This window comes from Streptomyces huiliensis, assembly GCF_020037025.1.
Taxonomy (GTDB): domain Bacteria; phylum Actinomycetota; class Actinomycetes; order Streptomycetales; family Streptomycetaceae; genus Streptomyces; species Streptomyces huiliensis.
In genome coordinates this window covers 1-43,542 of sequence record NZ_JAIQLH010000110.1, presented here as the reverse complement: position 1 = coordinate 43,542, position 43,542 = coordinate 1, and the positions used below count along the sequence as shown (strand labels likewise).

The window sequence follows — 43,542 nt, the reverse complement described above, 5'->3', positions numbered from 1 at the left end:
GTGGGGGCGACGGGGTGCTGCTCCGCCTGCGCCGTCCCCGGAGCCGCGCCGCCCGGCGGGCCGGCGTACGGCGCGCGTCCTGACGCCGGGCCGCCGGCCGCCGGCCCGCACCCGCCCCTCGGATTCCAGCCCGTCCCCCTGCCGCGCCTCGCGTCCCCGGTCGGGCTCGGGCGGGCGGTCGCCGTGCTGCTGGGCCTCTGCGCGCTGACCGACGTTTTCTCGCTCTTCGCGGGCGCGACGATGTACGGGGTGACGACCAGGGGGATCGACGGCGCCGAGGGGCCCGGTTTCGTCCGGGACGCCGACCGGGCCGACCTCCTCCAGTTCGTCTCCGGGATCGTGCAGACGGTCGCCCTCGTGGCCTGCGGCGTCCTCTTCGTCATCTGGTTCCACCGGGTGCGCTCCAACGCGGAGGTCTTCCGGCCGGGCGGGCACCGGGTGCGCCGGGGCTGGAGCATCGGGGCCTGGTTCACGCCGGTGGTCAACCTCTGGTTCCCGAAGAAGATCGCCAACGACGTGTGGGCCGCGAGCCTGCCGCACCAGCCCGACGGCTCGCCGGTCCGCGCCCCGCGCACGGTCATGAACTGGTGGTGGGGCCTGTGGATCGCCACCCTCTGCCTGGGGCGCGGGGGCGGCCGGATGTACGCCCGCGCCGAGACCTTCGAGGAGATCCGCCGCGCCACCGGTGTCCTGATGGTCGCCGACGTCGTCGACATCGCGGCGGCCGTCCTCGCCTTCCTCTTCGTCCGCCGGCTCACCGCGCTCCAGGACGCGAAGGCCCACCAAGGTCCCGTCATGATGACCGTTTGACCCGCCTGCCAGTCCGGGGGAAAACCCCACCTCCCGAGCCCGGCTGCCTCCATGGTCCCGGCCTTTCTCCGCGCCTAGCGTCGACAGCACCAACGGAGAACGGAGAAAGGGACACCATGGCGTTGCGCCGCGACCGCGTACCCACCGAGGAGCGCCGGGGCACCGCCCCGGCGGTCGAGCTACGGGCCGTGCGGCGCCGCTACGGGCGGGGCGAGGGGGCCGTCGACGCGCTGCGCGGGGTGGACCTCGCGCTGCCCGGCGGGAGCTTCACCGCGGTGATGGGCCCCTCCGGCTCGGGCAAGAGCACCTTCCTGCAGTGCGCCGCCGGACTGGACCGGCCCAGCTCCGGCGAGGTCCTGCTCGGCGGCGAGGAGATCACCCGGCTGAGCGAGGACCGGCTGACGAAGCTCCGCCGCAGCCGCGTCGGCTTCGTCTTCCAGTCGTTCAACCTGCTCCCCTCGCTCACCGTGCAGCAGAACGTCCTCCTGCCGCAGCGGCTGGCCGGCGAGCGCCAGGACCGGCAGCGCGCCCAGCGGCTGCTGGCCGAGGTCGGCCTGGACCGGCACGGCGGGCGCCGCCCCGGCGAGCTCTCCGGCGGCCAGCAGCAGCGCGTCGCGATCGCCCGGGCCCTGATCACCCGGCCCGAGGTGATCTTCGCGGACGAGCCGACCGGCGCCCTCGACACCCGGTCCGCCCACGAGGTCCTCGGCCTGCTCCGGCGGGCCGTCGACGCCCTCGGCGCCACGGTCGTCATGGTCACCCACGATCCGGTGGCCGCCGCCCACGCCGACCGGGTCCTCTTCCTCGCCGACGGCCTGCTGGCCGGCGAGCTGACCCGCCCGGACCCGCAGACGGTGGCCGACCGGATGGTCGCCCTGACCGCCGCGGCCGACCGGCGCCCCGCCGCGACGACGGCGGTGTGAGGCCATGACGAACGGACTCGCGCGGGCCTCCGTGCGCTTCAGGCCCGCGTCCTTCGCGGGCAGCCTCGTCGCGCTGCTGTTCGCCTCGGCGATCATCACCGCCTGCGGGGTGCTCCTCCAGACCGGCATCACCGCCCACGTCGCGCCCGAGCGCTACGCCCACACCCCCGTCGTCGTCACCGCCGACCCCTACGCCCGCGTCACCACCGGACACGGCGACGACAAGTCGACCAGCGAGACCGCGCTGCCCGGCCGCCCCCGGGTGCCGGCCGCGCTCGCCGCCCGGATCGCGGCCCGGCCCGGCGTCGCCGCCGCCGTCCCCGACCTGGCGTTCCCGGTCCGGGCCGGGAAGCCGGCCCTCCCCGATCTCACCGGACGGCCCTACGGAGCCGCCGGCATCGCCCTCGCCCCCGGCACCCGCCCGCTGGCCGACGGCCGCGCGCCGCGCTCCGGCGAGGTGGTCCTCGACGCAGCCACCGCGCGCGCCGCCCGCCTGGCGACCGGCGACCGCGTCACGCTCACCGGCCCCGGCGGCACGGCGGCGTACCGGATCGCCGGCCTGGCCCGGGAGGGTGCCGGACCGGCGACCGCCTGGTTCGCGGACGCCGTCGCCGGCCGGCTCTCCGGCCACCCGGGGGCCGCCGACGCCATCGCCGTGCTGCCCCGGCCGGGCACCGCCGCGCCCGCCCTCGCCCGGGAGGTCCGGCAGGCCGTCGGCGACGGGCCCAAGGTGCTCACCGGCGACGCGCGCGGCGCGGCCGAGGAGCCCGGACTCGCCGAGACCCGGGAACTGCTGTCCGGCCTGGGCGGCTCCTTCGGCGGCATCGCCACCCTGACCGCCGTCTTCGTCGTCATGGGCACCGTCGCCCTGGCCACCGGCCAGCGCGCCCGCGAGTTCGCCCTGCTGCGGGCCACCGGCGCCACCCCGCGGCAGATCCGCCGCACCATCGCCACCGAGGCCATGATCGTCGCCCCGGTCGCCGGCGGCCTGGGAATTCTGCCCGGGCTCGCCCTCGCCCGCTGGTGGTTCGGCGAACTCGGCGAGCGCGGGGCGCTCGTCGACGGCGTACGCCTGGACGTGGGCTGGATCCCGATGGCCGTCGCGGTCGGCGCCACCCTGGTGTCCGCGCTCGTCGCCGGCTACGCCGCCGCCCGCCGCTCCGCGCGGCTCCGCCCGAGCCAGGCCCTCGGCGCGGCGGCCGTCGAACGCGTCCGGCCCGGCTGGGTGCGCACCCCGCTCGGCCTGGCCGCCCTCGTCGGCGGCACGTTCCTCGCCGGTCTCGCCGCCGAGCAGAGCGGCGAGACCGCCGCCAACACCGCCCTCGGCGTCGTCATGTGCTTCCTCCTGGCCGTCGCCCTGCTCGGCCCCCTGGTGGCCCGGCTCTGCGCGACGGTGTTCGGGCTGCCGCTGCGGACCCGCGCCGCGGGCGCCGCCGCCTCGCTGGCCGCCGACAACTCCCGTGCCCAGGCCCACCGCCTCGCCTCCGCGATCACGCCCATCGTGATGGTCACCGCCTTCTGCGGGACCCTCCTCTTCCTCCAGAGCACCATCCGGCACGTCGCCGACCGGAACGTCCGCGACGGCGTCGTCGCCGACCACGTCCTCGACACCACAGGACCCGGCCTCCCCGCCGCCACCGCCGGCCGCGCCGCCCGCGTCCCCGGCGTGGCCACCGCCGTCGGCGTCCTGCGCACCGGAACCGTCCACCGCGCCGGGGACACGCTGTCGACCTCGACCGCGCTCGGCGTCTCCGGCGACCCGGCCCGGCTCCCCGACGTCCTCGACCTCGGTGTCCGCACCGGCTCCCTCGCCGGGCTCGGCACCTCGCCCGACACCGTCGCCCTGAGCGCCGCGCTGGCGGACACCCTGCACGTCACACCCGGCGACCGCGTCCCGCTCTGGCTCGCCGACGGCACCCGGGTCCGTCCCCGGCTCGTTGCCACCTACGAACGCGGGCTCGGCATCGGCGAGGTGCTGCTGCCCCGGGCCGCCGTCGCCGCCCACGCGGCCACCGCCCTCGACACCCAGGTCCTCGTCAAGCGGGCCCCCGGCGCCGACCGGGCGGACGTCGCCCGGCGGCTCGCCGCGATCGGCCCGCCCGGCACCGGCGTCACCGACGCCGCCGGCTACGCGGCCGCGGCCGACCGGAACCAGGAGCTCAACGCCTGGGCGAACACCGTCATGGCGGCCGTGCTCGGCGGCTTCGCGGCCGTCGCCGCCGCCAACACCCTCGTCATGACCGTCCTCGACCGCCGCCGCGAGGTCGCCCTGCTCCGCCTGACCGGCACCACCCGCCGCCAGGTGCGCGACATGATGCGCTGGGAGGGCCTGCTCGTCGCCGCCAGCGGCCTGACCCTCGGCGGCGTCATCGCCTGGATCACCCTGGTGCCCATCACCCGAGGCATCACCGGCTCCGCCCCCTATGTCCCACCCGTCACAGCCGTCTCCCTGGTCGCCGGCGCCGTCCTCCTCACCGTCGGCGCCACGGCCCTCCCCGCCCGCGCCCTCCTGCGCCACGGGCCCCTGGCGGCGGGGACGGAACGGGGCTGAACGCCCGCCCGGGACGTAAGTGACGCGCAAAAAGCGGCACTTACGTCCCGGGCGTCACCCCGGTAGCGTGCAGCACATGTCCCTCACCAGTTCGTTACGGCTCGCCGCGCTCGCCCTGCTGTGGGGGTCCAACTACCTGCTCATCAAGCTCGCCGGCCCGGAGTTCGCCCCGGCCCAGATCCTCACCCTGCGCCTGGCGACCGGCGCGGCGGTCCTGCTGGCCGTGGCCGCGGCGCGGGGCGAGCGGCTGCCCCGCGACCGCCGGACGTGGACACGGCTGACCGTGGCGGCGGTCATCGCCAACGACGTGCCGTACTTCCTCTTCGCCTGGGCCGAGCAGTACGTGGACTCCGCCCTGGCGGGCACCTGCAACGCGGCGGCCCCGCTCTTCACGGTGGTCGTCATGGTCGCCGCCGGGCAGCGCCGCCAACTCCGGGGCGGGCAACTCGCCGGGGTCGGCATCGGATTCGCCGGCGTCGTCCTGCTGCTCGCCCCGTGGGGCAGCCCGGGCACGATCGCGGCCACCAGCGCCTGCCTGGTGGCCGCCGCGTGCTACGGAGCCGGCTTCTTCTACCTGGGCCGGGTGCTCGGCGACAGCGGCCACGGCCCGCTGGCCCTCGCCGCCGGGCAGCTGACGGCCGCGACCGCCGTCTCCCTGCTGGCAGGACCGCTGCTCCTCCGGCCGGTCGAGGCCGACGTGAGCGCGACGGCCGCCGTCCTGGCCCTGGGGACGCTCGGCACCGGCGCGGCCTACGTGCTCAACCTGCGCCTGATCGCCGAAGCGGGTGCCGTGGCCGCCTCGCTGGTCAGCTATCTGCTGCCGCTGGTCGCCGTCGTCCTGGGCCTGCTGCTGCTCGACGAGCCGGTGGGCTGGTCGCTGGCCGTGGGCGGGGCCGCCGTCCTGGTGGGGGTGGTACTGGGCGAACGGCGCCCCGCGCGCGACACGCCCGCCCCTCAGTCCACCGACGGGTAGCCGTAGGACTCCCAGTCGCGCACCACCCGCTCGCGCAGCTCGGCGGGGAACTGCGCGAAGTCCGCCCGCACCGGCGCGCCCGTCGGGGACCAGTCGTCCCGGGGCAGGCAGTTGAACACCGCCTTGTCCGTGCGGGCGTTCCGCCGCTCCTCCTCGCTGAGGTAGCCCACGAGCGGCAGCGTCGGCATGTCCGGCACGAACGTCGTCTCGCGAGGGTGGGCGCGGGTGGCGACGGCCCACACCACCTGGTCCAGGTCCGAGGGGTCGATGTCGTCCTCGACGACGACGACCTTCGGCATGATGTGCCGGGGCCGGGTGCGGTAGACGGCCTCGCCCACCTCCTCGGCCAGCTTCCGCCAACTGCCCCACTGTCCGGGGCCCGAGGCGGTGTCGACCGTCACGACCAGCCAGTGGCAGGCCGCCGCGAACGGCATGAACGCGCGGCGCACCGGCAGGCCCTCGGTCCGCAGCTCGTGCAGGACCGCGGCGGAGATGTTGATCCCCCAGTTGGTGTGGTTCTCCTCCACCGGCATCCCGGCGACGACGACCGGCAGGACGGGATCGTCCCGGTACGTGACGGCCGTGACCCGGTAGACGGGGCACAGGCGGCGGTCCTCCGGCCAGAGCAGCCCGCTGTACTCGCCCATCGGGCCTTCGGGGGCCGTCTCCTCGAAGGACAGGTAGCCCTCGATCACGATCTCGGAGTCCGCCGGCACCTCCAGGTCGTGCGTCTCGCACCGTACGACGTCCAGCGGCTCGCCGAACCACCCGCCGAGCAGCGCCGCTTCGTCCAGCCCGTCACGGACGGGGCAGCCGGCGACCATCGCGACGCCGGGCGACGTGCCCAGCGCCAGGGCGAACGGCATGTCCCGGCCGGTCTCGGCCCACATCCGGTGCATGCGGCCGACGTGCTGCGCGGGCACCACGATGCCCGTCATGGACGTGCGGTCGCGCAGCATGATGCGGGTGATCGCCCAGTTGGTCCAGGAACCGTCCGGGGAGGAACTGACCACCGTCCCGTACGTGTTGAGGTAACGGCCGCCGTCCCCGGCGTGCAGCAGCGGGGCGGGCAGCCGGAACAGGTCCACGTCGTCGCCGGTCATGCGGTTCTGCTTGCACGGCCCGGTCGGCAGCCGGCGCGGCGGCAGGGGCTCGCACTCCTGCAGCCTCGACCAGGCGGTGACCAGGTCGGCGGGGGCGGTGTCGATCGGCAGGCCGAGCGCGAGCGCGACCCTGGCCAGCGGGGCCGAGGGGAGGGAGCTCAGCCCGGCCGGCGCGCCGAGGACCCGGAAGCCGGGCTCGATCCCCTTGATCCGGTTGAACAGGGGGGCCGCGGCGGGCAGTTCGTAGGCCCGCCGGGTGATGGCGCCGAGTTCGAGGTTCCAGTCGACCTCCACGTCGATCGGCTGAAGGTCGCCGATCTCCCGCAGGGCCGTCAGGTACTCGCGCTGGCTACGCAGATGCCTGGGCACGAAGCTCTCCTTTTCGTGGTGCCGTGGCGTCCGTTCCGGTCTGCCACGTGTGCAGGGCGATCGCCATGGCGGCGAGGTCGGCGGAGCCGCCGGGGCTGATCTGCCGCCGTTCGAGACGGCGGGCCATGCGGCCGACGAGCCGTCGCCCCCGCCACGTGGCGGTGCCGCCGGCGGCCAGGGCGGCGGCCGCCTCGCGGCGCGTCGTGGCGAGCCGTTCGGGGTCGAACCCCCGGTTGAGCACGGTGGTGTCCTCCACGACGGCCATCAGGGCGAGCACCGCGTCGGCGACCGCCTCACGCGGCGGGCGGCCCGTGCCGAGGGCCGCGCGGAGGGCCGGCAGCCCGTGGCCGAGCAGGCTGGGCCAGCCCCGCAGGACCTCGCCGCGCACCCCGGACAGGCCGTGGACGGCGTAGGCGCGCAGCCCGACGCTGGCGGGGTCCGCCACCGCCGCCGTCAGGTCCGCCTGGAGCGCGTCCCGGCTCACCTCACGGGCGGTGCGGCACACGGCCTCCGGCTCCAGGGGGCGGCCCGCGGCGTGCTCGATGCCGGCGGCGCAGCACAGCAGCATGCCCAGGAAGAGCGCCCCGCGGTGGGTGTTGGTGCCGCCGGTCGCGGCGAGCATGCCGTGCTCGGCCCGCCGCCCGGCGGCGCGCAGCTCGGCGAAGTCCCGGGCGGCGGGGGCCACCGCGCCCCGCCGCAGCCCGAAGAGCACGGCCGAGCGGAAGGCCGGCTGCAGCACGGCGGAGCTGCGCAGCAGGGTGTAGACGTCCATGTCCCGGTGGCAGCCCGCGGACACCGCGGTGACCAGGCCGGGCTTGGGCCAGGTCACCGCCTCGGCGGTCAGCCCGTACACCATCGCGGCGGCCAGCCGGTCGGCCGCCGCGTCCTCGGCGCCCGCGGCCCGGTCCGCCACGGGAGCGGCCGGGTCGGCTACTGGAGCGAGGGGCGTCCGCGGTCCGGCGGCCGAGGGCCGCCGGGCGCCGGTCAGCATGCGCAGAGCCCCCCGTCCACCGGCATGGCGACGCCGGTGATGTAGTCGCTCACCGGCGAGGCGAGGAACAGGGCGGCGTCCACGATGTCCCAGATGCTGACCTCGCGGCCCAGCGGCACCTCGCCCCGGACGCGGTCACGGGTGGCCGGGTCCGTGAACAGCGACTCGGTCATCGGGGTGCGGATCAGGCCGGGGCACACGGCGTTGACCCGGATGCCGTCGCCGGCCAGGCGCACGGCCGCCGCGCGGGTGAGCGGCAGCAGCGCGCCCTTGCTCGTCTGGTAGGCCACCCCCACCAGGTCGCTGGCGGAGATGCCGAAGGCGGAGGAGACGTTGACGATGGAACCGCCGGGGCCCATCACGGACGCGGCCGCCCGGATGCCGTTGAGCGCGCCGCCGGTGTTGACCCGCAGGGCGAGGGACCAGCTCTCCTCCGTCAGGTCCCGCAGGTTCTCCGCCTCGAAGTAGCCGGCGTTGTTGATCAGCACGTCGAGCCGGCCCGTCTCGGCCGCCGCTTCCCGGACGACGGCCTCCCAGGCGGGGGCGTCGGTGACGTCCAGGACGTGGAAGCGGGCGGTCAGCCCCTGGCCCGTCAGCTCCTCGGCGAGGGCGGCGCCGCCGGGGTCCCGGTCGGCGATGTGGACCCGGGCCCCGGCCAGCGCGAGGACGCGGGCGAGCTCGGAGCCCCGGCCCCGGGCGCCGCCGGTCACCAGGACGGTCTTCCCCTCCAGGGTGGGGCGCCAGGTCGCCAGCGACCGCTGCCGCCGCTTGAGGTCCTCCTTGTAGTGGGCGGCCCGGTCCTCGATCCCGGGGATCAGGGCGGCGATGTCGGCCAGGGGCACCTCGCCGTGCCGGACCAGCACGGGCCGCTCACCGGTCAGGTCGACGATGGTGTTCCCCTGGCCGGCGTCGCTCGGTTCGCCGCCGTCGAGCACGGCCGCGACGCGGCCCCCGACCTGCTCCCGGGCGTCCTTGAGCGTCACCAGGTCGCCGCCCTGCCCGCTGCGGTTGGCCGAGGTGCAGGCCGCGTACCCGCCGAGCCCGGTGAGGAGCGCCCGCAGGACGGGGTCGCGGTGGCAGGCGACGGCGACGGTGGGCAGACCGGCGGTCACGTGCGCGCCCACCGCCTCCGCACGCTTGGGGAGGATCAGGGTGAGGTAGCCGGGCCAGAGGGCGCGGGCCAGGGCGCGCACCTCGTCGGTCACGACGGCGACGGTGTCCAGGAGCTCGGGGGAGTCCAGGAACACGGTCAGCGGGAAGTCGGCGTCGCGCTCCTTGGCCGCGTAGATACGCGCCGTGGCCTCCGGGTTCGCCGGGTCGGCGACCATCGTGTAGTGGGTGTCGCTCGGGGCGACGACGACGTGGCCTTGGCGGAGGAGGTCCACGGCCTCCCGGAGGCCGGCTGCCGCGTCGCCGCCTGTCGCGGCCGGGGAGGACGGGGTCTCGGTCATGCGAAGCTCCTGTGCGGATCGCGGTGGTGGGGCGGCGTCGGGTGGGGGTGGGGGTGCGGGTGCGGGTGGCGGGCATCGGCGGGCGGTGCGAGGCCGGACGGGTCGTGGAAGGCGCGGGCGTACAGGCGGCGGGCGGCGAGGACGACGAGCTCCCGGGGGTGGCGCCGCAGCACGATGCACCGCTTGGCCGGTTCACCGCACACCAGGCACGGGCGGGGCGGCCGGCCCAGGTCGCCGCGGCCCAGCGGGGCGGGCAGCACCACGTCCGCGTCGGTGAGTTCGCCGACCGCGTCCCGCTCCTCCGTCTCCAGGCAGCCCAGCTTCACCCGGCGCGCCCCGGCGGCGATCACCAGGAGGGTGACCGGACCGGTCGGCGCCGGGTACGTCGCACGCGCGACCTGCCCGCCCAGGGCGGGCAGCAGCCGGGACAGCGCGGCGTCGTGCAGCCGCCGGGCCGCCGCCGGCGGGAAGGTGCCCGCCGGCGAGCGCGGCGAGACCATGACCGTGGTGCAGTCCGGCCGGTGCAGGGCCAGGGCCCGCGCGTCGAGCAGCTCCCGCCAGGCCAGCACGGTCTCCAAGGCGGCCTGCCCCGCTGCCGGGGCAGGCCATGACTCACCCTTGGGCGGCAGCGAACGCATCGCGGGTCACCGGCGACTGGGCGGGGTGGATGATGCTCTTGCCGGCGAAGCCCAGGCGCGCGGCCCGGTGGGCGTCCTGCCAGACCGCGTCGCGGTCGTGCAGGTTCGAGTAGACGGTGTCGTACGCGGGCAGGCCGACCGCGGCCGCCTTCTCCACGAGGGCGCGCTTCGCCTCCCACAGGTCGTCCGAGGCGCCGGCGGCACGGCTGTCCCTGAGGTAGTCCTCGCCGCCGAAGGTGAGCGCGGTGATCTCGGGCCGGTCCGCGACGATCTCCTCCAGGCCGTGCAGGGCGGCGACCGTCTCGATCATCAGCTCGACCCGGGGCGGCGCGTTGCCCGTTCCCTCCGCGAGGGCTTCGACCCGGGCGAGTGCCCGGTCCAGGTCCTCGCGGGTGCGGACCTGGGGCAGCCGGAACCTGTTCAGTCCCAGGGGGACGAGCGCTTCGAGGTCGGCGTCGAGGTGCTCGCCGCCGGGGGCGTTGACCCGCACCAGGAGCCGGGGCGGCAGGCCGTCGTAGAACCGCAGCAGCTCGGCCGCCAGGTCGCGGGCGGCGTCCTTGTCGGCGTCCTGCACCGAGTCCTCCAGGTCGAGGACGATGGCGTCGACTCCGGTGACGGTCAGGGCGTGTTCGACGTAGCCGGGGCGTCCGGCCGAGACGTAGAGGGAGACGGCGCTCACGGCTTCTCCTCCTTCGCGGGGACGGCGGCCTCCGCCGTACCGGTGGCCGCGTGCCAGCGGCGGACGGCCGTGCGCAGCCGGGCGCGGACGATCCACTCGGAGGCGGCGTTGTCGTGGATCTCGACGCTGGCGGCGGCGATGCCGGCCGCCTCCAGCGCCTCAAGACCGAGGGTGCGCAGCCGGTCTCCGACGAGGTCGGCGACCGGGCTGTGCACCCGCAGCACCAGGCGGGGGTGCGCGCGCAGGGCCACGAGTACGTCACCGGACTGGCGCGTGCCGGCCGTGACGTGGTGTGCGGTGGTCATGTCCGTCACCTCACGCCGCCTGCTTGTGCAGGCGGCGCAGGTCCGCGGGCCAGCCCTCCGGGTCCAGGCCGTGCTGGGCGAGGATCGCCCACGCCCACCGCTCCAGCCCGAAGGCGGTGCAGCCGGTCCACGCGATCTCGCCGGAGGAGTCGACGATCTCGCCCGCGCTGCCGAAGAACGTGCCGTGGACGTTGAAGGAGGCGCAGGCGAAGTCGCCGTCCTTGTAGGGGAGATCGAGCCGCAGCTCGAACTTGGGCTGCGCGTCGACCACCGCGTCGGGCCGGTCGCCGCGGAGGAAGAAGGGGTCGTGGCCCGGGACGATGGTCCCGCCCAGCTGCCACCGCTCGACCAGCTCCAGCACGCGCCGCCGGCTCTCGTCCCGGCAGGACCGCACGTAGTCCGGCGAGCCGACGAAGACGACCTCCCGCATGGAGAAGTCCCAGAGCCGTTCGATCAGGACCGCGTTGCGGCTCTCGTACCGGTAGCACCTGCCGAGGGTGGTGATCGCGGTGTTCTCGGTCAGGTGCCGGCCTTCCAGCCCCTGGTACACGTGGAAGCAGGCCGCGGGCGCCAGCACCTGGTCGCGCGGTGCGAAGCCGTCGAAGTCGTCGCGGGGCGGCTGCCCCTGGTTGTCCAGGGTCTGGTTGACGTACCGCTGCGCGGTGTCGATGTCGGTGTCGAGGTGCACCGGGAAGAGGACGTTCTGCGGGAACGCGTCGAAGTACCGCAGGCGTTCGAGGTACTGGGCGGGCAGCAGGGTCGAGTACGCTGCCTCGCGCGCGCCGAATCCGGCGGCCAGCTCGCGGAAGGTCTCGTCGAGGCCGCGGATGAGCGTCACCAGCGGTTCGCCGATGACCACGTCCGCTATGCCGAGCGGGGTGAGGGCGCCCGCCGTGACGGCGTCGTCCGGGGTCAGCCCCGCGGGTCCGCGGGACGGGCCGAAGCGGACCGAGCGGGGGGAGTCGTCCCCGCCGTCGTGGCCCTGCTGCTCGGCGACGGACCAGGCGACGGTCGTGCGGATCTTGCGGCTGATCTCGTCGGGGTCGGCGTCGTCCGTGGCCCAGACGCGGATGGCCGCCCGCCCGATGGGATCGATGTGGAACTTCACCACCTGCTGGCTGGCGAAGTTGATCCAGTAGGCCACTTCGGTGAGGAGCGAGTCGTCTAACGCATGGTCGAGCGTGACGTCGAATTGACGCATGGCCTTCCCCCGTTGAAAATCCGGGAAGGCGTGCGGCCTCCCGGTATGAGTGATGTCCGGATGTGGAACTGGAGAATTCACTTCCGCCGATTCCGGTGGGAGCTCCGTCCTTCCCCCGCTTGGCCACGGACTCCGAGGCGTGTTCGAGAACAGCTTCGCAGTGGTCCGTTTTGCCAGAGCACCGTCGGCACAGTCCCTTTCGCACGACTATTGCCTCCGGGGTGCAGGAGCGCAAACATGAACGCCCCTTATCGGCCAGCACTTACGCCACCCATATGGCCTCGGCCGGATCTCCTCGGCGACCTTCCGTCGGGCGGCCGTCGGCGGAAGAAATGAGAAAGTGAATATCGCGCGATGGTCAGCGCTTTTCCGTGTATGCGGAACGCCACGCAAAGGCGCTGACGATCTTGGTCGCGGCGCGGCCCGCCGATCCCCGTGACCCGCCGCGGAGTTGTGTGGAGACCGGCCGGCCCGAAAGTGGACGCGGCGCCGGACGCCCGCCTGCCCTGGTCAGACCACCAGAAGCGGCCCATCCGGTTGAAAAGCAGACGTGCGGCTTGATTCAGGTCCATACCAGAGGCCGGAGGTTCGACGGCGGGTGACCGCCGGCTCCATGGATCCGCAGGCTCAGTGCTCTCCCGGCCGTGTCATCGTGCCCGACGCCGAGGCCGTCGCCCAACTGCGGGCGGCGATCCCGGCCTGGTTCACCACCGACGGCCACGAGGTGCCGGACGCCCCCGCGTTCGACCGGCTCGGTGAGCTCGACGTGCCCTGCGTCCTGGCCCTCGGCGAACGGGACGTACCCGAACTCGTCCGGTGCAACGAGGAGATGGCCCGGCGCATCCCCGGCTGCCGCCTCGTCCGGTTGCCCGGCAGCGACCACGTGCCCACCCTGCGCGAGCCCGAGGCCGTCGTCCGCCTCGTCCTCGACGCGGCCTCCCGCGCCCGCTGACGCGCCCGGCGCCCGGCCGTGCGCACGGCGCGGCCGGGATCGCCACCACTCCCCACCGACGGGTGGTTTGAACGCGCCGGGCCCGTGCGCGCGCCGCCCCGCGCGCCACACTGGCCGGAGGGCGACCCGATGATCCGATCGGGATCCGGGCGACCGCGCCGCAAGGGGGACGAGATGGCCGCCGGCACCGTGCTGTTCGCGCTCGACCAGGACCCGCGGGGCCAGGGGGCGCAGGGCGAGCAGCTCCGCAGGATCCGCGCCGCCCTGGAAGCCGAGGGGCTGGAGGTGCGCTGGGCCGGCGCCGAGGCCGACGCCCGCGCCGTCTTGCGCACCGAGGCGGGCCTCACCGCCGCCGTCGTCTCCTGGGACCTGCCCGGCGGCACGGGCGCCGGCGACGAACCGGGCGGCGCGGCGGTCCTCCGCAGCGCCGCCCGGCGCTTCAAGGACCTGCCCGTCTTCCTCGTCATGGCGGACGAGGCCGACGAGGACCTCGACCGGCTGCCGCTGTGGGTCGCCGAGAGCGTCGTCGGCTACGTCTGGCCGTTGGAAGACACCCCCGGATTCATCGCCGGCCGGATCTCCGGCGCGGCCCGCGCCTACCGGGAGGCGGTCCTCCCGCCCTTCTTCAAGGCGCTGCGCCGCTTCGACGACGCGCACGAGTACTCCTGGCACACCCCGGCGCACGCCGGTGGCGTCGCCTTCCTCAAGTCACCGGTCGGACGCGCCTTCTTCGACCACTACGGGGAACGGCTGCTCCGCAGCGACCTCTCCCTCTCCGTCGAGGAACTCGGCTCCCTCTACGAGCACACGGGCCCCATCGGCGACGCCGAGCGCAACGCCGCCCGCATCTTCGGCGCGGACCGCACCTACTTCGTCCTCCACGGCAACTCCACGGCCGACCGCATGGTCGGCCACTTCTGCGTCTCCCGCGACGAGATCGCCCTCGTCGACCGCAACTGCCACAAGTCCGTCCTGCACGGGCTCGTCCTCTCCGGCGCCCGGCCCGTCTACCTCGTCCCCACCCGCAACGGCTACGGACTCGCCGGGCCCGTACCCCCGGCCGAGACCGCCGCCGACGCCGTGGCCGAGCGCGTCGCCCGCAACCCGCTGACCGCCGGTGCCACGAGCTCCCGCCCCGAGTACGCCGTCATCACCAACTCGACGTACGACGGTCTGTGTTACGACGCCGTCGGGGTCGCCCGGCAGCTCGCGCCCAGCACCCCGCGGCTCCACTTCGACGAGGCCTGGTTCGCCTACGCCCGCTTCCACCCGCTCTACGCCGGCCGTTACGGCATGTCCGTCGGCCCCGGCACCTTCCCCGGCCCCGACCGCCCCACCGTCTTCTCCACCCAGTCCACGCACAAACTGCTGGCAGCACTCTCACAGAGCGCGATGGTCCACGTCCGGGACGCGCCCCGCGCCCCCGTGGACCACGAGCTGTTCAACGAGGCGTTCATGATGCACGGCACCACCTCGCCGCTCTACCCCGCCCTCGCCTCGCTCGACGTCGCCGCCGGGATGATGGACGGCCCCCAGGGCCGCTGGCTGCTCGACGAGGGCATCACCGAGGCCGTCCGCTTCCGGCAGGCCGTCGTCCGCACCGGACGCCGCATCACGGCCGCCGGCGACCGGCCCGACTGGTTCTTCGGCGTCTGGCAGCCCGACACCGTCACCGACCCGAGTACCGGCGCGCGCCACGACTTCGCCGACGCCCCGCCCGACCTGCTGCGCACCGAACCCGCCTGCTGGGAACTGGAACCCGACGCCGACTGGCACGGCTTCCCCGGCCTCACCGCGGGCCACTGCCTCCTCGACCCCGTCAAGGTGACCCTGACCTGCCCCGGTGTCGACGCCGCCGGCCGCTGGTCCGACACCGGCATCCCCGCCCGCGTCCTCACCGCCTACCTCGCCACCCGGGGCATCGTCGTCGAGAAGACCGACAGCTACACCACCCTCGTCCTCTTCTCCATGGGCATCACCAAGGGCAAGTGGGGCACGCTCCTCGACGCCCTGATGGACTTCAAGGCGCTGTACGACGCCGACGCGCCCCTCGACCGCGTCCTCCCCGGCGTCGTAGACCGCCACCCGCGCCGCTACGCCGGCACCACCCTGACCGAGCTGTGCCGGTCCATGCACCGGCACCTGCGCGACACCGACCTCGTCACCCTGCTGGACACGGCCTTCCGCGAACTCCCCGAGCCCGTCGCGCCCCCGCAGTGGTGCTACCAGCGGCTGATCCGCGGCGGCACGGAACGGGTGCGGCTGGCCGACGCCGCCGGCCGCGTCGCGGCCGCCATGGTCACCGTCACCCCGCCCGGCATCCCCGTCCTGATGCCCGGCGAGTCGGCCGGCGCCGCCGACGGTCCCCTGCTGCGCTACCTGCGCGCCCTGGAGTCCTTCGACCGCGCCTTCCCCGGCTTCCGCAGCGAGACGCACGGCGTCACGGTGGACGAGGAGACGGGCGACTACGGCATCGCCTGCCTCCGCGCCGACGGCGAGGAGCCGCGGCAGGCGAGGGCCTGAACCGGGAGCCGTTGCCCCGCGAGACGACAGGTCCCCCGATCGGGCGGCGGAATTACACCGTTCGGATTGCTCTGCGCGGAGCCGGTCGCACGGTGCGTTTGGATGACTCCGTGATCTTCCCCACGACCACGGAACCGCGGCCGAGCCCGCCCTGTGAGCACGCCCTCCCCTTGCCGGTGCACCGGGCCTTCGCCGCCTTCGCGCAGCGCCGGCCGGACGCCACCGCCCTCGTGGAGGAGGGCGGCCGGCGCTGGTCCTACGGCGAACTCTCCGGCTGGGCGGCCGAGATGGCGGCCCGGTTGCGCGAGAACGGGGCGCGCCCGGGCCGTACGGTCGCGTTGCGGATGCCGCGCTCGGCGCGGCTGGTCGCCTCGCTGCTGGCGGTCTTCGAGACCGGCGCCGCCGCCGTGGTCCTCGACCCGCGCACCCCCGCCGAACGGCTCACGGCCATCGAGACGGACGCCGGCTGCTCGGCCGTCCTCGTCCCGGCCGGGGCGCCCGCCGGCCCCCTGTCCCTCCCGGTACCCGGCCAGCCCGAGACCCCCCGCGCCCGGCTCTCCGCGGACGGCCCGGACGGTGAACGCGACCGCATCGCCTGCGTGTTCTACACCTCGGGCTCGACCGGGCGGCCGAAGGGCGTCCAGGTCACCCACCGCAACCTCGGGCGCTTCGCCGCCGACCCGTACTGGGACGGGCCCGGCCACCGCGTCACCGCGCTGGTCTCGGCACTGGGTTTCGACGCCCTCAGCTACGACCTGTGGGCGCCGCTCACCCGGGGCGGCACCGTGGTCGTCCCCGCCGAGGACCGGATCGACGCGCACCGGCTGGCCGTCCTCATCTCCGCCCACGGCGTCACCGGCGTCTTCCTGACCGCCGCCTGGTTCAGCCAGATCGCCGCCGACGCCCCGGACACGCTGCGCGGGCTGCGCACCGTGCTCACCGGCGGCGAGGCGGCCGACCCGCGGGCGTTCGCCCGAGTCCGCGCCGCCTGCCCGCGGTTGGAGCTCGGCCACGTCTACGGACCGACCGAGTGCACCACGTTCACCACCCGGTACCTGCTGGCACCCGGCGAGCCGGTGGGGCCGGGCCGGGTGCCGATCGGCGGCGCCCTGCCCGGGGTCGCGGTGCGGTTGCTCGGCCCGGACCTGGCCGAAGTCCCCGCCGGCGAACCCGGCGAGGTGTACGTCGCGGGCGAGCAGGTCGCCCTCGGGTACCTGAACCGGCCCGCGCCGACCGCGGAACGCTTCGTCGCCGACCCGTACGGCCCTCCCGGTACCCGCATGTACCGCACCGGCGACCTCGCCGTGCGCCGTCCGGACGGGGCGTTGGAGTACCTGCGGCGCGACGACGACCAGGTCAAGATCCGGGGCCACCGGGTCGAGCCGGGCGAGGTGCGCGCCGCTCTGGCCGCGCTGCCCGGGGTGGCCCGGGCCGCCGTGGTGGTCCGGGACGGGCGGCTGATCGGGTACGCGGTCCCCGAGCACGGCCACGCCGTCGACGCGGAGGAACTGCGCGCGCGGCTGGCCGGACGGCTGCCCGACTACCTGGTGCCCTCGGCGGTGGTGCTGCTCGACGCCCTCCCGCTGACGGTCAACGGCAAGGTGGACCGGGAGGCGTTGCCCGCCCCCGCGGCCTCACGTGCCGGTGCGGGCGTGCCGGTCACCCCCGCCGAGAAGACCCTGTGCGCGGCCTTCGCCGAACTGCTCGGCCTGCCCGCGGTCGGCACCGAGGACGACTTCTTCGTCCTCGGAGGCGACAGCATCGTCGCGATGCGGCTGGTCAGCCGGGTGCGGCGGGAGAACGTGACGATCAGCTCGCAGGACGTGTTCCGGCTGCGCACCCCCGGTGCCCTGGCCGCCGCCGCGCGGGCGGCGGCCCCGGCCGCGGACCTGCTGCACCGGTCGGCCACCGGGCCCCTGGACCTGCCGCCGATCGCCCTGTGGCTGCGCGAACAGGGCGAGGGGACGGCCGAGTTCGTCCAGTCGATGCTCGTCGAGACACCCCCGGGCCTGGAGGGCCGGGCGCTCGTCACGGCGCTGCGGACGGTGCTCGACCGGCACGACGCCCTGCGCACCCGGCTGCCCGACCCGTCCCCCAAGGCGGTGTGGCGGCCCGAAGTACTGCCACCCGGTGAGGTGGACGCGGCACGGCTGCTCACCACGGTGGACCTGCGGACCGCACCCGACGGACCCTCGGCGGCGGACGTCCGGGCGGAAGTCGGGCGCGCCATGCGCGCGTTGGACCCGGCCGCCGGGGAGCTGATGCGCGCCGTCTGGTGGGACCGGGGCCCCGAACGGCCCGGCCGGCTGCTGCTGGCCGTCCACCACCTCGTGATCGACGGTGTCTCGTGGCAGGTACTCCTGCCCGACCTGGCCAGGGCCGCCGAGGACCCGCGGGCGCTCGGCGCCTGGGGATCGAGCACCCCCTACCGGCAGTGGGTGCGGCAGCACAACGCCCGGGCCACCCACCCGGACGTGCTGGCGACGCTGCCGCACTGGCGGGCCGCGAGCCGTCCGGCGCCCACACCCTGGCCTGCCGGCGGACCGTCGGACGCCGCGTCGGACACCATCGCCACCTCGCGGACCATGGAGTCCGTGCTGCCGCCCGAGGTCGGCCGGGCGCTGCTGACCAGCGCCCCGGCGCACTTCGGCGCCACCCCGCAGGAACTGCTGCTGACCGCGCTGGCCGTCGCCTCCGCCCGGCGCGGTGGCACACGCGTCCTCGTACTGGACACCGAGGGACACGGCCGGGACGCGGCCGGTCCTGCCGCCGACGCCTCCGCCGACGCCTCCGCCACGGTCGGCTGGTTCACCTGCATGTTCCCGGTCCGGCTGGAGTGCCCCGAAAGCGCGGCCCGCCCCGCGGCCGACCCCGCCGCGGAGGAAGCGGCGCTGACCGACGCCGTGCGCGAGATCCGCCGGCAGTGGCGGCGACTCCCGGAGGACCGCTCGTCCTACGGCCTGCTGCGCCACCTGCACCCGCAGGCGGCGGGGCTGCTGGCCGCGGCCCCGGCCCGGCCGCTGCTCTTCAACTACCTCGGCCGGTACGGTGCGCCGGGCCGCGACCCGTGGCCGTACGCCGCCGAGGCGCCCGTCCTCGGCATCCACCGGGCCGCGCGGCAACCGCTGTCGCACCCGCTGGAGATCAACGCGGTCGTCGACGAACGCTCCGGCGAACCTCTGCTCACGGCCGTCTGGCGCTGGTCGGCGCGGCTGGTCGACGGCCGGGACGTGGCGGGCCTGGCGCGGGAGTGGGCCGGTGTCCTGGCCGAGTTCGCCCGGGCAGCGTCCGCCACCCCCCGGAAGAAGACCGGGAGAGCGGCCCTCCCGGCACCCCGTGCGGCCGAGTGCTGGCCGTGCTCACCGCTCCAGGAGGGGCTGCTCTACCACGCCCACCGGGCGGACGGCACGAGCGACCCCTACCACGTCCAGACGGTCCTGGACCTGGACGGCCCCGTGGACACCGGGGCGCTGCGCGCCGCGCTGGCCACGCTCACCGCGCAGCACCCGGCGCTGCGGGCCGGATTCCGGTGGAACGGCCAGGGGCAGGCGGTGCAGAACGTGCCCGCGGTGGTCGAGGTCCCGCTGCGGGAGGCCGACCTGTCCCGACTCCCGCGGGACGAACGCGAGCGGGCCGCCGACGAGGAGGCCCGCCGGGACCGGGACGAGCCGTTCGACCCGGCCTCGCCCCCGCTCCTGCGGGCGGTGCTGCTGCGTCTGGAAGCGGCGCGCTCCCGGCTGCTGCTGAGCTACCACCACATCCTCATGGACGGCTGGTCGATGCAGGTCGCCCTGGCCGATCTGGCCGAGCTGTACGGCGCGGCCGCGTCCGGCGCCGCGCCGGTCCCCGCCCGGCGGCCCTCGGCGCTCGCCTACCTGCGGCACGTCGCCGAGCAGGACGCCGAGTCGGCCGGCAAGACATGGCAGGAACTGCTGGACGGCGTGACCGAGCCGACGCTGCTGACGTCCCCGGTCCCCGGGGAAGGCGGCCGTCCGCGCACGGTGACGCTGGAGCTGCCGCCGCGCCGCACGGCCGCCCTGCGGGCCCGGGCCCGCGAGCGGGGGCTGTCGCTCAACACCGTGATCCTGGGTGCCTGGGGGCTCGTGCTGGCCCAGCTGACCGGCCGTGCCGACGTGGTCTTCGGCACGGTCGTGGCCGACCGTCCGCCGCACCTGCCCGACGTGGAGTCCATGGTCGGCCTGATGAACAACGCGGTGCCGGTGCGGGTGAACACCACCGCCACCGCCCCCACCGGTGACCTGGGTGGTCTGCTGGCGGCCCTCCAAGAGCAGCGGACCGCGATGATGCCGCACCAGCACCTCGGGCTGGCGCGGATCACCCAGGCCACGGGACTGCGCGAACTGTTCGACACCGTCGCCGTATTGGAGACGTACACCGACGCCTTCGCCACCCGGTGGGGCCCGGACCTGAGGGTCGCCTCCAGCCGGGTGGAGAACGGCACCCACTACCCGCTGTGCCTGCTGGTCTCGCCCGGCGAGCGCATCACCGTCCGGGTCCAGTACCGGCCGGGACGGCTGACGGAGGACGGCGCGCGGGACGTCGGCACCCGGCTGCTGGAGGCACTGGACGCCCTGGCGGCCGACCTGTCCCTGCCCTCGGCGCGGCCGATCGGCACGGTGCCGACGGCGACCCGGCCCCCGGCCGCGGAGCACGGGCGGCACCCGGCGGCCGTTCCCGTGTTGGAGCGGTTCGCGGCGCGGGTGCGGGCGGCACCCGGACGGGCGGCCGTGGTGGACACCGCCGGCACGCTGGACTACCAGAGCCTCGACCTGGCCTCCGAAAGGCTGGCCGGGGAGCTGGCCGACCGGGGCGTGGGACCCGAGGACGTGGTGGCCCTGTGCCTGCGCCGCGGGCGGGACGCCGTCGCGGCGATGCTGGCGGTCCTGAAGGCCGGAGCCGCCTACCTGTGGCTCGACCCCCGTCACCCCGCCCGGCGGGTCGCGGCGCTGGCCGCCGAGGGCCGTCCGAAGCTGCTGCTGTGGCAGACCGAGTTCGCCGACGCCCTGGCACTGGTCCCGGCCGGGACGGCCCGGATGGCGCTGGAGCCGCGGCACGTCTTTCCCGAGCCGCTGCCCGGCCCCCGCCGACGGCCCCGGCCGCCGCGCCTTCCCGGCCACCCCGCCTACGTGGTGCACACCTCAGGAACGCAGGGCGTGCCGAAGGCCGTGGTCATGCCCGGCGCCGCCCTGGACCGGCTGGTGGACTGGCACGAGCGGCGCCTGCCCGCCGGACCGGGCGCGGTGACCGCGCAGTTCACCTCCATGGCGTTCGACGTCGCCACCCAGGAGGTGCTGACCGCGCTGTGCACCGGGCGGACCCTCGCGGTGCCGGACGCGGACACCCGTGCCGACGCCGCCGCGTGGACCGCGTGGCTGCGCGCTCACCGGGTGACCGAGCTGTTCGCCCCCACGCCTGTGCTCGCCGCGCTCTGCGAGTTCGCCGACGGCGAGCGCGAGTCGCTGCCCGACCTGCGGCACCTGGTGCAGGCGGGCGAGGCCCTCGTGGTCGGCCCGCGGCTGCGCGCCCTGTGCGCGCGGGACGGCAAGCGGCTGCACAACCACTACGGCCCGGCCGAGACCCACGTGGCGACCGCGGGCGAGGTCCCCGGCGAGCCCGCCGACTGGCCGGCCCGGCCCGGCATCGGCCGGCCGGTGCCCGGCACCCGGGTGATGCTGCTCGACGTGGGGCTGTGCCCGGTCCCCGACGGGCTGACCGGGGAGCTCTACCTGGCGGGGGACCAGCTCGCCCGCGGCTACCTGGGCCGCCCCGGGCTCACCTCCGTACGGTTCGTCGCCGACCCGTACGGGCCGCCCGGCTCACGGATGTACCGCACCGGCGACCTGGCCCGCCGACTCCCGGACGGCACCTTCGAGTTCACCGGCCGCAACGACGACCAAGTGAAGATCCGCGGTCACCGGATCGAGCCGGACGAGGTACGGGCCGCCCTCGCCGCCCTGCCCGGGGTGGTCCAGGCCGCCGTGGTGGCCCGTCCGGACGGACGCGGCGGCAAGGAGCTGACCGGCTACGCGGCCGGGTCCGCCGCGACCGGAACACCGCTGGACGGCCCCGCGCTGCGCGAGGAACTCGCGCGCGTCCTGCCGGACTTCATGCTGCCCGCCCGGATCCTGGTGCTCGACGCCATGCCGCTGACCGTCAACGGCAAGGTCGATCGCCGGGCCCTGCCCGAGCCGGCGCACCGGCCGGCCGGGGTACGGGAGCCGCGCACGCCCGCCGAGCGCGTGGTGGCCGACGCGTTCGCAGAGGTGCTGGGCCTGGACCGGGTGAGCGTGGACGACGACTTCTTCGCCCTGGGCGGGCACTCGCTGCTCGCCGCCCGGCTGCTCCAGCGGCTGCGCGAACGGCTGAACCCGGCGGCCACCCTCGCCCGGGTGATGGAACGCGCGACTCCCATGGCCCTGGCCGCCGCCCTCGGTCCGGAGCCCGAAGCGGCACCGGACGACGCCGGCGCCGCACCGGCGACCCCCACGGTCTGAGCGCGGGCCCCGGCCGCCGACGGCGCCGGGACCCGCCCCGCCCCACTGCCTGCCTACCGTGCCGCCGCCGGCGCGCCCTCCGTTCCGACGTGCCTCCGACCTTCCGAGGAAACCCCATGAACCCCTTCGACGATCCTGACGGCGTCTTCATCGTGCTGGCCAACGACGAGGAGCAGCACAGTCTCTGGCCCGCCCACATCACCGTCCCCGAGGGCTGGCGCGAAGCGCACCCCCGTGCCGACCGCGCCACCTGCCTGGCCTGGATCGAGGCCACCTGGACCGACCTGCGGCCGCGCTCGCTGCGGGCCGCCGAGGCCAACCGGTGACCGCCCCGGCCGCGGCAGCCGCCGGAACCGCGCCGGGCGCGCCGCTGCGGGTCGCCGTGGTGGCCGCACTGCCGCAGACGGCTCCCCCGCTCGTCGAGGCACTCCGGGCGCTCGGGCACGAGGTGCCGGTGGTGATCGGCTTCCGGCGTCCGGCCGACTGGCCCGGGCACCTGCTCGGCGAACGTGACCTCCCGCCCGGCGTCGACCTGGCGGTCCCCGCCACGCCGGAACGGATCGGCGGACTGCTGCGCGCCTACGGTCCGGACGCCGCGGTGAGCTACGGCTACCCGAAGAGGCTGCCCCTCGACGCGGTGACCGCCCCCCTGCTGGGCACGGTCAACTGCCACCCCTCCGACCTGCCCGCCTACCGGGGGCCGAACCCGGTCGGCTGGGCGGTGCGCAACGGAGAGCGCGAGATCGGCGTGACCTGGCACCGGATGGACACCGAACTCGACACCGGGGCCGTACTCGCCCGTACCCGCATCCCGTTGGACGGCTCGGCGTGGTCCTTCACCGGCGTCAACTCCCGTGTGCTCGACGCCGCTTCGGCGATGCTGCCGCAGGTCCTCGGGAGGCTGGTACGCGGCGAAGCCGGCGAGCCGCAGCCGCGGCACACGGGCGGCTGGGCCGGCTTCTTCGGCGAGGACTACGCCACCGTGGACTGGTCCGCTCCGGCCACCCACATCCACACCCAGGTGCGCGCGTGGAACATCGCGGGCCACCACCCCCGGTGCGAGGGGCCGATCGCGCTGATCGACGGAGCGCGGTGGCGCCTGCGCCGCACGACGCTGGAACGGCCTCCCTCGGGCACCGGCCGCCGGATCGCCTGCGGCACCGGCGACCTGTGGGTACTGGCCGCCGACCCGGCCGACTGAGCCGGAGCGCCGGAGTGCGCCGCGGGCGCCGGCGCGTGCGCCACTGGCGGCGAGACGAAGCCCCGGCCGTCCCCTGTCGCACCTCCGGGCGGCCGGTGCCCGGGGGCGGATCACCGGGCGATGGCTCACCAGGCGACCGGCAGCTCCTCGGCGCCGTGGACCGTCGGGCCCCGGCGGAGACGGAGGGCCGTCTCAGGGACGGCGAGCCGGAGGGCGGAGAAGCGGCGGAGCAGAGCCGGCCGGGCGATTCCCGGCTGCGTCCGGGCGTCGGCCGTCGGGCGAGGCGCTGATGGGCGCCGGAGTCGAATGGGCCGAGGGGCGTGTTCCCGCGCACGGGATTCGCCCGGGAGCCGCCGGCCGCGCGGCGGCGAACGGGTAAGCCGGATCGGCTGGTTGCCACATTTCCGGCTGCGCGGATCCGCCGCGCCGTCCTAGCCGACGGTCCGGGAGTCCGGCCGGGTCGGGGTCGGGGCCGGGGGCCGCGGGCGGGGGACTCGGGCGGCGTCCGCCAGCCGGTCCTGGAGCCGGGCGTGCCGGAACTGGTACACCGCGCCCACCTGGCGCAGCACCCCCAGCCGGTGCGCGTCGGCGAGGAACGCCTGCAGCCGCCACGGCAGTTCGCCGCGCGCCGCGAGGACGAGCCGGGCCAGGGTGTAGTGCGGCCACGCGTGCGCGGCGAGCGAGAGGACGAGGCCGACGAGCCCGCCGTCCAGCAGGCCGACGGCCGTCAGTGCCAGGACGTCGGCCCACGTGCCCGAGAACCAGATCCACGCCCGGACGCCCGCGTCCGGCAGGAGGAAGACCACCGCGCAGGCCGCCCCGGTGACGAGAGAGAGTGCGCGGTCCGCCCGTACGGAGGCGGCGACCGAGTCCGGGGCGTCCGCGGCCGCAGGGTGCCGCACCCAGCCCAGCGCGGCGAGGGCGGTACCGAGGATGGAGCCCAACAGGAGGCCCGGGAGCAGCAGTTCGGCCCAGGAGGGCGGCCTTTCGTGTGTGACGAAGCCGGCGAAGACGACGACGTGGACGGCGGTCACCCCCGCCACGACGGCGACCGCGCGGGGCAGCCGCCGGCGCCAGGGCCGCAGGGACGGCCGGCCGCGGCCCGGCAGCCGCGGCGGCACCGGCAGGCCCGTGCCCAGCAGCACCAGCCACAGACTGAACCAGTAGAACCCGGCACCCGCCGCGACCTGCCCGAGCGTGGGCAGCCCGTCGTAGTAGACCAGGCAAACCGCGGGCACCACGCCCACCCCGCCCGCGAGCGCGACCACCGCGGCCGCGGTGGCCGGACGACGTCCGGCCCACCCGCTCGCCGCCACCCGCGGGCCCAGCGCGACCATCGGCACGACGACGAGCGCCTTCAGGGCCGCGAGCGGCACGTACCACCAGGGCAACCCGTCCCACACGAGCGGCGGTACGGCCGCCGCCGGCACCACGACGGCACAGGCGGCCGGCCACCAGACCACCGCCCGCCGCCAGGGCCCGGCCAGCCACGGGAGCCACCGGTACAGCTGCCACCAGGCGAAGTCCCGGGTGTCCCGCTCCCGCAGGCCCGACGCGATCCGGCCGAGGTGGTGCGCGGCCCGCACCGGATCCCGGTGGCGGGCGGGGTCCTGTCGCCGGGCGCGCTCGTAGAGGGCGGGGACGAGGGCGTCCAGCAGATGGTGTTCGACGGTCTCGGCCGTCGGAAAGCGCCGAGCGTCGGCGAGTTCGCCCGGATCCGCGTCCCCGTCGGCGTACACCGCCCGGGCCAGCGCCACCATCAGCGGACTCGCCAGCGCCTCCGCCACCGGGCTCCCGGGGTACTCCGCGAGGTGCGCGTCGAGCGCGTCCCAGCGGCGCTGCCGGGACGCCGGCCGGGTGGCCAGCCGCAGCAGGGCGAGCGCGTCGCCGGCCCGGACCGGCGCTGGCTCCACCACGGCGGCACCGGTCAGTACCCCGCCCTCCGCCACCGCCCTCCGGTAGTCGGCCGTCCGGCAGGTCAGCACGAGGGGCGCGGCGGCCGGCAGCGTGGCGTTGAGCGCCGCCAGGACGGCGGCCCGGCCGGGTCCCGGCAGCTCGTCCAGGCCGTCGAGGACGGGGATCAGCCGCCCCTCGGCGAGGAGTTCGGCGACCGCCCCGGTGCCGTAGGCGTCGGCGTCCGCGAGCGCCGGGTGGTCGGCCGCGATCCGCCGGCACAGCCACTCCGGCGCGCCCTCCCGCCCGGGGTCGAACGACGCGAGGGAACACAGCACCGGCACCGGATCCCCGGGCGACCGGGTCCGCAGCAGGGCGAGGACCAGCAGCACCGCGAACGTCGTCTTCCCCGCCCCGGCCGGTCCCAGCACCACCAGCCGGCGGCGGGCCAGCCCGCCGAAGGCCGCGGCCAGGCCGTCGGGGTCGTCCGCCCGGCAGACCGCCGGACCGCCGGTCAGCGCGCGGTGGTCGCCGACGTCCGGCAGCTGACTGTCCGCCCATACGACCGGCAGCGGCGCCGGGTCGTACAACTGCCGCAGGACCGCCTCCTCCTCCCACTGCCGGCGCACCGCGCGGGCCAGCGCCTCCCCGGCCTCGGCCAGCTGCGCCCCGCTCGGCCGCCGCCGGCGCGCCCCGGCCCGCCACATCCAGGCCGCCAGCACCCCGAACAGGCCCACCACGCCGCCGAGCACCGACGCCGTGTCCGACGCCCGCTCCGGCCCGCGCAGCACCCACTCCGTCACCAGGCCGCAGGCGGCCGCCGCGCACACCGCCCACGTCGTCGTCCATCGCCACCGCACACCCGGAGGAACGACCGGCGCTCGGGCGGGGTCACCGGGACGGCGGCGGTAGGGTCGGCGCATGGATCTCGTAGCCCATTTCCGCCGCGAGACGCGGGCGTTCGAGGACGCGGTCCGGCGCGCGGCCCGGGGCGGGGACGCGCCGCCGGTCCCTTCCTGCCCCGGCTGGACGGTCGCCGACCTCACCGGGCACCTCGGCTGGGTGCAGCGGTTCGTGGCCCACATCGTCCGCGACCGGCTCCAGGAGGCGCCCGACCCCGCCGACGCGGCCTTCCTCGGTCTGCCCGCCGACCGCGGCGGCTGGCCCGATCCCGAACGGCCGCCGACGCACGGGCCGGTGCCGGCTTCCCTCGTCGACTGGTTCGCGGACGGGGCCGGTGCGCTGGCCGCGCTCTTCGCCGGGCGGGACCCCGGAGAGGCGGTGTGGAGCTGGACGGCGGACCGTACGGTGGGGTTCTGGCTGTGGGTGCAGACGTTCGAGGCGGCTGTGCACCGGTGGGACGCGGAGAACGCTCTGGGCGCGCCCGCGCCGTTCGATGCCTCGCTCGCGGCCGATGGCGTCGGGCGGTTCCTCGGGACGGTCGTCCCGGCCTGGCGGGCTCGGGGGCGGGCGCCGGCGGGGAGTGGGGAGCGGTTCGGGTTCCGGCGTACGGATGGTGAGGGGCGGTGGGTTGTTCGCTTCGACGGCGACGCTGTGCGGTGTGCGGAGGGGAGCGGGCCCTGCGACGTCGAACTCGCCGGCGCTGCTTCGGATCTGACCCTCTTTCTTTGGGGCCGGATCTCCGCTGACGGGCGGCTGGTATCCGTGACGGGTGATCGGGCGATGCTGGAGCGGTGGGCGGTGCTGGTGCCGACGGTGTGACGTTGCCCGCAGCGCCGCTGAGCTCATGTCACTGTCGTCCACGCTCCAAGCGGACGGTACCCAACTGGAACTCCTCTTTGGCCCGCTCCGGGGCGCCCTGGGCGTTTCAGAGCCGCCGAAGTGCCCTGGCCGCTCCCGAGTCGAAGAGTGATTGCAGGGGGATTTTGTCTGCCCTTAGTTCTCCAGAGCCTTTAGCCCCTGGTATGCCTCACGGAGGTCTGAGGCTTCCGGAAGCCGTCTCATTTCCACAGCCTTGACGACTTCCAGCGCACGCCAATGGTTGGAAGGCACGATGCGGCCGGAAAGAATAGCGCGTTGGGCAGCATCACACGCTTCGTCCAGCCGGTTGCCGCCCAGCAAGGCCAAGGCCAGGTCGATATTCGCGGAAGCGACGCGACGCGGCCATTTGTGGATGTCATCGGCGGGGGCAAGTCTGGCGATCACTTCCCGCGCGTAGGTCTCGGCTGCCGGATCTCCGATCCATGCGAGCGTGGTGGCGGTGTACGCCAACGACTTTCCGGGGTCGTACTGGTAGTGGTGTTCTGTCCCCTTTCGTGGAACCAGTGTTTCTGATATTTGCTGCACCCGCTGTATGGCGGCGTAGGTTTGCGCCCGCTCGCCCAGACGCGCTCGCGCCCTCCCCTCTTGGGCAGTTGCCTGAATGGCAACCGAAGTCCCTGCCGGGGCAAGCTGTTGGGCGGTCTGGGAAAGTTCGAGCGCACGGCTGTAATCACCATCCGTGAGCACTCTCCACGCGTCCGTTTCGTAACACCACGCCTCAATCTCTTGGAATTCGGCATGGCGGGCAAGCGTGGCCGCTGTTCGTAGTCGCGCCGTGGCCGCATGATGTTGCTTCAAGTCGATATGGAGCGTGGCCCCTAGCAGCTGAAACCAACCTCCGACGATATGCAGGCGCCGCTGCTCGGCGAGGGTCATGCGCGCGTCCATGAGATGGGCGACGTACACGGAATGCTTTCTCACACGATCCAGCAATTCCTGTGGCGGGGAAACCGGGTACTTCATGGCTAGCTCGTCAAAGGCGCTTTCGAGCCGCCCCAAGGTCTCTTTTCCTACGTCGCTTGCCCCTACTCGCCGCGCCAGTTCGTAGGCGTCGAATTCATCGTCACTGGCCGGAGGAACGGCAGTAAGCCAAGTACTGGGAGGCTGAGTCGGCGCGTAGGCGTCCGGGATCAGCAGCGTGTCGAGTGCACTGGCAGTGATTTCCAGAATCTTGGCGATCTTTGGCCTATGCCAAGGTTGAGGATCAGTCTTGCCGTTTTCCCAACGCTGAACGGTAGAGCGATCCACACCGACCGCTTCCGCGAAGTCCTCTTGGTTGAATCCGCACGCTTTCCGGCGCTCCGCCAGCCGACGCCGCTTGCCGGTCATCCTGGCCCGTCCTCTCCGTCCGGGTGTCTGCCCTGGTCAGCGTAGCCAGTGCGGCCAACTTGCGGCGCGACTGCGGCCTTTCCGCTGTGGTGCCGAGCCGGTTCGCGCGGTTCCGTGGGTGGACGCAAGTACCCCGCGACGCGACGAACGTCCGGGGCGTGGACCACCTGAAAGGGGCAGGCAGCCATGACAGAGCTTAGGCAGGAACCCCCCGGAACGGGCACCGGGCAAAGCAACCGCTTTGCCGCCACGGGCTACTGCAAGATCACCCGAAGGGGTGCCGCGTGATGCACATGTCCTCCGGAGCCGTCCCGGTGCCCAATCCGAACGACCGATGCGAAGACTGCGACTGGCTCAGGAACGCCCGGTACGCCGCTGAGCGGGTCGGGGACTGGAAGCGCGTGCGGGTGCTGCGCACGGCCGCCTGGAAGCACGCGGAGGTGCACCGTGGGTGAACGTCGGCACTTTGCCGTCAACGGGTCCGGCGGCATCGTCTGCACGCCCCTCCCGGGGGATCTGGTGCTGGACACGGCCACGGATCGCCTCGGGACGGTCGTCTCGGCGGACGGCGCCACGGTGACACTGCGCCCGCTGTGCGGCGGTGCGGACCAGTGGGAGACCGCTGAGTACCGCCCGGCCGACCGCACGGACCGGCTGCGCGCCCGGGTGATCATGCTGAACCGGGAGGGCCGATGAGCGGCGGAGACTGCGAATCGTGCCCATGGTGGGACGAGATCATCAAGCGGGCGACGGAGCGGCTCGCTGCCGCCCCGGACCTGTGGACGCGCCGCAGCGCTCAAGTGGAGCGGGAGCGGTACATCGAGATGCGGGCGGAGCACGCCCGGAGCCACGAGGCGCAGTGATGAGGGCCGCCGAGGGCACAGGCGCTCGCCTGGCGGCTCGTGGCGTGACTGGTCGGGCCACGTGTTCCTGGCCGTCCTCGGGGCGGCTACAGCCCTCGCCGTGCGGCTCGCGGTGCACGGCACTCACTGGACCCCCGTCCCCGGCCGGCTGACGGATGCGCCGGCCGGGGTGGGTACCAGGCGCCCGGTCAGGTGCAACATCCCCGTGAAGCCCAATGGAAGGGAGTTTCCCAGTGGTTGACTGCCCGCCATGACCGCCGACGCATACCGGCCGTACGAGCCGCAGAAGTCCCCTGTCCTGTGCGTCAAGTGCCATGGCATCAGCGTGATCTTGACCAAGGCGCAGCACCCGGCGACTGGGGAATATCAGTGGCGCTTCACCTGCCTTGACTGCCGGATCGCGTGGCCCCAGGAACAGCACGGAGGAAGCCCGGACGAGTACGCGTGATCAAGGAGGAAGCCCGATGGCAAGGTTCCCGCACGCACTGCGCACCCGTCTAATGCACTCCGCAAGCTGCGCGAACTGCGGTTCATGCAGCATCCACACCGGCGACGGCAAGACGTTCACTTGCCAAGACGTCCATGTGCATGGACTGCAACCACACGTGGACGGCTGGCTGATCATCAGACGGCCCGTCCGATCGTCTCCCCCGAGACAGCCGGGCGGGGCTGGGGCACCGCCCGCGGGCCGTACCCCAGCCTGAAGAGGAACTGCGGGCAGCCGGGCTCGCCGCGCAGGAGGGCCCGGCGGAGGTCGGGCCACTCCAGGGCCTGGTGGAGCGGGCAGGTGTGGAGGCCGCGGGCCGTGGCCAGCAGGAGAGCGCGTTCGAGGGCCTGGCCGGCCCGGAGCCAGTCCGCGGGCCGGTCGCGGCCGGTGACGACCAGGGCGAGCTGGGCGTGGCGTTCGAAGGGGACGGCGGGGGCCCGCCGGGCGCGGCCCGCGCCGGTGAAGTCACGGACCGGCATGCGGCCCGTCGCGTCGACCGGGCCGAGAGCGGCGGCCGGGATGCCGTAGGGGGCGGTCCCGGCGTGCACCCAGGCGCGGCTCTCCCGGACCCGGGCGCTGTCCCGGCGGTTGCGCCGCTCCGCCTCGGCGGTGAGGGCGAGCATCCTGCGGGTGGCGACGACGCCGGGCAGGTACAGGCGGGCGCCCTCGGGCAGGACGGCCGACGCCAGTTCCGTCAGCGTGCGGACGGGCACCGGCCGTCCGGTGAACGGCGCCCGGGTGGTGCGGCGCAGGGCGACGGCGTCGTAGAGGTCCGGGTGGCGGGAGCCGTCGGGCGGGAGGCCGGTGAGGTCCACGACGGCCGCCAGGTCCGGGTCCCCGCCGTCGGGCAGCGCCCGCACCCGCGGCCGGCGGCCCAGGTGGCCCGCCGCGACGCGGAGGTTGAAGACCGCCGCCCCGACGGACAGCATCCGCGCCCGGCCCGCCGGGTCCGCGACCGGCAGCCACCGGTCCGCGGCCAGGCGCACCTCCAGCCGGGACGTGCCCGGGACCGGACGGATCTCCCACGGCCGGGAGTTGTGGATCGACGGCGCCGCCTCGGCCGCCGTCAGCAGCGTCTCCAGATCGGTGGTGCCGAGCTCCGCCGCGTCCATCGCCATCAGTCCCTCCGTGGGTCACGGGTCGTTCCGCGCCCACGCTGCGCGTCCCGGCGGCGGCCCGCCAGGGGCCGGGAGGCCCTGGTCGACGGGGGTCGGGCGCCCGTACGGCCGTGCGAACCGGCCGGTATCCTGGCCGCGCCGCCCCCGGGGGAGCCGGGGAGAACGGGGAGACCGGGGGAACCACGGGACGATGGACGACGTGTTCGAGGGGCAGCGGCCCCTGCTGCTGGGGATCGCCTACCGGATGCTGGGCAGCATGTGGGACGCCGAGGACGTGGTCCAGGAGGCGTACCTGCGCTGGGCCGGCACGGACCGGGAGGCGGTCCGCGACCCGCGCGCCTTCCTCGCGACGGTCGTCTCCCGCCTCGCCCTGGACCAGCTGCGCTCCGCCCGCGTCACCCGCGAGGCGTACCGCGGCGAGTGGCTGCCGGAACCCGTCGCCACGGACGCCGCCGGCCCGCTGGACACGGCGGAGCTGCGCGACAGCCTCTCCTACGCCACCCTCCACATGATGGAGCGGCTCACCCCGCCGGAGCGCGCGGTGTTCGTGCTGCGCGACGCGTTCGAGATGCCGTACGAGCAGATCTCCGAGGTCGTCGGCGCCTCAGCGGCGACCTGCCGGCAGATCCACCGCCGCGCCGTCGGCCACCTCACGGCCGCCCGGCCCCGGCCGCGGCCGTCGCGCGAGGAGCACGAGCGGCTGCTCGCCCGCTTCCTGGAGGCGGCGGCCGGCGGCGACCTGGCGGGTCTGAAGGACCTGCTGAGCGCCGACGTGACGGTGTGGAGCGACGGCGGCGGCAAGGTCAGCGCGGGCACGCGGCCGGTCCTCGGCCGGGACAAGGCCGCGGCGTTGCTGCTGGGGGTGACGTCCAAGTACGCGTTCACCGCGCAGCGGTGGCTGGAGGTCAACGGCGAGCCCGCGCTCCGGCTGACCGCGCGCGGCGGCGACCAGATCGTCCTGATCGACGTGCGCGACGGCCTGATCCACGCCGTCTTCGCCGTCCTGAATCCGGACAAGTTCCGATACGCGGAGTGAGGGCGGAACGTCCGCCAGGCGGCGTTCGTGTCGTTTGTCCCCCGTGGCTCGTTGGCACGGCATGACCAACCGCATCATGACGCGCATCGCCGCCGGTTCGCTCCTCCTCGTCTCCGGCGGCCTCGCCGCGACCGGCGCCGCGCACGCCGCCGAGGGCCCGCAGGCCGCCCCCGCCCCCTCGGGTGTGACCCAGCGGCTCACCCACCTCGCCGCCACCGGTGACGCCACGGCGGGCCGGGCCGCATCCTGGGTGGAGGACACCGTGCCGGAGGAGGTGAGCGGCCGGGTGTCCCTGAAGACACCGCTGTCCCGCAGCTGAGGGACCGTACGCCGTGGGAGGCGCCGCATGCCCGAGGGCGACACCGCCTGGCGGACCGCGCGGCGCCTCCACCGCGCTCTGGCCGGCACCACCCTGACCCACTGCGACCTGCGCGTCCCCGCCCTGGCGACGACCGACCTCGGCGGCCGCGGCGTCGTCGAGTCGGTGTCCCGGGGCAAGCACCTGCTGCTGCGGCTGGACGGCGGCCTCACCCTCCACTCCCACCTCGGCATGGAGGGCTCCTGGCGCGTCCACGCCGCCGGCGAACGGCCGCGCGGCGGCCCCGGGCACCAGATCCGCGCCGTCCTCGCCAACGACCTCCACACGGCGGTCGGCTACCGCCTCCCCGTGCTCGAACTCCTGCGCACCGCCGACGAGTCCACCGTCGTCGGCCACCTGGGCCCCGACCTCCTCGGCCCCGACTGGGACGCGGCCGAGGCGCTGCGCCGCCTCCTCGCCGACCCCGGACGGGCCGTCGGCGAGGCGCTGCTCGACCAGCGCAACCTCGCCGGCGTCGGCAACGTCTACAAGTCCGAACTCTGCTACATGCTGCGGATCTCGCCCTGGCTGCCGATGGGACGGGTGCCGTCGCCGGCCCGCCTGCCGGCCCTCGCGCGGAAGCTCCTCGACGTCAACAAGGACCGCTCCACGCGCATCACCACCGCCGACCCCCACCCCGACCGCCGCCTCTGGGTCTACGGCCGCGCCGGCCGCCCCTGCCGCCGCTGCGGCGGCCCGGTCCGCCTCGCGGACCAGGGGGAGCCCGGCCGGCAACGGCCGACCTACTGGTGCCCGCGCTGCCAGGAGGGCGGGCCGGCGGGCACGTGAGAGCAGGGTGCCGCCACACCCTCGACCGGTGCCCGCGCTGGTACGGACGCAGTGGGTTACCAGGTCACATAGTGGACTCGGTCAGTTGAGTTCCCTGGTAACAGCGCGTGTTAGGGTGGCGGCATGGACCGATCCACGGGCCTGCGGGAGCGCAAGAAGCAGCGGACGCGGGCGGCCATCTCCGACACGGCGATCCGGCTGTTCCTCCGGCACGGGTTCGACGGGGTGTCGGTGGCCGACATCGCGGCGGAGGCCGAGGTCTCGAAGCCGACGCTGTTCCGGTACTTCCCGACCAAGGAAGATCTGGTCGTCCACCGGTTCGCCGACCATCAGACCGAGGCGGCCGACCTGGTACGCGGCCGTGGGCCCGGCGCCTCCGTGCTGGACGTCCTGCACCGGGACTTCCGCGCCCGGCTGGACGCCCGCGACCCCGTCACGGGCCTCAGCGACCACCCGGAGGTCCTCGCCTTCCACGGTCTCCTCCGCTCGGCACCGACCCTGGTGGCCAGGATGGGTGAGTACCTGGCGCGCGAGGAAGAGGCCCTGGCCCAGGCGCTCCACGAGACGCTGCGGACCGAACGGCCGGAGATCACCGCCCGGTTGCTGGCCGGCCAGCTCGTCGCCACGCGGCGGACGCTCGCCCTGGCCAACTGGGAACGCATCGTCGCGGGCCGCTCGGCCGACGAGGTCCACCCCAAGGCGGTCGCCGACGCCGACCACGCCTTCGGTCTGCTGCGGGACGGCTTCCGCGAGGGCTGACCCGCGCCGCCCGACCGTCCGCGGAAACCTCTTGATTCTCAGCAGCCGAGTCAACGACCATGAGCCCATGCCAGGTTGACGCTAGAGACGACACGCCCGGCCGCGCGCCCCGCCGGTCCTTCCGCTCCCACGTGCCCTCAGTCGGACGGAACGGAAGGAAACACCCATGGAGATCAGGCGGATTCACGAGGACGAAGGCGACGCGGTCGGCGCGCTGTGGGACCGGATGTGCCGGGAGGCCGAGCACGGCGGTCCGCTCGACGCGCCCGCCCGCCGGAACCTGTCCCGCATGCTGGCGGTGTCCGCGTGGCACCGCGACGCCTTCTGCCTGGTGGCAGTGGAGGAGGGCCGGATCGTCGGCTTCGTGAACGGCCGGACCGACGCCGGTGACGGCCTGCTGCCCGGAATCCTCGGCGAGATCGACGCGCTGTACGTCGTGCCCGGGCAGCGTGCCCGGGGTGCCGAACGGGCCCTCGCGGAGGCGGCCGTCGGGCTGCTCCGGGACCGGGGCGCCGCGACGGTCCGGTTTCTGTCGCCCGTCGGCGACCGCGCCGAGCAGCGGTTCTGGCGGGAGCTGGGCTTCGAGCCCGACCTGGTGTGCCTGAGCCGCCACCTGTGACGGACGGTCCTGCCGGCGGACGCCGTCTCCCGCCGTAAGGACATATGATCGACGGCCGGTCCGGGCCGCCCGCCCGGACCTTCGCCGTCGGAAGAGGAGACATGCGCAAGACAGCCATGGCCGTCGTCACGGTCGCGACCGCCGCCCTGCTGGCCGGTTGCGGTGGCAGCGACAAGAGCGACGACAAGGACGCGGCCAAGGGCACGTCCGCGTCGCAGGCCGCGAAGGCCGAGCCGAAGGAGGGCGCCGGCAAGGGGGCGTCCCACCAGGTGACCCTGGAGGTGCGGGGCAAGGGGACGACGCAGGTCTACTACTACCTCGACACCAACGGCGGGCAGACGGTCACCCTGCCCTGGAAGAAGACCGCCACCATCACGCCCGAGGGCGCGGAGCGCAAGGTCGGCCGGCTGGTCACCATCACCCCCGGCTCGTCGCAGGGCGAGGACGGGATGCTGCGCGCCGCGTCGTGCTCGATCATCGTCGACGGCAAGAAGGTCGCGGACAACCAGGACGGCAAGAGCGGCAAGCCCTGCGAGTACGAGCTGAAGTAGCGGGCCGGCGGGCCCGCCCGGCCCGCCGGGTCACGCGCCGCCCGGGAACGCCCGGAAGCGGAACCTGCCCTTTCCGGCGCTGACCTGCGCCTCGTCGAAGCCCGCCGCCCGCAGCCGGGCCGCCAGCGTGTCCGGCGGCACCGGCACGCAGGTGTCGCCCCGGTGGACGAAGCGGAAGGCGCCCCCGTCCAGCGCGTCGCAGCCCGCGAACACCCCGCCCGGCCGCAGCACCCGGCGCGCCTCCGCGAACAGCCGGTCCTGCCGCTCGGGGGAGGGCACGTGATGGAGCATCGTGAAGCACGTGACCGCGTCGAACCGCCCGTCCGGCAGCGGCAGTTCGGCGCCGTCCGCGTGCACCACCTCGGCCCGGCCGCCGAAGCGGCGCCGCAGCCGCTCGACGGCGGCCGGGTCCACCTCGGCGAGCGTCAGCCGGTCCACCCGGCGCAGCAGCCCGACGGTCGTCGCGCCGTAACCGGGGCCGATCTCCAGGGTGTCGGAACCGAGCAGCACACCGTTCAGCGCCCAGGGCAGCAGCTGTTCCTCGACGGTCCGGGCCCATCTCCGCGACCGGCAGTAGAAGCGGTGGTAACGGTTCATCGCCATACGGCGAGGCTAGGACGGGCCGGGGGCGCCGCCTACCCGCGCGGGACGGGGCCCCGGCCGGTATCCGCCACCGCCCCGGGCCGCGCGGCGGAGGCCGGGCGCGCCGCTTCGCCCCGGGTTCCCCCGCCGTGTGCCGGTATGCAAGGGCAGCCCCGGGCAAAGGAGTTCGGCCGGAACCCGACAGACCGTCAGGAGCAGCTCGCGTCCGCGCACAGCCGCCACGGCTCCCAGGCCGGGAAACGTTCCCGCTCGGTGACCGTCCAGTAGCGGTCGCGGTTCCACTCCCGGGCGACCAGCCGTAGCCGGCCGTCGGGGAGCTGGGTGACGGACGAGGGCGCGCTCAGCCCCACGCCGCTCTCCGGCACCCGTTCCGTGGAGCCCACCTGGCTCCATGCGTCCTCGGGGCTCAAGTACTGCCTGCGCATCTCGATGGCCGCGCCGGTGGACCGGCTCGCGGCGAAGGTGTGCAGCCGTCCGTCACGGTCCTTGAAGAGGGTGAGACCGCCGTGGTACGGAGGCGGCGCCAGCTCGAAGCTTTCCGCCGGGGGCCACTCACCGCCGGGCGCGCGCAGCACCGTGTGGCAGAAGCCGCCGTAGGAGGAGAAGAAGACCTCCAGCCCGCCGAGGGCGTTCTCCGCCGTGTCCACCTCGTACAGCTTGGGGCCGACGGGTGTCGCGCTCACCCGCTCCCAGGCGCCGTACGCGCCGCCCGGCCGGTCCTGGGACCGGTGCCAGACGAAGGGCAGCCCGCCCATCGACGAGGTGTCGTAGAACTGCTGGAACTGCTCCGTCCTGCCGTCGGCGCGGACGGCCGACACCAGCGTCCCGGCCACGGGCCGGTCGGGCCGGCCGAGGGCCGTGGTGTCCGTGCCGCACGCCTGCGCCAAGGTCCCGGCGGTCGCGGACGGTGCCGCGGCGACGCCGCCCGCGAACGCGGGCAGCAGCGCCAGGACGCCGCACAGCAGGGCGCGGTGTAAGCGGCCGCGGTGGGCCGTTCTTCGGTGCATGGCGGAACCTCCGGTCATGGAAGGGGACTTCAGGAGACCACGTCGCGCGGCGGCTTGCCCTCGAAGTGCTCCAGAACGTTCTGCACGGCGGCGACCGCGATGCGCACCAGCGTCTCCCGGGTGACGCCCGCCACGTGCGGGGAGAGGACCACGTTGGGCGCGCGCAGCAGCCGCAGCGACGCCGGGGGCGGCTCCGGCTCGAAGACGTCGAGCCCGGCACCGGCCAGGGCGCCCGCCTCCAGCGCGTCGGCCAGCGCCTCCTGGTCGATCAGGGCGCCACGGGCCGTGTTCACCACGAACGCGGTGGGCTTGAGGAGGGCCAGCCGCCCGGCGTCCAGCAGGTGCCGGGTGGCGTCGGTGAGCGGCGCGTGCAGGGTGACGTAGTCGGAGGTGCGGAGGAGCTCCTCCAGCTCGACGCGGCGGGCGCCGAGCCGGGCCTCGGTCTCCGGTGGGGCCGCCTCCGGGCCGCTGTAGACGATGCTCATGTCGAACGCCGCCGCCCGGCGGGCCACTTCGGTGCCGATGGTGCCCAGGCCGACGATGCCCAGCGTCTTGCCGGACAGCTCGGTGATGGACGACTGGAGGCGGGGCAGCGCCCAGTCGCCCCCGGCCAGCGCGGTGTGCGCCGGTACCAGCCGCTTGGCCAGGGCCAGCATCAGGGCGAAGGTCTGCTCGGCGACGTTCTGCCGCTCCGCCCCGCTGGAGCCGATGGTGCAGACGGGGACCGACCGGGCGCGGGCCGCGTCCAGGTCCACGTAGTCGTAGCCGTGGCTGGCGCACTGGACGAGCTCCAGGGCGGGCGCGGCGGCGAAGTGCGCCGCCGTCACCGGTCCGAGGCCGGTGATGACGACGTGTGCCTCGCGCAGCGCGGCCGGGTCCTCGTCGGCCGTCTCCACGACGGTGACCCGGGCCCGGTCCGGGAAGAGGCCGGCGAGGGCGGCACCGGCGGTCCGGCCGCCGACGTGCGGGGAGACGATAGCGAGGACGTTCCTCGGCTCGCTCACAGCGCCTCCCGTATCAGGTCGGAGGGGCCCGGCGAGGCGGGGTCCGCGTGCCCGGACAGGGCCAGGGTGAGGTCGAGTTCGGCGAGCAGGCACCGGATGACGTGGTCGACGCCCGCCTGCCCGTCGAGGGCCAGCCCGTACACGTACGGCCGGCCCAGCAGCACCGCCCGCGCCCCCAGCGCGAGGGCCTTGAACACGTCGTCGCCCGTCCGCACCCCGCTGTCGAACAGCACCGTCAGCCGGTCGCCGGCCGCCGCCACCACGCCGGGCAGCGCGTCGGCGGCGGCCACCGCGCCCGCCACCTGCCGGCCGCCGTGGTTGGAGACGACGACGCCGTCCATGCCCGCGTCGGCGGCGGCCCGCGCGTCGTCCGGGTGCAGCACACCCTTCAGGACGATCGGGCCGTCCCAGTGCTCGCGGAGGAACGCCAGGTCGGGCCAGGTCTTCCCGGCGTCCGAGAACATCCCCAGGAAGTGCCGGACCGCCGCCTCGCGGTCCTCCTCCACGGGCTTGGCCAGCCCCGCCCGGAACGCCGGGTCGCTGAAGTAGTTGGCCGTGCCCACCCCGTGCAGGAAGGGCAGGTACGCCTGGTCCAGGTCGCGGGGGCGCCAGGACAGCAGCGGGGTGTCGAGGGTGACGAAGAGGGCCGTGTAGCCCGCCGCCCGGGCCCGGGACAGGAAGCTCCGGGCCACCTCGCGGTCCTTCGGCCAGTACAGCTGGAACCACCGCTCGGCGTCGCCCATCGCCTCCGCGACCCGCTCCATGGGGGTGCTGGACGCCGACGACAGGACGTACGGGACGCCGCGCGCGGCGGCGGCGCGGGCCGCTGCCGGCTCGGCGTCCGGGTGCGCGATCTTCAGGATGCCGACCGGCGCCAGCGCGAGCGGCGTCGGCAGCCGGCGGCCGAACAGCTCGACGGACAGGTCGCGTTCGGCCACGTCCCGCAGCATCCGCGGCACGATCCGCCACCGGTCGAGGGCGGCGCGGTTGGCGCGGGCGGTGCTCCCGGTGCCCGCGGCGCCGATCACGTACCCCGCGGGTCCTGCGCCGAGCCGCCGTTCGACCAGCTCCTCCAGCCGGCTCAGGTCGGCGGGCAGCCGGGGCACCGCGCCCGACAGCCCGTTCAGGTAGATCTCGTACTGGTAGTCCGCCCAGCGCGGCGTGGTGGTCATGGGTCCGTCCCGCCTCCCGTCCGTGGAACCGCTCCGTTCCGGCTGCGATCCTCACGGCGGTGACGTGTGCCGTCCACGGTGGTGCGCACGGGGTGAGTACTGCGACCATCACGGGGTGACGAACGAACGCGAGCGGATCCGCCGGGAGCTGGTCGCCGACCCGCGCGTCGTCGAGGCCGTCGTCGACGCGGTGCACCAACGGGTCCCCGCCTACGCGGACCTCGACGACGGACGCCGCGGGGAGGTCCGGGCCATAGCGGCCTGGGCGCTGGAGCGCTTCCTGCACCTGTGGGCCGTCGACGGCGACATCGGCCCGGCCGACCTGCGGCGCTTCCGCGGCATCGCGGCGGCCCGGGCGGCCGACGGCCGCCCGCTGCCGGCCGTACTGCGGGCCTACCGGGTCGCCGCCGCCGTGCTGGTGGACGAGATCGCGGGCCGGGCCGACCCGTCCGCCGCCGCCGACGCGTTCGCCCTCACCCGGCAGCTCCTCACCACCCTCGACACCCTGTGCGAGGTGATGGCCGGCTCCTACACCGCCACCAGCGACCGGCTGGCCGGCGACCGCGCGCAGGCGCTCCGCCTGCTGCTGGACGACCTGATCGCCGGCCGGCACGCCTCCGTCGGCGCGGTGACCGACCGGGCGGCCCGCCTCGGCGTCGAACTGCCGTACCCCTACTGCCTGCTGGTCGCCGGACCGGGCCCCGACGACCGCCCGGCGGACCCGGCGGAGCTGCTCACCCTGCTCACCGGCCCGGCCGTCGGAACGCCACTGGCCACGGCCCAGGGCCCGCGGGCGGTGCTGCTGCTCCCCGCGGACGCCGCCGCGGCGGCCCCCCGCGTACTGCGGGAACGCGGTCTGCGCGGCTGCGCGATCACCGGCGAGGGCCTGGACCGCATCGCCGTCGCCCACCGCCTCGCCACCGGCGCCCTCGCCACCGCGCCGGAGCACGCCCACCGCCCAGGGCGCGTCCTCACCGACGCCGACGCGCACGTCCTCGCGCTGCTCGCCGGACACCCGGCCACGGACGCGGAGCACATCGGACGGCTGGTCCTCGGCCCGCTCGCCCGGCCCGCCCAGCGGCACCTGCTGGAGGCCCTGACCGCCTACCTCGACACGGGCTCCGCCACGGCCGCCGCCCGGGGCCTCCGGCTGCACCCGCAGTCCCTGCGCTACCGGCTGCGCCGCGTCCGCGAACTGACCGGCCGCGACCCGCGCGACCCCTGGCAGCGGCTCACCCTCGACATCGCCCGGACGGTCGCGGGCCCGCCCCCGGGGTAGGGGGACGGGCCCGCGTGCGGCGTGGGGGCGTCAGCAGCCCTTGAGGACCGCCGCCAGCTTGTTCTTCTCGGCGCTGTCCACGGTGAGCTTGTAGTCGTGCTTGACGGTCACCCACATGCGCACGTACGTACAGGCGTAGTCGGCCCGCGACGGCATCCACTTCGCCGGGTCCTTGTCGCCCTTGGCCTGGTTGACGCGGTCGGTCACGGCGATGAGCTGGGAGCGCGTCAGGTCGTTGGCGTACTTCTGCCGGTCGGCCTTGGTCCACTTGTCGGCCCCGGAGCGCCACGCCTCGGCGAGCGGGACGACGTGGTCGATGTCGATGTCCGCGGCGTCGTGCCAGGTGGCACCGTCGTAGGGGGAGTACCAGGTGCCCTCGACGGCGGCGCACTTGGCGTCCTGCTCGACGTCCTGGCCGTCGCGCTGGAGGACGACCTCGCGGGTGTTGCACTGCCCGTGCTGGGTGATCCAGTGCGGGAACTGCGCCCGGCTGTAACCGTCGAGGGTTCCCTCGGGCCGGACGGTCAGCGCGTCCACGTAGGAACGCGCGGTGGCGGCGTCCGCCGGGGCGGGCGGCGCGGCCTGGGCGCTCGGCCCGTTGAGGACGATCGCGCCGGCCAGGGCGGCGAGGCCGGCGGTGACGGATATTCGACGCGCGTAGAGACGCATGCGTGACGCTCCCGATGGGGTGGGTGAGGGAATCGCGGATCAGGCTGGTGGCACCGGGTGTCCGGGGGGTGAGTGCCGGGCAACACAATGGCGGCGTGCGCATGTCAAAACAAGTGTTCTGGAAGTGATCTCACTCTCGAAACCGGATTCGGGCCGGGAGGAAGGGCGCGAGGGCGGCGAGGGCATGCGAAAGGCCCGCACGCGGTGATGTGCGTGCGGGCCTCGCGTCAGAAGTGGCGGGCCGCTGCGGTCACCGGCCCTGAGGGGGCGTCAGGGCGTGCCGGTCGGGGTGCCGGTGTCCGCGCGGGCGGCCGTCAGCGGGGTGGCGATGTCCTCCAGCGACCGGCGTTCGGCGGGCAGCGCGAGGAAGCCCGCCACCACGCCCGCCGCCGTCATCAGCGCGGCGCCGATCTGAAACGCCAGCACGGTGTCGCCGACCACGCCCGAGCCGGTCAGCTTGGCGAACAGCAGCGGACCCGTGATGCCGCCGGCGGCCGTACCGATCGCGTAGAAGAAGGCGATGGCCAGCGCGCGCGTCTCCATCGGGAAGATCTCACTCACCGTCAGGTAGGCGCTGCTGGCGCCCGCCGAGGCGAAGAAGAGCACCGCGCACCAGCAGGCCGTCATCGTGGCCGCCGTCAGCGAGCCCCGGCCGAACAGCCAGGCGGTGCCGAACAGCAGCAGCCCGCTCAGCACGTACGTCCCCGTGATCATCGGCCGCCGGCCGACGGTGTCGAAGAGGCGCCCCAGCAGCAGCGGGCCGAGGAAGTTCACGAAGGCGATGACCGCGAAGTAGTACCCCGTGTGACCGGAGGGCACCGAGAAGAAGTCGGTGAGGATCGACCCGAACCCGAAGGTGATCGCGTTGTACAGGAACGCCTGGCCGATGAAGAGGGCCAGCCCCAGCGCCGAACGGCGGGGGTAGTCGCGGAAGACCGTCCGCGCGATGGTCAGGAAGCCGACGCTGCCGCGCCGGTGGATGGTGATCTTCCGGTCCACCGGCTCGCAGGGGCGGCCCGTGTCGGCGGCGACCTGCCGCTCGATGGAGTCGACCAGCTCCTCCGCCTCCTCGCCGCGGCCGTGGATGAACAGCCAGCGCGGCGACTCGGGGACGTTCCGCCGGACCAGCAGGATCACCAGCCCCAGGACCACGCCGAGACCGAACGTGAGCCGCCAGCCGAGCCACGCCGGGAACAGGGCGGTGTCGAGCATCAGGACCGACAGCAGTGACCCGCCCACGGCCCCGATCCAGAAGCTGCCGTTGATGATGAGGTCGACGCGGCCCCGGTACGGAGCCGGTATCAGCTCGTCCACGGCCGAGTTGATGGCCGCGTACTCACCGCCGATGCCGCAGCCGGTGAGGAAGCGGAACAGGAAGAACCACCAGGAGTCGACGGCCAGCCCGGTCAGCGCGGTCGCGGCCAGGTACACCGCGAGCGTCAGCATGAAGAGCCTTTTGCGGCCCAGCCGGTCGGTCAGCCAGCCGAAGAAGAGGGCGCCCACGCAGGCGCCCGCCACGTACAACGCCGCGGCGAGGCCGGTCACCTGGGCGGAGGAGATGTCGAGCCCGCTGCCGTGCTCGGACAGCCGGGACGCGATGTTGCCGACGACGGTCACTTCCAGGCCGTCGAGTATCCACACCGTGCCGAGGCCGATCACCACCATCCAGTGCCACCGCGACCACGGCAGCCGGTCCAGCCGCGCCGGGACCGACGTGGTGACCGTCCCCGTACCACCCCCCGCGCCGTCGGAACGTTGTTCGACCGTCGCCATGACGCACCTCCCGGACAGCTCGGCCGGAAACCCCGCGCCCCCGGCCGGACGTCCCGGCGTCTGCCCCGGACGGCCGGCGGCACACCCCGGGACCTGGGTCGCGAGGGGCTCACGGGGCCCACGCGGCGATCGCCGCGTGAGCGGGTGAGGTATGGAACGTGCGTGGTGAGAAGGGTCTCGCCCGGGGGACGCGGTGCGTCCCGGACCCCGGCCCGGGAGGGGCCGGTGCCCCCAGTGTCCCCCAGGCCCGGGCCAGGGGCCCACCGGAGGCCCGGAGGCCAGGTCGGCCGGGGGTTACCGGACGGTCAGGTCCCCGTCCGGCACGTCCGCCACCGTGACGGCGGCCCGCGGCTGCCCGAGCGCCCGGGCCACCGCCCGTGCCACCCCCTCGGCGTCGGGGACCGACGGCACCGGGACCTCCTCGTCCGGGCCGTACGCCTCGATCGCCTTGGTGAGGTAGCCCGGGTGCCAGGCGCCGAGCGCGCCCTTGACCTCCACGGACCGCACGGGCCGGTGGCCGACCCGGGCCCGCAGCGCGGGCAGGATCGCGTCCGAACGCAGCTCGCCGGGCACCTGGAACAGGCTGGCGTGCGCCCCCACCAGACCACCGTCCGCCAGCCGTACGGTCACGGTCAGGCAGCTGGTGACGCTCGGGTACAGCAGCGGCGTGCCCGGGGCGGCCTCGCGCACCTGGCCCTCGGTGATCCGGACGGGGGCCGCCGGCGCGGCGTGCGCGGCGCCGGTGCGGACCCCGGACGGCGGGGCCTCCGCGGCGGTCGCCGCTCCCGCCGGCAGGGCGAGGACGAGGAGGGCGGCGGTCACGGCGGCGGGGGAGAGGCGCACGGGGGTCCTTTCACGGATGCGGTCAGGGGTGCGATCGACGCATCGAGCACAATAGTTCGAGGGTGGGCGCCGCCGGGCCCGTACCCCCGGCACGAGCGGGAGAGCACAGCGCATGGGCATCACGGTCGAGTACGAGGACGGCCAGGACGCGGCGGACGCCGACGCCCGCCGGTACGAGGAGCTCTACGCCGGACTGCCCATGCCCCTCCCCGACCTGGCCCGCGCCGCCGCCGACCGCCCGGCGTGGACCGTCGTCGCCCGCCGCCCCGACGGCGGCCTGCTCGGCTGGGCCGAGGTCCACCCGCCGGCGGCCCCGGACGCCGACGCCGCCGACGTCCGGTGGCTGCTGGTCTCCCGGGAGCGCGAACGCCTCGCCGCCGGCGTCCCCGTACGGCGCGCCGCCACCGCCGAGGAACGCGAGAC

37 protein-coding genes and 1 pseudogene are annotated in these 43,542 nt (G+C 75.0%); 21 read left to right on the top strand and 17 right to left on the bottom strand.

Translation table 11 applies throughout. From position 1 onward, the window contains the following. From JNW98_RS20255 to JNW98_RS20240, 4 genes are all read left to right on the top strand, one after another. Positions 1-810, top strand: an 810-nt coding sequence (locus tag JNW98_RS20255) for a DUF4328 domain-containing protein (protein WP_308015637.1), incomplete at its 5' end; no start/stop codon positions are given. A 116-nt stretch (positions 811-926) separates the two neighbouring features. Next, complete coding sequence (locus tag JNW98_RS20250; RefSeq protein WP_223769677.1) at positions 927-1,733, top strand: ABC transporter ATP-binding protein; 807 nt, start codon at positions 927-929, stop codon at positions 1,731-1,733. 4 nt (positions 1,734-1,737) lie between these two features. Beyond that, positions 1,738-4,284, top strand: a complete 2,547-nt coding sequence (locus JNW98_RS20245) for an FtsX-like permease family protein (RefSeq protein ID WP_223769676.1) — start codon at positions 1,738-1,740, stop codon at positions 4,282-4,284. A gap of 76 nt (positions 4,285-4,360) precedes the next feature. Further along, positions 4,361-5,257, top strand: coding sequence for a DMT family transporter (locus JNW98_RS20240; RefSeq protein ID WP_223769675.1), 897 nt, complete (start codon positions 4,361-4,363; stop codon positions 5,255-5,257). Here JNW98_RS20240 and JNW98_RS20235 read toward each other — a convergent pair. Genes JNW98_RS20235 through JNW98_RS20205 form a run of 7 tightly spaced genes read right to left on the bottom strand, consistent with a single transcriptional unit; the run spans position 5,239 to position 11,994 of the window. Beyond that, complete coding sequence (locus tag JNW98_RS20235; protein WP_223769674.1) at positions 5,239-6,729, bottom strand: UbiD family decarboxylase; 1,491 nt, start codon at positions 6,727-6,729, stop codon at positions 5,239-5,241. The two genes, JNW98_RS20240 and JNW98_RS20235, sit on opposite strands and share 19 nt — an antisense overlap. Beyond that, complete coding sequence (locus JNW98_RS20230; RefSeq protein ID WP_223769673.1) at positions 6,710-7,720, bottom strand: triphosphoribosyl-dephospho-CoA synthase; 1,011 nt, start codon at positions 7,718-7,720, stop codon at positions 6,710-6,712. The genes JNW98_RS20235 and JNW98_RS20230 overlap by 20 nt, the downstream gene beginning before the upstream one ends. Next, complete coding sequence (locus JNW98_RS20225) at positions 7,714-9,171, bottom strand: SDR family oxidoreductase (RefSeq protein WP_223769672.1); 1,458 nt, start codon at positions 9,169-9,171, stop codon at positions 7,714-7,716. The genes JNW98_RS20230 and JNW98_RS20225 overlap by 7 nt, the downstream gene beginning before the upstream one ends. Next, a complete protein-coding gene (locus tag JNW98_RS20220; RefSeq protein WP_223769679.1) occupies positions 9,168-9,740 on the bottom strand; it encodes a citrate lyase holo-[acyl-carrier protein] synthase in 573 nt (190 codons plus the stop codon). The genes JNW98_RS20225 and JNW98_RS20220 overlap by 4 nt, the downstream gene beginning before the upstream one ends. Positions 9,741-9,783: 43 nt before the next feature. Next, on the bottom strand, positions 9,784-10,488 hold the full coding sequence (locus JNW98_RS20215) for an HpcH/HpaI aldolase/citrate lyase family protein (protein ID WP_223769671.1): 705 nt from the start codon (positions 10,486-10,488) through the stop codon (positions 9,784-9,786). Next, complete coding sequence (locus tag JNW98_RS20210; RefSeq protein WP_223769670.1) at positions 10,485-10,793, bottom strand: citrate lyase acyl carrier protein; 309 nt, start codon at positions 10,791-10,793, stop codon at positions 10,485-10,487. Before JNW98_RS20210 ends, JNW98_RS20215 begins: the two co-directional genes overlap by 4 nt. 10 nt (positions 10,794-10,803) lie before the next feature. Beyond that, positions 10,804-11,994 (bottom strand): class-II aminoacyl-tRNA synthetase family protein, encoded by a 1,191-nt coding sequence (locus tag JNW98_RS20205; protein ID WP_223769669.1) that lies wholly within the window; start codon positions 11,992-11,994, stop codon positions 10,804-10,806. A 613-nt stretch (positions 11,995-12,607) separates the two neighbouring features. Here JNW98_RS20205 and JNW98_RS20200 point away from each other — a divergent pair. The 5 genes from JNW98_RS20200 to JNW98_RS20180 all read left to right on the top strand — a co-directional run bounded on the left by JNW98_RS20200 (position 12,608) and on the right by JNW98_RS20180 (position 23,185). Then, positions 12,608-12,946, top strand: a complete 339-nt coding sequence (locus JNW98_RS20200) for an alpha/beta fold hydrolase (protein ID WP_223769668.1) — start codon at positions 12,608-12,610, stop codon at positions 12,944-12,946. Positions 12,947-13,120: 174 nt separating this feature from the next. Further along, a complete protein-coding gene (locus JNW98_RS20195) occupies positions 13,121-15,469 on the top strand; it encodes an Orn/Lys/Arg family decarboxylase (RefSeq protein ID WP_223769667.1) in 2,349 nt (782 codons plus the stop codon). Between the two features lie 110 nt (positions 15,470-15,579). Further along, complete coding sequence (locus JNW98_RS20190; protein ID WP_223769666.1) at positions 15,580-21,984, top strand: non-ribosomal peptide synthetase; 6,405 nt, start codon at positions 15,580-15,582, stop codon at positions 21,982-21,984. A 116-nt stretch (positions 21,985-22,100) separates the two neighbouring features. Further along, positions 22,101-22,310 (top strand): MbtH family protein, encoded by a 210-nt coding sequence (locus tag JNW98_RS20185; protein ID WP_223769665.1) that lies wholly within the window; start codon positions 22,101-22,103, stop codon positions 22,308-22,310. Beyond that, complete coding sequence (locus JNW98_RS20180) at positions 22,307-23,185, top strand: methionyl-tRNA formyltransferase (protein WP_223769664.1); 879 nt, start codon at positions 22,307-22,309, stop codon at positions 23,183-23,185. Before JNW98_RS20185 ends, JNW98_RS20180 begins: the two co-directional genes overlap by 4 nt. A 431-nt stretch (positions 23,186-23,616) precedes the next feature. Here JNW98_RS20180 and JNW98_RS20175 read toward each other — a convergent pair whose 3' ends face one another. After that, positions 23,617-25,938 (bottom strand): NACHT domain-containing protein, encoded by a 2,322-nt coding sequence (locus tag JNW98_RS20175; protein WP_223769663.1) that lies wholly within the window; start codon positions 25,936-25,938, stop codon positions 23,617-23,619. 61 nt (positions 25,939-25,999) lie between these two features. Here JNW98_RS20175 and JNW98_RS20170 point away from each other — a divergent pair, with 61 nt between their 5' ends. Further along, positions 26,000-26,800 carry a maleylpyruvate isomerase family mycothiol-dependent enzyme gene (locus JNW98_RS20170; RefSeq protein ID WP_223769662.1) on the top strand — a complete coding sequence of 267 codons (801 nt, stop codon included), beginning with the start codon at positions 26,000-26,002 and terminating at the stop codon, positions 26,798-26,800. A gap of 174 nt (positions 26,801-26,974) precedes the next feature. Here JNW98_RS20170 and JNW98_RS20165 read toward each other — a convergent pair whose 3' ends face one another. After that, a complete protein-coding gene (locus JNW98_RS20165; protein WP_223769661.1) occupies positions 26,975-28,189 on the bottom strand; it encodes a helix-turn-helix transcriptional regulator in 1,215 nt (404 codons plus the stop codon). Between the two features lie 447 nt (positions 28,190-28,636). Between JNW98_RS20165 and JNW98_RS20160 the strand changes: the two genes are divergently transcribed. The 3 genes from JNW98_RS20160 (at position 28,637) to JNW98_RS20150 (ending at position 29,500) form a co-directional block, all read left to right on the top strand. Continuing rightward, positions 28,637-28,885, top strand: a complete 249-nt coding sequence (locus JNW98_RS20160) for a hypothetical protein (RefSeq protein ID WP_223769660.1) — start codon at positions 28,637-28,639, stop codon at positions 28,883-28,885. Next, positions 28,882-29,052, top strand: a complete 171-nt coding sequence (locus tag JNW98_RS20155; protein ID WP_223769659.1) for a hypothetical protein — start codon at positions 28,882-28,884, stop codon at positions 29,050-29,052. Before JNW98_RS20160 ends, JNW98_RS20155 begins: the two co-directional genes overlap by 4 nt. Before the next feature lie 250 nt (positions 29,053-29,302). Continuing rightward, on the top strand, positions 29,303-29,500 hold the full coding sequence (locus tag JNW98_RS20150) for a hypothetical protein (RefSeq protein WP_223769658.1): 198 nt from the start codon (positions 29,303-29,305) through the stop codon (positions 29,498-29,500). Positions 29,501-29,676: 176 nt separating this feature from the next. Here JNW98_RS20150 and JNW98_RS20145 read toward each other — a convergent pair whose 3' ends face one another. After that, entirely contained in the window at positions 29,677-30,651 is a 975-nt protein-coding gene (locus tag JNW98_RS20145; protein ID WP_372459284.1) for an Acg family FMN-binding oxidoreductase, read from the bottom strand. 196 nt (positions 30,652-30,847) lie between these two features. Here JNW98_RS20145 and sigJ point away from each other — a divergent pair, with 196 nt between their 5' ends. From sigJ to JNW98_RS20115, 6 genes are all read left to right on the top strand, one after another. Further along, the gene (sigJ, locus tag JNW98_RS20140) at positions 30,848-31,693 is read left to right on the top strand and encodes an RNA polymerase sigma factor SigJ (protein ID WP_223769656.1); all 846 of its coding nucleotides are present in this window, start codon (positions 30,848-30,850) and stop codon (positions 31,691-31,693) included. A 61-nt stretch (positions 31,694-31,754) separates the two neighbouring features. Then, on the top strand, positions 31,755-32,012 hold the full coding sequence (locus JNW98_RS20135; protein WP_223769655.1) for a hypothetical protein: 258 nt from the start codon (positions 31,755-31,757) through the stop codon (positions 32,010-32,012). 27 nt (positions 32,013-32,039) lie between these two features. Next, positions 32,040-32,840, top strand: coding sequence for a DNA-formamidopyrimidine glycosylase family protein (locus JNW98_RS20130; protein ID WP_223769654.1), 801 nt, complete (start codon positions 32,040-32,042; stop codon positions 32,838-32,840). 123 nt (positions 32,841-32,963) lie between these two features. Then, positions 32,964-33,599, top strand: a complete 636-nt coding sequence (locus JNW98_RS20125; protein WP_223769653.1) for a TetR/AcrR family transcriptional regulator — start codon at positions 32,964-32,966, stop codon at positions 33,597-33,599. 166 nt (positions 33,600-33,765) lie between these two features. Further along, positions 33,766-34,218: a GNAT family N-acetyltransferase gene (locus tag JNW98_RS20120; protein WP_223769652.1), complete on the top strand. Its 453-nt coding sequence runs from the start codon at positions 33,766-33,768 to the stop codon at positions 34,216-34,218. 101 nt (positions 34,219-34,319) lie between these two features. Continuing rightward, positions 34,320-34,769 carry a hypothetical protein gene (locus JNW98_RS20115; protein WP_223769651.1) on the top strand — a complete coding sequence of 150 codons (450 nt, stop codon included), beginning with the start codon at positions 34,320-34,322 and terminating at the stop codon, positions 34,767-34,769. A gap of 30 nt (positions 34,770-34,799) precedes the next feature. Here the strand turns inward: JNW98_RS20115 and JNW98_RS20110 are convergent, their stop codons facing one another. The 4 genes from JNW98_RS20110 to JNW98_RS20095 all read right to left on the bottom strand — a co-directional run bounded on the left by JNW98_RS20110 (position 34,800) and on the right by JNW98_RS20095 (position 38,555). Further along, positions 34,800-35,372, bottom strand: coding sequence for a class I SAM-dependent methyltransferase (locus tag JNW98_RS20110; RefSeq protein ID WP_223769650.1), 573 nt, complete (start codon positions 35,370-35,372; stop codon positions 34,800-34,802). A 188-nt stretch (positions 35,373-35,560) separates the two neighbouring features. Next, positions 35,561-36,379, bottom strand: a complete 819-nt coding sequence (locus tag JNW98_RS20105) for a PLL family lectin (protein ID WP_223769649.1) — start codon at positions 36,377-36,379, stop codon at positions 35,561-35,563. Between the two features lie 29 nt (positions 36,380-36,408). Continuing rightward, on the bottom strand, positions 36,409-37,383 hold the full coding sequence (locus tag JNW98_RS20100; RefSeq protein WP_223769648.1) for a 2-hydroxyacid dehydrogenase: 975 nt from the start codon (positions 37,381-37,383) through the stop codon (positions 36,409-36,411). Next, complete coding sequence (locus JNW98_RS20095) at positions 37,380-38,555, bottom strand: lactate 2-monooxygenase (RefSeq protein ID WP_223769647.1); 1,176 nt, start codon at positions 38,553-38,555, stop codon at positions 37,380-37,382. Before JNW98_RS20095 ends, JNW98_RS20100 begins: the two co-directional genes overlap by 4 nt. Before the next feature lie 115 nt (positions 38,556-38,670). Here JNW98_RS20095 and JNW98_RS20090 point away from each other — a divergent pair, with 115 nt between their 5' ends. Continuing rightward, entirely contained in the window at positions 38,671-39,834 is a 1,164-nt protein-coding gene (locus JNW98_RS20090) for a PucR family transcriptional regulator (RefSeq protein WP_223769646.1), read from the top strand. A gap of 30 nt (positions 39,835-39,864) precedes the next feature. Here the strand turns inward: JNW98_RS20090 and JNW98_RS20085 are convergent, their stop codons facing one another. The 3 genes from JNW98_RS20085 to JNW98_RS20075 form a co-directional block, all read right to left on the bottom strand. Continuing rightward, complete coding sequence (locus JNW98_RS20085) at positions 39,865-40,503, bottom strand: HNH endonuclease family protein (RefSeq protein WP_223769645.1); 639 nt, start codon at positions 40,501-40,503, stop codon at positions 39,865-39,867. A 270-nt stretch (positions 40,504-40,773) separates the two neighbouring features. Continuing rightward, a complete protein-coding gene (locus JNW98_RS20080; protein WP_223769644.1) occupies positions 40,774-42,276 on the bottom strand; it encodes an MFS transporter in 1,503 nt (500 codons plus the stop codon). Between the two features lie 294 nt (positions 42,277-42,570). Beyond that, complete coding sequence (locus JNW98_RS20075) at positions 42,571-43,119, bottom strand: hypothetical protein (RefSeq protein ID WP_223769643.1); 549 nt, start codon at positions 43,117-43,119, stop codon at positions 42,571-42,573. Between the two features lie 112 nt (positions 43,120-43,231). Between JNW98_RS20075 and JNW98_RS20070 the strand changes: the two are divergent. Then, positions 43,232-43,542 (top strand): annotated as a pseudogene (locus tag JNW98_RS20070) (hypothetical protein); the annotation flags it as partial.

Excerpts from the sequence above, each read along its gene's own strand:
- JNW98_RS20250 (WP_223769677.1), top strand. The coding sequence starts at position 927 with ATGGCGTTGCGCCGCGACCGCGTACCCACCGAGGAGCGCCGGGGCACC.
- JNW98_RS20245 (WP_223769676.1), top strand. The coding sequence starts at position 1,738 with ATGACGAACGGACTCGCGCGGGCCTCCGTGCGCTTCAGGCCCGCGTCC.
- JNW98_RS20240 (WP_223769675.1), top strand. The coding sequence starts at position 4,361 with ATGTCCCTCACCAGTTCGTTACGGCTCGCCGCGCTCGCCCTGCTGTGG.
- JNW98_RS20230 (WP_223769673.1), bottom strand. The coding sequence starts at position 7,720 with ATGCTGACCGGCGCCCGGCGGCCCTCGGCCGCCGGACCGCGGACGCCC.
- JNW98_RS20225 (WP_223769672.1), bottom strand. The coding sequence starts at position 9,171 with ATGACCGAGACCCCGTCCTCCCCGGCCGCGACAGGCGGCGACGCGGCA.
- JNW98_RS20210 (WP_223769670.1), bottom strand. The coding sequence starts at position 10,793 with ATGACCACCGCACACCACGTCACGGCCGGCACGCGCCAGTCCGGTGAC.
- JNW98_RS20205 (WP_223769669.1), bottom strand. The coding sequence starts at position 11,994 with ATGCGTCAATTCGACGTCACGCTCGACCATGCGTTAGACGACTCGCTC.
- JNW98_RS20200 (WP_223769668.1), top strand. The coding sequence starts at position 12,608 with ATGGATCCGCAGGCTCAGTGCTCTCCCGGCCGTGTCATCGTGCCCGAC.
- JNW98_RS20195 (WP_223769667.1), top strand. The coding sequence starts at position 13,121 with ATGGCCGCCGGCACCGTGCTGTTCGCGCTCGACCAGGACCCGCGGGGC.
- JNW98_RS20185 (WP_223769665.1), top strand. The coding sequence starts at position 22,101 with ATGAACCCCTTCGACGATCCTGACGGCGTCTTCATCGTGCTGGCCAAC.
- JNW98_RS20170 (WP_223769662.1), top strand. The coding sequence starts at position 26,000 with ATGGATCTCGTAGCCCATTTCCGCCGCGAGACGCGGGCGTTCGAGGAC.
- JNW98_RS20165 (WP_223769661.1), bottom strand. The coding sequence starts at position 28,189 with ATGACCGGCAAGCGGCGTCGGCTGGCGGAGCGCCGGAAAGCGTGCGGA.
- JNW98_RS20155 (WP_223769659.1), top strand. The coding sequence starts at position 28,882 with ATGAGCGGCGGAGACTGCGAATCGTGCCCATGGTGGGACGAGATCATC.
- JNW98_RS20150 (WP_223769658.1), top strand. The coding sequence starts at position 29,303 with ATGACCGCCGACGCATACCGGCCGTACGAGCCGCAGAAGTCCCCTGTC.
- JNW98_RS20145 (WP_372459284.1), bottom strand. The coding sequence starts at position 30,651 with ATGGACGCGGCGGAGCTCGGCACCACCGATCTGGAGACGCTGCTGACG.
- sigJ (WP_223769656.1), top strand. The coding sequence starts at position 30,848 with ATGGACGACGTGTTCGAGGGGCAGCGGCCCCTGCTGCTGGGGATCGCC.
- JNW98_RS20135 (WP_223769655.1), top strand. The coding sequence starts at position 31,755 with ATGACCAACCGCATCATGACGCGCATCGCCGCCGGTTCGCTCCTCCTC.
- JNW98_RS20130 (WP_223769654.1), top strand. The coding sequence starts at position 32,040 with ATGCCCGAGGGCGACACCGCCTGGCGGACCGCGCGGCGCCTCCACCGC.
- JNW98_RS20125 (WP_223769653.1), top strand. The coding sequence starts at position 32,964 with ATGGACCGATCCACGGGCCTGCGGGAGCGCAAGAAGCAGCGGACGCGG.
- JNW98_RS20120 (WP_223769652.1), top strand. The coding sequence starts at position 33,766 with ATGGAGATCAGGCGGATTCACGAGGACGAAGGCGACGCGGTCGGCGCG.
- JNW98_RS20115 (WP_223769651.1), top strand. The coding sequence starts at position 34,320 with ATGCGCAAGACAGCCATGGCCGTCGTCACGGTCGCGACCGCCGCCCTG.
- JNW98_RS20110 (WP_223769650.1), bottom strand. The coding sequence starts at position 35,372 with ATGGCGATGAACCGTTACCACCGCTTCTACTGCCGGTCGCGGAGATGG.
- JNW98_RS20105 (WP_223769649.1), bottom strand. The coding sequence starts at position 36,379 with ATGCACCGAAGAACGGCCCACCGCGGCCGCTTACACCGCGCCCTGCTG.
- JNW98_RS20095 (WP_223769647.1), bottom strand. The coding sequence starts at position 38,555 with ATGACCACCACGCCGCGCTGGGCGGACTACCAGTACGAGATCTACCTG.
- JNW98_RS20085 (WP_223769645.1), bottom strand. The coding sequence starts at position 40,503 with ATGCGTCTCTACGCGCGTCGAATATCCGTCACCGCCGGCCTCGCCGCC.
- JNW98_RS20080 (WP_223769644.1), bottom strand. The coding sequence starts at position 42,276 with ATGGCGACGGTCGAACAACGTTCCGACGGCGCGGGGGGTGGTACGGGG.